This is a genomic window from Paucilactobacillus wasatchensis (assembly GCF_000876205.1).
In the GTDB taxonomy this organism is placed as follows: Bacteria; Bacillota; Bacilli; order Lactobacillales; family Lactobacillaceae; genus Paucilactobacillus; species Paucilactobacillus wasatchensis.
The window spans coordinates 1-50,372 of record NZ_AWTT01000007.1 but is presented as its reverse complement, the minus strand read 5'-3'; the positions used below and the strand labels follow the sequence as shown (position 1 = coordinate 50,372).

Sequence of the window (50,372 nt, the reverse complement as noted above, 5' to 3'; positions counted from 1 at the left end):
ACGCAAAGTTACCGGTGAACTGTTTTTTGAGCTAATACATTATCGGACCACAATAACAGAGCAAGGCGCGTTTTGTGCCATATAACTAGCCTGTGAGCCAATAAAAATACTATTTTTTTCTTTTGTCTCAGAACCGCAAACTAATAAATCCGGTTCAAAATCAGGAATTGTATTCTGCACAATTACCTTACCCGGTTTACCCTCAGCAATAAATCCTTTGACGCTATTAACACCAAAATTCTTGGCTTTTTCAACATATACATCAATTGATTTAGACATTGCCTCACGACGTTGTTCCAACACATTTGGTTGTAAACTATCGTAAATGCTTAAATCGCTTGTTTCCAAAACTGTCACCACACCCATTGGTACGTGATATGAATTGGCCAACGTAACCGCATAGTTAAAGGCCTTACGTGAAGAACTAGAATCATCTTCATCAACCGCAACCAATATTTTTTTAAATGTCATCGGTTGGACATCAAAATCAATTTCTCGTTTTCCCATTTTTAAACCTCCTGAATAATCCGTGGTAACTATTGTCCACTTGCTAACCACACAGTAACAATACCACAATTGCATTGCTTTTCGTAGTACTAAAAAGTCTATTTTGTTTTCAAAATTTCAGTAACAATGAGGTGGGCAAAATAAATGTTTCCCTTGTCACTTGGATGGACATTGTCTGCCGAAAACCAATCTGGATGACCGAGGCTATATTGATACCAATCAATGACATGCACATTTTGATGCTCGCGAGCCGTTTTATGGATCATTTTATTAACCGAATTTTGCCAATTTTTAGATGGCACATGTGCAGTAATCCAATAAATCTGATGACCTGGTCCAATCGCATCTAGCACATTTTTCACTGATTGTGTATTCAACGCCCCATTAGTACCTAAATTGAGCACAACATTGGATGCTAGCTGCCCTTTTGCAGCCAATCCGTGGATAATATCCGGTGTTTGCCACACCTGCCGGCCAACTTGCGCTGATACATAGGCGTTTGGTAATACTGTTTGTATTGCGGACGAGCCATCTGCCATCACAGAATCGCCAATTGCTGTTACTTTTAATTGACTTGCTTTTGCTACCTGAGCCTTAGTTAATGAGTACTTGGCTTCAATCGAATCTTTCGTCTCTGTGGCTGGTTTTGTGCTGTTGGACACTTTTCCTTTTTTAATTGCCTCATTATGTGCCTTTGTTTCCTTAGCTTGCTTGGCTAATTTAGCCTGCAGCTTATTGGGGGCCGCCTTGGTTGGCTGTTGGACCAGTCCCACAGCTGCAACCATCGTCACCGCAATCACCGGTATGATAACGATCCAGTGCTGCCAAGCTCGTTGTGGCTTAAACCAATTTTGAATAGTAGCACCAATTTTTTTCCAATCATAAAATCGTAACGGTGTTTCAATAAAGCGGTATGACAATTCACTAATTACTAGTATAATTGCTAGTTCGACCACTGCATGCCAAACAGGATGATTAGCCATGTTTTTCACTCTTAATTCATAAAATACCAAGACAGGGTACTGGTAAACATAAATGCCATATGACCGATCACCAATCCATTTAAAAATCGGATTACTATAAATTCGGTTCATGTGACTACCCGGATGAGCAATTGTGGCCACCAATAGCATCCCCATCAAAGTGAAGAAAAACATTCCACCTCGGTAGGTGAAATCACTTTGACCAGATAACGTGAAATAACCATAAATTAAAATAATTGAACTTACTGAACCAATTACATCCAAAAAAAACGTTGCAAAGCGAGTAATATTTTCGTTCAAATTATTCATGGGCCAAATAATTGCTAACCAAGCTCCAAGCAAAATCGCAAATCCACGCGTGTCGCTACCATAATATACTCGGTTAATGTTAGCAGGATTATATAACATTGCCATTAACACCGCCGACAAAATAGCCAATCCTAATGTGAACCAACCAATGAATGAATGCCGGCGTAATAGTAGGAACAAACCAATTAATATTAATGGCCACAGTAAATAAAATTGACCTTCAATTCCCAGGGTCCACAAATGCGTAAATGGAGATTCGCCGGCAAAGCGATCAAAATAAGATTGACCGTGATTAATTTCCCACCAGTTGTATACGTATAGTAAATTAGTCCAAATTGTGCCACGAATATCACGTAAAAGATTGCGTTCAAATAAAGTGATATAAGCAGTTGTGCTGATTAACATTGTGATTAGCACGGGATACAGTCTAGTAACCCGTTTCCAATAAAAACGACCCAAGTGGATTCGCCCGTTTTGATTCCACTCGTTAACTAATTGATTGGTAATCAAGTAGCCCGTAATTAATAGAAAAATCGGTACCCCTAAATAGCCACCTTGCAGAGTAGCTGGTAATAGATGGTAAACAATCACCCCAATCACCGCTAGAGTTCTCAGTCCATTAAACCCGGTAATATACCGTCGACGAGGGCGCTTAAGACGTATTTGATTTTGTTCAAATTCCGGCTGCATGCCAGTTCCTCCTAAATATTTTACCTGTCCAAATTCAACAAACCCAATTATACGACATCTGTCACTATCACAGTGTTAAAAAAGACATAAATATTTCACATTTCCGCCAATTTTAGCGCTAAAATGAAATTACAGCTCACTATAAGCTTAATAAAGGAAGTGTTTTAATGAAGCCCGATCGTCTCCAAGCATTTAGTGATGGTGTATTAGCCATCTTAATTACTATCCTTGTCTTGGAATTCCATATTCCTAACTTTTCCCGCGGTCATCTAATTAATGCGGTTATTTTACAGTGGCCCATTTTAGTGGCCTATATTGTTTCATTTCTCTACGTGGGAACCTTATGGCTTTTTCATCATGACTTTTTCTCGCAACTTGAAACCATTGACCGAAACTTGAATCTAATTAATCTAACCGTTCTATTTACGATCACACTCGTAGATTACCCAACTAACCTAGTTGCCACTTCAATTGCTTCAGGCAATACGACCGATATGAAAACTGCTTTTATCATTTATGATATTGTTGCTTTGCTGATTTCAGCTTCATTTGCACTACTTTACTGGTACGTAATGGCTCATCCCAACTTAAACAATAGTTCAACTACATTTAATAGTTCTGTCAAATCAGATCCACTTCGCAGTGTCGCAATTTATGCATTAGCAATTGTTGTCACACCATTTTCATTGATTGCTGGTGCCTTTTTGCTGTGCGCAGGAATTATTTTCCACACATTTGCTTACGTGCATTTGAGCAAACAAATTTGATTGCATAAAAAAAGCACTCCTCAGCTGCTAGGAGTGCTTAACTACTGCCCCGGTAGGATTCGAACCTACGACCCTTTGATTAACAGTCAACTATTCTACCACTGAACTACGGGGCAATTAGTAAAAATCAACAATAATATTTATACCATAAAAACGACCACAATGTAAACCCCTATTGTAATTTTTATTCAATCTTACTCAAAATATCAGTTAATTTGCTGCATCCGGCCATCTTCAATTTGGTAAACTCGATCACTTTTACCGATTAATCGTTCATCATGGGTCACCATCACCGCCGCTTTATTTTGTGCATGAGCTAAATCGACCAATAGATCAACCACTTGAAACGAACGCTTGGTGTCTAAACTTGCAGTGGGTTCATCCGCTAAAATTAAACGCGGATTATTATATAACGCTTTGGCAATTGCCACTCGTTGCCGTTGTCCACCAGATAATTGATTAGGGTACGCCGTGAACTGGGTGACACCTAAATCCTGTAATAATTTTGTAGCCTTGAATCGATTAAATTTACGGTGGGATAGTTGATCAATCAATTTAAAATGATCGATGACTGTTAAAAATGAAATTAAATTTGAATTCTGTAAGATAAAGCCTAATTCATCAAATCTAAATTTAGTTTTTTGTTGCTTGGTTAAATCATTTAATTGTTTTCCACTAAAATTGATTATGCCAGTGGTGGGCTGTTGCAAGCAACCTGCAAGGGTTAAAAATGTACTTTTACCAGAGCCTGATGGACCCAGAACGGAAATAAACTCACCAGCGTTAATTTCAAAATTGACATTGGTTAGTGCGTGAACTATTTGCCCACCAACTGCAAACTGTTTGCTAATCCCACTCATTGTTAACACTGCTACCATTTTAATTCCTCCATCTTTATTGAATTGCAACAACTGGATCTACGCCAATAATTGTTCTAAATGAAACCACGCCCCCCAATAGGGCAGCAACAATAATTGCAATGCTATATTCCATAAAACGAACATAGTCGATTGCAAACGGCATGGCAGTTGGTAAAAATAGCGTGGCCACCCAGAGTAACATCCAGCCCAATAACATTCCTAACACACCAATTATTAACGATTGCGCAATTAACGATTTGATAATGACATTACTAGCAACTCCTTGGGCTTTCAAAATACCAAACATAGCTTTCTTTTGAAGTGTTAAAACATACATAAAGATCCCAATCACGGCTGCCGCGATTACAATCAAAAAATCAATCATCAAACTTAATGTCGTGTTTTGTGCTGTATAACCTGGAATATTATTAATGAATGTCATTTTACTTAATGTTTCAAATGAGGCCCCATCAGTCTGCGTACCGCCCCTTGTCACAATTGCATTGATACTATTTTTACTAGTTTCTGGTGAAATTGTCGCATTTACCGTTTGAATGTCACCGTAAATCGTTGGTGCCATACCATAAGTGCTAGTTTGATAGATACCAACAATTTTTAATTTATGCTGGTTGTTACCGATCTTTACTAATTGATTTAACTTGGCCCCAGCTTGAACCAGGCCCTGTGAAACAATGATTTCATTTCTATGTTCAACTTGTCTGCCGGCGGTTAACTTAGGCAGAATAAATGCATCGCGTGGTGTCCCCAAAAAAGACACATTGATCTTACTTTGTTTCAATTTAAGGGCTCCAGAATACTGCACCACTGCAGTTTTATTGGTTGCCTCTTTTACTTCAGTTAAATCTGACAAACTGAGATGAGATGCGCTCAAATTTTTATTAGCGGCATTACTTAAAATAATTTTCTCAGGCCGCCATTGATCCACAACCTGCCGCATACCTGTATTTAATCCGTTTGCCAATCCTGCCAACAAAAAAATCATCCAAGCAATTAACCCCGTAATAACTATTAACATCACATAACGTAATTTTTCGTGTCTTAATTCTCTAATTGCTAAAAACATGGCAGCCTCCATTTATCGGTAGATAAGTTCGTGAGCAAAATAAAAACAAGCTCAAAAATAGCTTGCCTATCACATGGTAAATATATCACGTACTATTTCGCGTGTCAACTATTATTTTAACTGTTAACCAATATGATTTTCATTTAAAATATCTTTCACCATCTGGTCAGCTGCCGGTGTGCGTTTCCATTCATCCCAGTGGTTCATTGACTCATCTTGCATCACATAATGTTCATTGATATATTGCTCATATTTCGTCACATTTTGAGAATGTGGAATATTTAACTGCAAAATTCTAACTTCCTTCAAAAAGCCACGTTCAACTGCTAATTCTGCTCGGCCATTTTGAACCATGTTACCAATTTCGCGATACTTACTGCCGTCTTGCCGGGTGATCTCTTCAATTAAATCGAGCGTTTCATCTTGTGCCACTTTATTTTCTCCTTATAGTTGTCACTTAATTCTAGTCAAATTAACTGGCAAAGTCAAAACAGCACAAAAAAATCACCGTTTGGGAAAACGGTGATTGGCATAAGAGAGAAAGAGAATTGATTAGAAGGTAAATACTTAATACCTTACTTTTATTATAATAGTCGTTTATGTAAGCGCTGTCAACCTCTACTCGTAAATATTTTAGTACTTCTTGGTTAAATTTGCTGCTGCAGCTTGGTCAATTATCACAGTCACGTTAGCATGTTGTTGCAAGATGCTGGCGGGCACCTGTTTTGTAACTGGTCCTTCAATCATTTGTTGCACTGCTTCAGCTTTATTAGCACCATATGCCTCAATCAAAATTTGTTTAGATTTCATAATTGTGCCAATCCCCATTGAATAAGCAAAGTGTGGTACTTCATCTTTATCAGCAAAAAAACGCGCGTTAGCGTCGATCGTCGACTGGGTTAAAGCTACTCGGTGGGTTGCCGAATCAAACTCAGTCCCTGGTTCGTTAAAGCCGATATGACCATTACGCCCTAATCCTAAAATTTGAAAATCAATGGGGTGATTTGCAATTATCTCTTCATACCTAGTCGTTTCATCATTTTCGTCAGGATTTAAACCGTTCGGGACAAAGGAATTACTGAAAGGCTTTTGCTTAAAAAAGTGCGCTTGCATAAATGCGTGGTAACTTTGTGGATGTGTTGGAGCAAGTCCGACGTATTCATCTAAATTAATTGAAATGCAGTGACTGAAATCTAATTCACTTGCAGTGATTTGATCGTATGTTGACACTGGCGTACTACCAGTTGCCAATCCAAAAACTCGACTGCCATTTGCTAACGCCTTAGCAAATAATTCGTAACCAAGTCGTCCACCTGCTAATGAATCAGCCACAATTTTTACTTTCATTTTAAGAACCTCCGTCAAATATTGGTATAGTCCAATAATAGCGGATCTACTGTTACTTTGCAACCAAATTATCTTAAAAAAAGAAAAAAAGAGCTAAGAAAAAATTTTTCTCAGTTCTAATTAAATATTCAAATTAATGTAATACTGCCTTCAGCATCAAGACCATCAATAATCCCACCACAGAAATCACTGTTTCTAGGACTGTCCAAATTTGCAATGTTTGTTTAACACTGAGATCAAAATATTCTTGGAACATCCAAAAGCCAGCATCATTGACATGCGAAGCTGCTAACGAACCAGCACCAATTGCTAGTGCCATCATCACGGGATCAGCACCAAGTGAATGCATTAATGGAGTTACTAACCCGGCTGATGTCATTCCTGCGACCGTTGCCGACCCTAATGAAACACGTAACAAAACGGTGATTAACCAGCCTAGCAAGATTGGCGAAAGATTGGCGTGAACCATTAGATTTTGCACTGCTTGGCCAACCCCGCCGTCAATTAATACCTGTTTAAAGGCTGAACCGCCACCAATTACCATCAATAACATGGCAATTGATTTAACTGCATTTTCCAGTGTTTTACCAATTTCACCCATTGTTTTACCACGATGACTGCCCATTGACCACATGGCAAATAGCAACGCGATCACCATTGCCACCATTGGATTACCAATCATCGCCATGAATGCATCAAACCCATGTGGATTTTTAGGTGTTTTACCGCCTTCAAAGACCATTGAGTAGATAGTTGTGAGCGCCATAAAAATAACTGGAAACAATGACGTTAATGCTGACAAACCAAAGCTTGGTGTATCTTTGAGATCATATTCTTTCACTTCACCAAAAGCTGGTAAAGTTTTTTTAATCACAAACGCGTCTGGCGCTTACCACTGTGCCAACTTTGTAAATAGTGGACCTGCAACAATGACACACGGAATGGCAACAATTATTCCAACTAAAAGGACTTGCCCAATGTTGGCGTTTAACGCTGTCGCCACAGCTGTTGGGGCTGGTTGCGGTGGTAGGAACCCTTGCGTTGCGGATAATGCAGCCGCCATTGACAACCCTAGGTACAGTAACGGCACGTCCGCTTCGAGTGCCACTGCAAACACAATTGGAATTAGTAGGACTAAACCAACTTCAAAGAATAGTGACATTCCAATAATAAAAGATGCCACCACAATTGCGATTTGAAGCCGCTTTTTACCGAATTTATCAATCAATGTTTTAGCAATTCGGTAAGAACCGCCGGCGTTCGAAACTAACCGTCCGATCATTGCCCCAAAACCAAATACAATTGCTAATTCACCTAATGAGCTCCCAATCCCATTTTTAATTGAAGTTGCAATATCCGCTGGATTCATCCCTAGTAGTAGTGCAACAATAATTGAAGTGACGATTAACGAAACAAAGGTATTCATTTTTACCTTAATGATCAAAACCAGTAAGATAATAATACCCACTAATAAAACTAAAAATTGCATGCCTTCTCTTCTCTCTTATAAAAATAGTGACGTATCATTTTTTACAACGATAGTAACCATTATATGTAAATTCTTTTCATTATTCAATGCACAAAATGGAAATAAATTTCTTTTTTTCTCACTTTGGTGCTCTTGAAATTAACAGATCAAATAAAGTTTACAATCAATAACGATTGCAAACTTTATTTTGTGGTACTAAATTCAATTATTTGACCACAGAAATTTGATGATTAACTGATCCACAGTTTTGTTATTATGCAAATCACTGTGCCCAGCATTCGGCCCACTAATCTTCACGTTTTTAATGGACTTAGTTAGCCCGCGTAACAAATAATTGACCGATAATTCAGACTGTTCAGTCACCATTCCATCCGAATGTGTGCCATCTGCTAGATCACCATAAATGTTTAACACCCGCACGTTTTTAGGAAAATTATGCCGCCAAGATAACAACTGACTGTAACTCGGATACCAATCATTAGCTGGATAAATAATTTTTGGCTTATAATTTTTACCTAAACGATTAGTATTAGCAGCATCATTCATGCCGATAACGCCATTAAATGGACCAGCAATAATCACAAGTCGTTTTAATTGTGGAATACTCTTATTTGCAGTCATCTCAGTCTCAAGTAGTGTTACATTACCAGCCGAGTGCGCTACAGCATTGAAATTTTTGATCTTGTACTTTGTTCTCAACCAATGCAAGGTTGTCGTTAACCACTGTGTTTGAGTTTGTATGCTCGCTTCATTATTAACGAAGTTGACTTGAATAATTGGATTGGCAGCCTGTCGCTGATATTTACCAACTACTTGCAATTTACCATTGGCCTGGACATTAATGGTCAGCACTTTTTTAGCGTGCCCACTTTTTTCAGCTGCCCGGATCATTTTGTTGGTTGACTTACTGGATCCCATTAGCCCATGGATAAAAACGGTCGGTACTGGCTGAGTTACTTTTTTGGTTTCATGGTTGCTACTCTTTTGCCCACAACTGGTTAATAGTAACATTGAACAGCAAGCAATAAAAAATACCCAAACCTTTTTACTCATTTTTATCTGACCTTCGCCTAGTGTAGATTTATTGAACCGTTACTGATTTAGCTAAGTTACGTGGTTTGTCGACATCTAGTCCCTTACCCAAGCTTGTGTAATAAGCCAACAATTGTGCTGGTACAACGCTCAATAGTGGGCTCAATAGTGGATCAACATCTGGTAATACAATCGTATCATCTGGCTGTGACAAATGTTTTGACGCAATCGTTAGTACACTTGCGCCACGAGAAACTACCTCTTGTAAATTACTCCGCGTTAAATTAGCTGTTCGATCCTGCGTAATAATTCCAATTACTGGCGTTTTGTCTTCAATCAAGGCAATTGTGCCATGTTTAAGCTCACCAGATGCAAAACCTTCAGCTTGAACATATGAGATTTCCTTGAGTTTCAGTGCAGATTCCAGCGCAACTGACCAGTCAATGCCACGTCCTATATAAAATGCATTTCGCGGTTGTGACAAATAGCGAGAAGCGATCGACTCCAGTTCATCTTTGCTGTCCACAATTGCTTGCATCCCAATTGCTACCAATCCTAATTGTTGTTTGATATCGAAGTTAGCAGCATTTTCTTTGTTCATCGCCATACCTAACGCCTTGGCTAAAATTGCCTGAAATGCGACTTGGGCTGTATAAGCTTTTGTCGAAGCAACAGAAATTTCTGGCCCGGCATGTAATAACAAGGTAAATGATGCTTCACGTGACAGAGTTGACTTAGGAACGTTCGTAATGGTCAAACTAGGCCAGCCTTGCTTTTTAACATTAACTAGCACTTCACGACTATCAGCTGTTTCACCACTTTGTGTCAGGAATATAAAGAACGGTTTAGCTGCCATAATTGGCTGTTCATAAGCAAACTCAGAAGAAATAAATACTTGGGTTGAAATGCCGGTTAATCGCTCAAATAAACGGGCACCAATCAGTCCAGCGTGATAACTAGTACCTGCACCAACAATATATAATCGATCGGCAGCTTTCATTTGCGCTAAGAGTTTTGGATCAATTTTTGGGATGCCCTCATCATCAAGATATTCTTGCACTAATTTACGCATCACAACCGGCTGTTCATCAACCTCTTTGAGCATATAGAATGGATAAGTACCCTTATCTGCGGCACTAGCATCCATATCCACCCTAAAAGTATCCCGTTTCATTTCGTTGCCATCAAAATCACGGATCACCACACCCTCAGGTTGAACGGTCACGACTTCACGATCTTGAATTTCCATGAATGTGTGCGTTTCCTTGAGCATTGCAACTGCATCTGAGCCAACCATATTAAAATCTTCGCCGATTCCAATTAACAGTGGGCTCTTATTTTTAGCCACATATAATGTATCCGGTGTTTGTCGATCCATTAAAACAAATGCATACGACGAATCATCGCTAATTAAGTGTAGGACCTTCAAAAAGGCTGCCCTTGTATCCATCTCATAGTCAACTACAAAGCGATCCACCAGCTGGACGATTACTTCAGTATCAGTTTGACTTTGAAATTTAACATCAGCTAAATACTCAGACTTTAATTGTTCAAAATTATCAATAACACCATTATGAACTAAATAAAATCGTTCATCAGCTGAATATTGTGGGTGCGCATTAGTTTCACTTGGAACACCATGAGTTGCCCAACGCGTGTGCCCAATCCCTGTAATACCCTTTATCGCAGGTGTTAATGCTGACTTTAGGTTTGCAATTCGACCAACGCGGCGAACAAGATAGTCTTGACCTGATTGATCATTCACATAAATTCCAGCTGAGTCATAGCCCCGATATTCAAGCCGTTCTAAGCCGCTAACTAACACAGATACAGCATCTGGTACTCCCGTAATGCCAACAATTCCACACATATCAATTCCCGCCCTTTTATCATTAATTAATTTTGATTGGTATAGTAACTAGTTTGATTTCATTTATAATTATACAACTAAACATACTAATAACTTACTAAAAGAATGTCAATTAATAAGTAAATTGGTCTATCTTTAACTAAACCTTAAAAACTGGCTTCTCATTTTCATAAATAAGAAGTCAGTTTACATTATAATTCTTTTTTGGCCACTGCTGCGATCCGAGCTACATACTCATGAACCGCTTCTTTCGTCGGTGCTTCCGCCATTATACGTAATAAAGGTTCAGTTCCACTCGGACGTACCAGCACGCGACCATCACTAGCCATTTCTTTTTCTACCTGTGCGATAATTGCCAGCAATGCTTCATTTTTCAATGCTGCTTGTTTATCTTTAACTTGAATATTCACCAATTCTTGTGGATATTCGGTCACTTCTTGGGCCAGTTCTGATAGTGGCTTACCAGTTTGTTTAATCACAGACAATAGCTGTAATGCAGTTAACATACCGTCTCCGGTCGTATTAAAGTCTAAGAAAATAATGTGTCCAGATTGCTCGCCGCCTAAGTTATATCCATTTTTGAGCATTTCCTCCACCACATAGCGGTCACCAACCTTGGTCTTGACACTTGTTAATCCAGCCTTTTCAAGTGCCTTATACATGCCCAAATTACTCATTACAGTGGTGACAACTGTATCCTTTTTTAAGCGACCACGTTCATTCATGTATTTACCACAAATGTACATAATTTTATCGCCATTAACAATGGCCCCATTTTCATCAACTGCGATGCATCGATCCCCATCACCATCAAATGCCACTCCCAGTTGTGCTTGTTGTTCAACCACAAATTTCTGTAGTGCCTCTGGGTGAGTCGAACCAACGTTCAGATTAGTATTTAACCCGTCCGGTGACGTGCCAATGGTATTAAAATCAACTTCCATATCGGCAAAGATAGAAGAAACAAAACTGCTCGTTGCCCCATTTGCCGCATCGACAGCAATCTTTAAACCGGATAAATCCCCAGAAACAGTCTGTTCCAAAAACTGCGTATACTTCAAGGCACCTTCATGATAATCAGATACTTTTCCAAGCCCCTCAGCAGCTGGTCGCGGTAAATCATCAGTTGGTGCATCTAACAGCTTTTCAATCTCCGCTTCTAACTCATCGGACAATTTAAATCCGTCACTACCAAAAAATTTAATGCCATTATATTGAATTGGATTGTGTGATGCTGTAATCATAACACCGGCATCTGCTTCTTGTGCCCGCACTAAATAAGCAACTCCAGGAGTTGTTACAACCCCCAGCCGCAATACTTCAATTCCAACAGACAATAATCCAGCGACTAGAGCCTCTTCTAACATTTGGCCAGAAATCCGTGTATCACGTGACACCAAAACTTGTGGTTGTTTCCATTCAGAATGTTCGGTTAAAACATATCCACCTGTACGACCAAGTTTGAATGCTAATTCTGGACTCAACTCTTGATTTGCCACTCCACGGACACCGTCCGTACCAAAATATTTTAGTTCCATTATTCTTCCTCATTTCATTTGGTGCTATTTTATTAGTTTATTTTGTTAACTTCTATGACGAACTAGAACTGCTTGCTGAGCTACTTGAAGAACTGCTACTGTCATCACTTTCCGATGAGCTTGTTTGTTTTGATTTGGAACTAGTCGAATTGCTTGAAGAACTACTACTGCTATTATCATCACTACTTGTTACCGGCACCACCACATTTGTTGTCTGCGGTGTAATAACAACACTAACCGTATTCCCCTTCGAGTCAACAGCCTGCAATGTCACCCGCTTGTTAATTGATTTTTTAGTGGTTTTAGATACATTGACTGAGGCAATCAGACGGTCCACTCGTTCTACTTCGCTAACTGAACCAGTGATGGTAGCTGTTTCTGCAGAAGTAGTCGGTTTACCTAGGGTATACCCATCAGCCACTTCTTTTTGGCTTAACACAACGTTGATTGGTACTGTGACCGTTTTACGAGCCTGAATATCAACCGTAATTGTTTTGGGCTTAATTTGATAGCTAATGTCTTTGTTAAGTCCCGATTGTTTCACCGTGACTTTATGCTTGCCAGTTCCAAGACCAGTCAAATCGGCGTAAATTTTAAAGTTCTGTGTATTAGCAGTGGTCGTGATTAAAGCTGCTGGGCCCGAAATTTTAACCTTAACATTTTGCGGGTATCCCGTTGCAACATAGCGGTTACTGTTAACATTTAATTCAAGTGGCACAGAGATGGTTTTCTTCTTATTAGACGTTAAAATAGAATTTTTGCCATTATCGGAGCCCTGTCGAACATTATCTAGCTTACTTCCATTAACGTACACAAATAGTAAAATTGCCAAGCCTAACGTGAACAGCCGGAAAAACCAGCGGCTGTTAAACCAGTTAGCATGTTCATTATTTTTCATTATGGCGACCTCCTTTATTAAAGAGTCCTTCAATAAATTCAGCGATTGGATTTCGATTCTCAAGTTCATGTGAATACAGTTGATCTCGCATAAACTTCAGATAATCTTCCTGTGCCATACCACGCAACAACTCGTTATCCTTAGTAATTGACACTTCACCGGTTTCTTCAGAAATGACAATCGTTAAAGCATCAGTAACTTCACTAATTCCAACCGCAGCACGGTGCCTAGTTCCTAATTCTTTTGGAATTAAATTACTTTCTGACAATGGTAAGTAGGCGGCCGCAACCGCAATCCGATTATTTTTAATGATCACAGCACCATCATGGAGCGGTGTATTGGGAATAAAGGTATTAATTAATAGTGCCCCGGAAACATCAGCATCCATAACAATCCCGGTCTCAATATATTCCTCCAAACCAGTTTCCATTTGAATGGTGATTAAAGCGCCAATTCGGCGTTTCGACATATATTGAATCGCCTGGTCAAGTTGATTTATTAGGGCCTCTTCATTTTCATTTTCACGTCGATTACGGGTAAAAACAGTTCCTCGACCAATATGTTCGAGGCCTCTTCGAATTTCCGGTTGAAAGATCACCACAATAGCGATCACTCCCCAATTAATCACCTGGTCCATGATCCAAGAAACTGTACTTAGCCCAACGTACCAACTGATCAATTTAACAATTACGATCACTAAAATACCACGAAATAGCTGAACTGCCCGTGTACCGCGCAGTAGTATGGTCACCTCATAAATGAGAAACCATACTACACCAATATCGATTAAACGAATAACATTTTGCCATGTGAGAAGTGAATCCCAACTGAATGCCATAGCATTACCTCCATGTGAAATACATTTTCTATTATATCATGCAGACCCACCAAATAATGATTGAAACCACAAATCTACTTGAAAATATTAATAAATTACTAAAGAGTTTTCATTTATAAAACCATGATGTTCTTTTTTTGGTACTCTTATATAGACGGGAGGTGTAAATGATGATCAAACTTAATTTTAATTGGCGAATCAGATTATTTTTTCTTATTTACATAGTTATCTTAATGATTTTCATTAAAACACCCTATGGCTTCCTTGTTTTGAATACGTTTCTTGGTTACATTCCAATTGAATTATCTTTCCAGTTGCAACGCATTGATCGCGGCCATTCGTTATTTTTTTTACTAATACTCTTAGTCTGGTTGTTGTTTTATCCCAATGCGCCCTACGTCCTTACTGATTTATTTCACCTCTCATTAATGCATCCACATAATTTAACCACCAGTTTGCTAAAATCTGATCCCGCCATGTGGCTCAACTTTGCTTTCTTGGTGATCAGCGCACTTAGTTGTACACTAATCGGCATGATTCAACTAAAAAAAATATGTCATTTATTGGCCACAAAAATAACGCCCCGTTTACCTGGAGCGTCAATTATTTATCCACTAGTTTTTACTTTTCTATCCAGTATTGGCATCTACATCGGTCGCTTTTTACGAATTCATTCGTTATATATCCTACTGACACCAACCTGGTTTATCAAACAAATTATCAATATGTGGAGCGTCAACATGTGGTTGTTCACACTCATTTTAACCGTTGTCCAGTTAGTTTTATTCTGGTTAATCAGTGAAATAAAACGAACAGACATTGTCTAACTAGACTATTCTTCGGTAGTAATTGCAATCACCACATTCTCAGAATAATTAACATAAGCCTGTAGTTTTTGAGCAACTGATGCGCTGATGCGCTCGCCTTCGATTAACTGCAAGATACCATTACGTTGCACGCTCAACGCCTTGATCCGTAAAATTTCCAACTCCTGTTGATAATTATTGAGTGATTTTGATTTAGGATGTTTAATTCGCTCAATTCGATTGCGGTAGCTGACAATTAGGTGATAAATTGCCTGTCGATTAACTTCGATCCCCTCATCTTGTGCGTACTCAGCGTATTTTGCCAACGCTTTAATCGCAGCCTTTGCAGTTTCTCGATCAATCATTTTTCGTTGCTTGATATCTTCATCTTTGTTACTAATCCACCAATAGATGGCATGTCCCACGCTGCGCAACAATAATCCTAATCGCTTAACTGTCAACCAACTGCTTGGCGAATTAAAATCACGCGCCAGCCGTTGTTCAATATGATCAATCCGCCGTAACGCTGAATAGTAATCACCGTTAGTGATTACTTTTTTATTGAGCATTTTTATCAGTGCATTTCTCTCACCAGAAAAAGCAACTTGCCGGAGCTTAATTTCCTGGGCCAGCATTGTCTTTAATACCTCATCCGACTGGGAATTTAATTGTAGGCGGCGCATTAATAACTGATAATTCAAGATTAAATCATATGCTGGTCGTTGATTATTCTCGCGTCGATTTTCCTCAACAGTTTGAATTGCCAGTTGCATCAGAAAATACCGGGCATCGCTTTCGCTAAGATACGCTTTTTGGCCCTCATCAGTATCGTCAGTGCCGTCACCCTCCATCAACTCATCGACTTCATCAGGCTCACTACCCCGAGTTAGAAATGAAAAATCCGTTTTCGAAATTAATGGCAACATTACTGCAGCAACCAACATACTCAGAATAATCACCCCAGCCGCAATGAACAACATTAGTGAGCGTTCTGGAAATGGAGCACCACTTTTAATTGTGATTGGAACGGACAAAACACCCGCCATTGTGATGGCACCACGAACTCCTGATAAACCAGCCAAAAAAGCAGATTTTAGACTCACAGGCCGCTTTTTCCCCCGAATAAACCGTTGATAAAACTCATATGTGTAGATCCAACCAACGCGCAATAATAAGATGACCAACCAAACAATTACGACATATAAAATAGCGGTCCAATTGTTAATATCACCACTGCTTAATGAAGCTCGCATGGCAATTGGTAATTCAATTCCCAAGATCACAAACACAATTCCATTTAGTAAATATACCAGCAAATCCCAAGTTCGCTCGCTCACCAGCCGTAGTTCGGGTAACTCCTCAACTACATTTGCCTCCCGGGTATTAGAAAAGACCCCCGCAGCTACCACTGCAATTACACCTGAAGCGTGAAATAATTCTTCGGCACATAAATAAACCACAAAGGGAGTCATAATTTTGAATACCACGTTGAACACAACGTCGTTAATCCCTTGATTATGTAAAAAATCACGTAATAGTTGAATCAAAATCATTACTGCCAACCCAGAAATTAGCCCAACAATTGCGGTGTATGCAAAATCGCCAACAGCTTGAGTTACCGCAAAATATCCGGTTGTCACAGCTGCAATAGCATATTTAAAGCCAATTAGTCCAGACGCATCATTAATCAAACTCTCACCACTGACTAAATGCAAAATAGAATCGTCTAACTTGGCACGTTTAGCAATTGATTGCACAGCGACGGGGTCCGTGGGTGATAAAATGGCGGCTAATGCAAATGATACTAATAGTGGGATCCGCGGCACAAATAAGTAGATTAAATAACCACCGACAATTGTCGTCACGAAGACTAGCAAAATGGCGTTCGCAAAAATTGGACCCCGCAACTTCCAAAGTTCTCGTTTAGGAAAATTACGACCATCATTAAATAGCAGTGGGGCAATAAATAAGAGCAAAAACCAGTTTGTTTCCAATGGAATTTCAAGATCAAATAATAGTGCTGCAAGTAACCCCAAACTAATTTGGATTAAGCTAACTGGTATTTTTTTGATGTAATGTCCCAAAATATTAGAAAGTAATACTAGGACCACCAAAAAAATGATCGCTTCTAAGATCGGCAAATGACATTCCCCCTTTGGTTGACTCCGAATCGGATAGAATAAAAAGCAAGACATGGCTCAAATTTTAAATTTTAGTCAGTCTTGCTTCTTTTAATTAATTAGTTAATTCTGGTTCACGACCAATAATGCGCACTTCTGTTTCCAAGTGAACGCCAGCTTGGTTCCAAACAGTCTGTTGAACATGTGCAATCACATTTAAGTAGTCCGTCGCCGTACCTCCACCAACATTAATGATAAAACCAGCATGTTTAGTTGATACTTGTGCCCCGCCACTTGTATATCCTTGCAAACCAGCATCGTGGATGAGCTTACCAGCAAAATAGCCGGTCGGCCGTTTAAACACACTGCCACAAGATGGCCATTCAAGCGGCTGTTTGGCCGCGCGCCGAGCATTTAAATCATCCATTTGAGTTCTGATTTGATTGCCCTCAGCATGGTGTAACTTAAATGTTGCGGTTAACACAATTTCGCCTTGATGGTCTTGAATAGCACTATGGCGATAACTAAATGCTAACTCATCGTTGTTTAAGACTTTAACTTCACCACTGCTGGTCAAAACAGTAGCAGATTCAAGCACATCCTTGACCTCACCACCATAGGCACCCGCATTCATGAAGACTGCTCCTCCAACACTACCCGGGATTCCAGCTGCAAATTCAATTCCACTTAACCTGGCACTACAAGCGGCTTCAGTCACGCTAATCAAAGCAGCTCCTGCCTGTGCAGTCACCTGTGTATCAACCACATCAATATTTTTCATAGCGGTTAAAATGATTACCAATCCGGCAATACCGCCATCACGGACAATTAAATTACTTGCATTGCCAATAACTGTAATTGGTAAGCTATTTTGACGTGCATAATTCACCAACTGTTTAACTTGGTCAACCGTAGTTGGAAATGCCAGCCAATCAGCTGGTCCCCCCGTATCGGTATTAGTATAATCTGACAATGCAGCATCAGCTAAGATTTTAATATTTGGCAGTGCCGTCACCAATTCGCTTTGCATCTCAACCGTCCCTTTAAAATTATTAATAACACTTAATATTGTAACATGAATTTCAACTGCAAAAAATAAATTTGCCTTTACTAACAGCCGCGTTGACTCGTACAATGGACATAAATAGCTAGGAGGAATTAATTTTGAAATTGATTTCATGGAACGTCAATGGACTCCGTGCAGCTGTCAAACATGATTTTGTTGCTACATTTAACCAATTGAACGCCGATTTTTTTTGCTTGCAAGAAACTAAGCTCCAGGCCGGGCAAATTGACTTAGATTTACCCGGGTATCACCAATACTGGAATTATGCCGAAAAGAAGGGCTATTCCGGCACGGCCATTTTTACTAAAACTAAACCACTGAGTGTCACCTACGGGATGGGAATTGATGAATATGATACTGAAGGTCGTCTCATCACATTAGAGTATCCCGCGTTTTACTTAGTTACCAGCTACACTCCTAATTCTGGGCAGCAGTTAAAACGGCTAGATTTTCGTTCTGGCTGGGATAATGCATTTAAAAATTACCTCGGTCAACTGGCAGCAAAAAAGGGTGTCATGGTTTGTGGTGACTTAAATGTTGCACATGAGAAAATTGATTTAAAAAATCCACAAAGTAACCATCATGCAGCTGGCTTCACCGATCAAGAACGACATCAATTTACCAAATTGCTAGCTAGTGGGTTCACTGATACTTTCCGTCATTTCTATCCTGATGAAACCGAACAATACTCGTGGTGGTCTTACCGTTTTGGCGCCCGCGATCGCAATGCTGGGTGGCGCATTGATTATTTTCTAGCGTCGAACGGGCTGATCGATCAACTGCAGGATGCTAAAATTCATTCCGACATTTTTGGGTCTGATCATTGTCCGGTCGAATTGGACATCAGCCTTTAACATCAGACACAAATAAATTGCAATAAAACACGTGTTCGCTTAGAATGAAGACATTAATTTAAAATAACGGGTGATGAAAAAATGAACTTTGTAGCCATGGATTTTGAAACAGCCAGTGCACAGCGCTATAGTGCGTGTTCGCTTGCATTAACGATCGTTCGCAATGATCAAATTGTAGATGAGTTCTATTCACTTATTAATCCGCAAACAGATTTTAGCTGGCGTAACACTAAAATCCACGGTTTAACTGAAGACGATGTTGTCGAGGCTCCCCTTTTCCCGACAGTTTGGGATCATGTTGGCAGCTTTTTTGAACGCAATAAATTAGTGATTGCGCATAACGCTCCCTTTGACAATGGCGTATTAAAAAGCTGTTTAGCCCATTACGGCCTGCAACAACCGGTCTACCAAACGCTTGACACTGTGCGCACCAGCCGCAAGTTATTTTCTGATTTCCCTAATCATAAACTAAACACAGTTTGTGATGAACTTCAAATCACGCTTGACCACCATCATAATGCGCTAGATGATAGTCAGGCATGTGCCAATATTTTATTGTATCAAGAGGAGCATTTCGGCCCAGAAGTAATTAAACCATTTGTTAAATTTGTTAGCTAAAGTGAATAACTCAAAAAAGAAGCTAGAAAGTTCACTCTTTCCTAACTTCTTTTTTTAGATCATATTTCATTATTAATGCGGATACAAATTTCCCCTGGTTATTCTTAATTTTAGTTGACTGCACAACTTCAAAATTCATCTTCTGATAAAGTTTAATCGCATTAGTATTTTCAGTCACTACGGTCAAAATTAATTGGTGCAACGAACTAAACTCAACACCCCAGTTGAGTAATTCATCCATCATAAAGGTCCCTAATCCTTGGTGCCAAAATTTTTTTTGAATTGCAATCCCTACTTCACCAGCAGATTCAACTTCGTGTATTCGTGCCACTGTTGCAATCCCGATCGGTAAATCACCGTTCCAGGCCAGCAAAACCAAATTATCAGTGGTTTCATTGATACGAGCCAAATTATTTGCCTCATCAGCAACGGTCAAGTGATCAAAATCATCCGAAACAGAAAACATTTCTGACTCAACTCGTAGTAATCGCAATAATGCTAATATTTTCGCAGCATCCGCTGGGCTGGCAGTCTGCAGCCTAATTTGTTCAGTCATTATTTTGGTCCAATTTCGTCACAAGCTTTGTAAAATGTTCACCATGTGGTTCCAAAGTTAATACCCGTGTATCATCATTTTTTGTTCTTTCAAACTTGATTGCTAAATAATCGGTCGGAAGTTCATCCGCAACAAATTGAGCCCATTCAACTACACTAACACCATCGCTATCAAAATATTCTTCCAGCCCCAGTTCTTCGCCCCCGCCATTTTCAAGACGGTAAACATCCATATGATAAAGTGGGAGCCGCCCCTCTTGGTACTCGCGAATAATCGTAAAAGTCGGGCTCTTAATCACATCTGAAATTCCTAGACCGGTTGCAATTCCTTTAGTAAAGGCCGTTTTACCAGCTCCTAGATCGCCATTAAGGACAATCACATCGCCAGCTTGAAGAAATTTTGCTATAGTCGTTCCTAAATTAATCGTGTCTTTGCTACTTGTTAATGTAATTTTCATTTTTATCACCAAATTTATCAAATAAGGAGCTGAGGCAAAATATTTTGCCGTCGCTCCACTGTATTGCTAACTTTATTGTTAATTTACTGCCTGCGCAGCAGTAATTAATGCAACTTTATAAACATCCTCTTCGTCACAACCGCGTGATAAATCAGATACTGGGGCATTGAGGCCCTGCAAAATTGGCCCAACTGCCTCAAATCCGCCGAGACGTTGTGCAATTTTATAACCAATATTTCCGGACTGCAGATCGGGGAATATAAAAACATTGGCGTGGCCTGCCACTGTTGAGTTAGGTGCTTTTTGCTCACCCACACTTTGCACAAATGCAGCGTCAAACTGAAGCTCACCATCAAGCGGCAAATCAGGTGCCAGGCCATGAGCTAATTCAGTTGCCTCAGCCACTTTGGTCACCATATCACCCTTAGCTGAACCTTTAGTCGAGAAACTCAGCAAAGCCACCTTAGGCTCGATATCAAATAATTTAGCAGTAACGGCGCTTTGCAAGGCTACTTCAGCCATCGTCGGCGCATCTAGTTCAATGTTAATGGCACAATCTGCAAAAACAAATCGTTGGTCACCCTTTTGCATAATAAATGCCCCACTGATCCGTTTGCTGTCTGGCTTAGTTTTGATAATTTGCAATGCTGGCCGAACTGTATCACCAGTTGGATGAACGGCCCCGGATACCATGCCATCAACCTTATGCATGTAAACGAGCATCGTCCCAAAGTAACTGACATCTTTTAACATCTCTGCTGCTTGCTCCGGTGTATTTTTACCCTTGCGACGTTCCACCAACGAATCAAGCATTGTTTGATTATCAGCAGCTGGATAACTGAGTGGATCCATAATTTGAATACCAGTTAAATCGAGTCCCTGCTTTTCGGCAGTCGCTTCGATTTCTGCTTGTGTGCCCAGTAACACCGGTGTCAGCAAGCCATCATTTTTTAATCGAATGGCAGCACCTAAAATTCGTGCATCTTGCCCTTCTGGAAAAACGATTGTCTTATCTTGTCCTTTAATTTTTGTTGCTAAACTTGCAAATAAATCCATTTTCCTGCCTCCAATTAATTAATTTGCGATATTTGTATCATCAATTGCCACGTGTTGTGGTAATTGCCAATCAATTGGTGTCTCTCCCATTGCCTTAAGTGCTTCGTTCGTTTTGGAAAATGGCTTAGAACCAAAAAAACCTCGGTTAGCCGAAAACGGACTTGGATGAGGTGATTGTAACACAATATTAGTTTGTGTATTAATCAATTCAATCTTTGCTTGTGCCGCTTTGCCCCATAAAATAAATACAACCGGCTCGGGGCGCCTGGACAATGCTGCAATCGCAGCATCTGTCAACTTTTCCCACCCCTTACCGCGGTGTGAAAAAGCCTGGCCATCACGAACAGTTAGGACGGAGTTAAGCAACAATACTCCTTGCTTAGCCCATTTTTCCAGATAACCATGATTAACTGGCGCATACCCCAAATCAGCTTGCAATTCTTTATAAATATTTTGCAATGACGGCGGTACTTTCACACCTGGCAGCACAGAAAAACTCAATCCATGCGCTTGATGTGGCCCGTGATATGGATCCTGTCCTAAAATAACTACTTTTACTTCATGAAATGGGGTCCATTCAAACGCTTCAAAAATATGATGCATCTCTGGATAAACAGTCCGATGCTCATACTCAGTCAGCAAGAAATTATGTAATGAAGCATAATAGGCCTGATTAAATTCGGGTTCTAACACGTCCCACCAATCATTGTGGATAAATGGTTTCATACAAAACACCTCACGAGTATTTTAGCATATTCATTTACAAAATGATATTTACTGCTAACCAAGAGAAAAAATGGTAAGATAGTCGTAACTTAGAACTCAGTTGAGGAGGGAGTCCAGTGAGAAAACTGTACGTCCACCAACATTCAAATGACCTGCGCGGTGCCACTGTTATCAAGGATGAAAACGGTACGGCCACCTATTTACTCGTTGGTAAATGGGGGCTGCGTCAAGACGTTTTATCCTTATACGCTATTGATGGAGATTTGTTAGCCGAAATTCGGCAATTGACACTTGGCTTATTACCCAAATTTTCTATCTATCAAAATCATCAACAGGTTGGTACAGTTAGTAAATCATTAGGCTTTTTACGCGAAGTTATTTATATTCGTGGTCTAAACTGGATCATTGTTGGTAATACGCTACGTGACAGCTACCGTGTCTATCATGGCACGCAACTAGTATTTTCATTTCGCCCAGTTAAATTCACTAATGGCTATTTTCATGAATTAGTAGTCGTTGACCAAGAGTTAGAACCAATTTCTATTGTCGTTGCTAGTGTTTTAAGCCACTGGGCTCGCAAACATGAACGCCAAACTAAAAAGATTCGACAACGGGGCATGATTCCGAATTCCAATCAAACCTATTTTAGTCACCTATCACGAAAATAGTTTTACTAATTAAATAATTTGCAACAAAAAAACCGATTCCGATATATTTTATCGAAGTCGGTTTTTTTGACAAATTTAATATCGTTTCATTACTCGTTCAATTTGTCGATTCTGCTCTTTACGCTTAAGAGTTTCACGCTTATCATATTCATGTTTTCCTTTACCAACACCCAACAATACTTTCGCATAGCCGTTTTTAATGTACATTTTCAACGGCACTAAAGTTATCCCTTTTGTACCTAATTCGCCTGATAAACGTTTAATTTCCTTTTTATGCAATAATAATTTGCGATTACGTAGTGAATCATGATTGAACTGGTTTCCTTGATCATAGGGACTAATGTGCACATTCATTAACCATACTTCGCCATTACGAACCTGGGCGAAACCGTCACGCAAATTGACCCGTTTATCTCGAATTGATTTAATTTCGGTTCCGGTTAACACAATCCCAGCTTCATAAGTTGACTCAATCGAATAGTCATGCCGGGCTTTTTTATTTTGCGCCATTAAATTGTCATTATTGTGCTGTTTTTGGTTCACCAACTATCATCACCTCATCTGTGATTTGAACTTTTGGTTGGTCGATGGTTATCACGTCGTCGTGACTGACCACGGTTAATTTGGCGATGGTTCGTATGACCAGATTCATGGCTCGAATTACGTTGACCATGGCCATTGTGATTACGATTACCACCACGATGATCATCAGAGCGCGGTACTCTAAGTTTGGTTGTTGGTGCAGCTTTTGGATCTACTAATTCAAAATCAACCTCACGTTGATCCTTATCAACTCGAATCAATTTCACTTGAATCGGCTGACCAATTTGGAAAATACGATGGAACTTACGACCAACTAATGCCATATGTTTTTCAACATATTCATAATAATCATCCTGCATTGCACTAATATGAATTAGCCCCTCAACAGTGTTCGGTAGTGCAACAAATAAACCAAACTTCATGACAGAACTAACAACCGCTTCAAAAGTTTCGCCAACATGATCTTCCATGTATTCAGCCTTTTTCATACTATCGACATCGCGTTCTGTGTCAATGCCACGCCGTTCTGCTACTGATGTATGTTCTGCAATTTCAGGCAACGCATCTTCATATTTGGCTTTTGCCTCATTGCCGGTGCCATGTTTGGCATACCACTTAATCAAACGGTGAACCGTGGTATCCGGATACCGTCTGATGGGTGAAGTGAAGTGAGTGTAGAACTCAGCACCTAAGCCAAAGTGCCCCAATGATTGATCCGAATACTTCGCCTGTTTCATACTGCGAAGCATCATCGTTTGAACCATTTGTTCTTCTGGCTCACCTGCCACTTCTTTTAACACATTTTGTAACATTTTGGGTTTTAAGTTGTTTGCATCACCATGTACCGTGTGACCAAAGACACTCAAAAATTCAAAAAATGTCTTAATACGATCACCGTCTGGCGTCTCGTGAACCCGGTATAAAAATGGCACGTGTAGATGCTTAAAATGCTCAGCCACCGTTTCGTTAGCAGCCAGCATAAATGATTCAATCATGCGCTCTGATAAGCCTCGATCGCGCAACTCAATATCAGTTGGATGGCCTTGTTCATCAACAATGATCTTAGCTTCAGGAGCATCAAAATCAATGGCCCCCCGGTGTTTTCTATTTTTCAGCAAAGCACGATGTAATTGTGCCATATCTTCAAACATTGGCACTAACTCTTTATATTCAGCCCGTGTTTTTTCATCATGAGCTTCCAAAATTGCATTTACTGATTTATACGTCATTCGGGCATGTGATTTCATTACACTTGGAAAAATTCGGTGTTTGACTACCTTACCTTCTGGTGTAATTTCCATCTCACAACTCATTGATAATCGTTCTACACCAGGATTCAACGAGCAAATTCCGTTTGATAAACGGCGTGGTAACATAGGAATAACTCGATCAGTCAAATAAACTGAAGTTCCTCGTTTGTATGCCTCTTTATCCAAAGGTGTGTTTTCGGTCACGTAATGGCTCACATCAGCAATGTGAACTCCCAAATGATAGTTGCCATTGTCCAATTTCCATGCCACTACGGCATCATCTAAATCCTTAGACTCTATACTGTCAATGGTTACTAACGATTGATCCGTAATATCAATTCGGTCTTTTTTTTCGTCGTCATTGATTGATTCTTCAATTTTTTCAGCCTGTTCAATGACGTCTTGGGGAAATTCATGCGGAATGTTATGCGCATAAACGACTGATAAAATATCAATTCCCGGTTGATCCTTATCACCAATTACCTCCTTGGCAACACCGGACATTGTTTTTGGTTGGGCGTCAGTCGGGTAGGTTACAACATCTGCCGTTACAATTTCGCCCTCAGAAGGATGTAAGCCAGCATCCGTCACCATAAATTTATAGCTGGCAATTTTTTTGTCCTTCAGCACAACCTCGCCAATATAGCCGTCGGTGGCGTCCGCCTTAAATTCACCAACTACCTGATCATAACGATGAGTCACAATCTCTATTACTTGGCCTTCTGGTCCACGGCTATCACCTGGACGCGCCGGACGTAAAATATCTACCTGAACTTCATCACCATTAAGGGCGTGTTTTGTGTGATCAGGATTGATATAAATATCTGGTTCTTCGGAATCATAAGCGACAAAACCAAAGCCCTTATCATTACCATGAAAAATACCGGTTAGGATCGGTTTAGTCGGCACTGCCTGAAACTCCCCTCGATCAGTTACTTCAACTTCGTGTTCACGTTCCAATTGTGCCAATGTTTGGACTACCTGGGTAAACTGGTCTGCCGCTCCCATGTTAATCGCTGCAGCCAACTTTTCTGCTGAAAAGCTGACTTCAGCATTGTCCCGTAAATGTTCTTTAATTGTTTGTTTTAATTTTATAATTTCTGTCATTTTTTACCTCAAAATATTTTCTTTAAGTAGTTTTTTACGTCTTGTTCTAATTCATGATGTGCATTGTTGACTGTAATCACATGTCCTGCATTTGGATATAAATGAAAATCAGTTATTTTATTCAAGCTAGTTAACTGCTGTTGCAGCAATTGACCAGCTTGTGCATCGATCATTTCATCTTGACCTCCCTGGCCAATAAAAAAAGGTTGCGTGATTTGGCTGAGCTGCTGAGCAACTTTTTTGGTGTACCCGTTAACCGCTTGTAACTGCGCTGGTAAGTTTTTTTTAATCCACATGATGTTTTGTTGTTCAATAACACGATCAGTCCTTTGCTGTTGATACCTTGCTTGCGCCATTACCGGAAATGAATCCGCCACATTGCTTTTTCCCGTCCCAATGATTGGTGCACTAAACGTCCCCCCACCTAACAGCTGAGAATCAGATTCGAGTGCCTGAGTGGCAAAAATCCCACCTAATGACAGGCCAAAAATTGCAATCTGACTATAACCCTGAGAACGCACATAATCAATTGCAATTTGAGTATCTTGCCACCACCGTTCTGGGGAGCCATGGACCAAAATATCTTTTGGTTCATCGGTATCATGTCCAGAAAAAATCGGCGCATAGACAGAATAGTTATCTTTTTCTAGGAAACGAGCCAATAAGCGCATGTCATTACTATTACTTGCATAAGCATGCAGCAAGATTACTGCTTTTGGTCCGTGACGGAAGAAAAAAGAGGTTGGTTTTTGCAACATTGTCCCACTGCCCTTCCTGCAGTAAGTACAATCAAATCACGCAATCTATCCAGCAACCGAATTGATCGTCCCTACTCGTTGATGTAAAAAAGCCCCCTGTGACAAGTGCCCAGGAGGTCGGTTTACTCTAATGTGAAGATAGATACACTAGTGCTAAGGCTAATAAGAAGAAAATGATGCCAAAAACAGTAGTTGCTATTTGCATTACCGCTTCAAAGCCACGTGCTTTTCTTCGTGAAAATAAGTCACCTGCACCGCCAGTTAAAGCTGACATTGCATCTGAATTATTCTTAGCTGGTTGCATCATGACACAGGCAATCAGAATCACACATACAATTAAAAATATCGTTAATAGTAAACTATACAAGGAAAAATCCTCCTAATTCTCATCCATTACATATCCTGAACATTTTACCATATCTCGCCCTTGTATTCTAGTCTTAATTACTGCTAGGGCCTTGAGCTGCTGCAACCACCCGTGCAAAGGCGGCTTGGCGTGCACCAGCTGCAACGTCAATTACAATTGTATCCCCAGCCCGTAACATTGTGTCACCATGTGGCACAATAACGTTTTCTCCGCGACGAACAGATTCAACTAAACTACCCTTGGGCCAAACAAAATCGCGAATTTGTTGACCATCAAGCGGTGCTCCCATAAAAATCGTAGTTGAAATTGTGCTGACTTGCCGTTTGCTTATTATACTAGTACGTTTAATTAATTTGTTTAATAGCGATTCATAAATCGGTGAACCGCTCAACAAATCAACCACTATAAAGGCAACAAGCGACACAACCGCTAACGGCATTAAATGACTTAATGATCCCACCATTTCAGTAATCAACAAAATAGCTGTGAATGGCGCTTTTACAATTCCAGCAAAATAACCCGCCATCGCATAAATAATAAAATTGGAAACTAAATTAGCATTCAAGAATCCTAAACTAACCATTACTTGACCGTAAAGGCCACCAATAATTGCTCCAATTGTTAAAATCGGGAGAAAAATTCCGCCTGGAAGGTTGGACCCGTAACTAATCATTGAAAATATGAAACGAAGCAGCAGCAAGCCAACAAAAATGCCGATTGAAGGATTGTGTTGAGCAATTTGAATAATGAGACTATTGCCACCACCTAAAGTATCTGGCCAAAACCAACCGATAAGGATTACTAACACAAATGGAATCACTGGATACCACTCCGGCCGCATGAATTTCATTTTACCAAACCATTGTGGTAAGCGTAGCAGCGTCATCTGATACAGGCGACCAAACAATCCCAGAATAATACCGAGAATAATTAAATGGCCATATTGGCTAAGTGGCAATGATTGTGAATATGCAATATGTAAAACAGGGGTGAGACCAAAGAAATTCAATGACACAAAATTAGCAGTCAGTGCACTAACTAATGCAGATAACCATACGAGTGGTGAAAAGTTATGATAGACTTCCTCCAGAATAAACAGGGTACTTGCAACCGGGGCATTAAACGCTGCAGATAGGCCTGCTGCTGCACCACTAGCAATTGAAACACGCCGATTGATTTGCCCAACATGTCCTATTTCTGCTACCCCTTGACCCACAGTAGCGCCCAATTGAATTGATGGCCCTTCACGACCCAAAAACAAGCCGGTTCCAATTGACAAAATTCCACCAATAAATTTACGCCATAAAACAGGCCACCATTTTTCCTCATAACTGCCGGCAAGCTGTCCTTCGATTTGTGGAATGCCCGAGCCTTGAATCGATGGATTTTTGTGTGCCATTCGTCCTAAAAGTAGCGCCAATAAAATTGAAATAATGAGCCATGGTATTAATAGCCACGGCATTTTATGCATGGTCTGATAAACAAATATAGTTAGTCTTAGGCCATATTCGATTGCCAATCGAAATACGCTAACAACTAAGCCAACTATTAATCCAATTAATAAACCGTTCATAATTTGTAATAATTTAGTTGTATCAAACGTTTGTTTCAATTTATTTTCGCCTGCCGTTTTTGTTATTCTACTAGTGTAGCACAAGTATGTAGATCGCAAAATTAGTGTTTTTTCAAATTTGTATTCTACTTATCCTTAATGCTGAGACGTGCAAATAGTCAGAATTGCCCAACGTATAACACACAAAAACACTAACCAACTCATAGGTCGAATTGGTTAGTGTTTTTGTGTGTTACACCACGACAATTACCCGTGGCTGTTTACAAGCTATTTGTTTAATGCATCTTTACGTGCTTGTTCGCTCAAGTTGTAGAATGAGTTAATACCTTTATATTCAGCAACTGAGTCAGTTAATTGGTCTTCAATTCTCATCAATTGGTTATACTTAGCAATACGGTCTGTACGACTCATTGAACCGGTCTTAATTTGTCCTGCATTAGTAGCGACAACTAAGTCAGCAATGGTTGTATCTTCCGTTTCACCTGAACGGTGAGAAACAATTGCAGTGTAGCCTGCCTCTTTGGCCATTTCGATAGCTTCAACAGTTTCAGTCAAAGTACCAATTTGGTTAACCTTGATTAAGATTGAGTTAGCTGCACCCATCTTGATTCCTTTTGCAAGGTAGTCAGTATTAGTAACAAAGAAGTCATCACCAACAAGTTGAACTTTTTTACCAAGTTCGTTAGTAATGTCAGCCCAGTCTTCCCAGTTGTTTTCGTCAATTGGATCTTCAACAGAAATAATTGGGTACTTGTTAACTAATCCCTCAAGATATTTAACGAATTCTGGAGTAGCCATTTCTTCGCCAGTTGACCAACGTAACTTGTATTGCTTAGTTTCATTGTCCCAAAGTTCTGAGGCAGCCACATCAATAGCAATTGCAACATCTTTACCTGGTTTGTAGCCAGCTGTTTCGATGGCCTTAACTAGATATTGTAATGGTTCTTCATTGTTAGCAAAATCAGGGGCAAATCCACCTTCATCACCAACAGAGGTTGCTTTGCCATCAGCGGCAAGTAATTTCTTTAATGTATGGAAAGTTTCTGAACCCATCCGAATAGCTTCCTTGATTGAATCAGCACCAACAGGCATGATCATGAATTCTTGGAAGTCAACTTTGTTATCAGAATGTGCACCACCATTGATAACATTCATCATTGGTGTTGGTAATACATGAGCATTAAAACCGCCAAGGTAGTTGTACAATGGTTGTTCTAATTCATCAGCAGCAGCACGTGCAGCAGCAATTGAAACACCTAAAATAGCATTGGCGCCTAATTTGCCTTTGTTTGGTGTACCGTCAAGTTTAATCATCGCTTTGTCAATTGCAACTTGGTCAGTTACTTCATAACCAACAATTTCTTTAGCGATTACATCGTTAACGTTAGCAACTGCTTTTTGAACACCCTTGCCCATGTAACGATTCTTGTCGCCATCACGCAATTCAACAGCTTCATGTTCACCAGTTGAGGCACCTGAAGGAACGATCCCACGACCTGCGGCTCCTGCTTCAGTATATAGTTCAACTTCAACGGTTGGGTTACCACGTGAGTCTAAGACTTCGCGTGCATAAATATCTGTAATTAATGACATTTGATGATTCTCTCCTCTGTTTTTAAAGTTTAGTTCAGTTCCTGTTTTATTGTATTATTTTGTGCATTCAAATACAAGTCATTTACAACTAGATTTTCTTACACATTTTGATAATTTGCTAGCTTCAAAAATGAATCTGCCTCTAAACTAGCATTACCAACTAACACACCATCAATATTTGGTTTAGCCATAATTTCGGCAATGTTTCCTGGTTTAACACTGCCACCATACAATACCCGAATATGATTGGCTAACTCATCGTTATAAATATCGGCAATCGTTTGGCGAATCAGATAACAGCCTTCTTCAGCTTGAGCAGAACTGGCACTTTGACCGGTGCCAATGGCCCAGCTTGGCTCATATGCTACGGTCACTGTTTTCATTTGCTCTTCAGTTAGGCCACGTAAATCAGCCATAATTTGACTGACAACCCAATGAATTTTATCACCAGCCGCTTGCCGTCCCATCGTTTCATCACAACAAACAATTGGCAACAAATTGTTATCAATCGCAGCTAGCACTTTTTTGTTAATTACTTCATCTGATTCATGGAAGTAGAGGCGCCGCTCTGAATGACCCAAAATAACGTAATTAACCCCAATTTCTTTCAGCACTGCTGGACTAATCTCACCAGTATATGCACCTTCATTTTCGTAAAAACAGTTTTCACCAACAATTCGCAATGGTGTTCCTGCTGCTGCAGCTACCATCGATTGTAGTACCAATGCTGGTGCAGCAACTGCAGTTTCAACTTCAGCAGGAGCTGGCAGTTTGTCAGCCACCTCTTGCACAAAGTCAATCGATTCGCGCGCTGTTTTATTCATTTTCCAATTACCTGCAATAAATGGAACTCTCATTATTGAACCTCCTCGATAAAAGCATTTCACCTCCACATTCTAACGAAAATAAGGATAAAACGCCAACGATCTTCTTTAACTTCGATCAAACTTAAGGGATAAAAAAACAAGACCAACTCGAAAAATCGAATCAGTCTTGCAATTCATTTTTTTACTTTTCAGAAATTGCTGCAATCCCTGGTAAAGTCTTTCCTTCAAGATATTCAAGGGAAGCACCACCACCAGTTGAGATGTGAGTCAAACTATCAGCCACACCTAATTGTTGCACAGCAGCAGTTGAGTCACCACCACCAACAATTGTAGTTGCATCAGACAACGTTCCTAAGAACTTGCCAATTTCAAGTGTTCCTTCAGCGTAATTGCTCATTTCAAAGACACCCATTGGTCCATTCCAAACAACAGTTTTGGCATCTTGTAAGACATTTTTGAACAATTCAACTGACTTAGGTCCAATATCAAGCGCCATGTAGCCATCAGGAATATCATTTTCAACGACTTTGCTTTCAACATCGTTACTAAACTTTTCGGCAACCACTGAATCAACTGGCAACACTAACTTATCGCCAGCTTTTTCAATAATTTCTTTAGCCAAATCAATTTTGTCTTCTTCGACTAATGAGTTACCAATTTTGATTCCTTTGGCAGCATAAAATGTATAAGTCATTCCGCCACCAATGATAACCTTGTCGGCTTTACCTAATAAGTTATCAATCACACCAATTTTATCGGAAACCTTAGCTCCACCCAAAATAGCAACAAATGGATGCGCAGGATTATCAACGGCGCCACCAATGAACTTAATTTCTTTTTCCATCAGGAAGCCAGCCGCTGCTTGCTCCATATTAGCAGAAATTCCGACGTTAGAAGCATGGGCACGATGGGCTGTACCAAATGCATCGTTAACAAATACATCACCAAGTGAGGCCCAGTATTTTCCTAGTTCAGGGTCATTACCTGATTCACGTTTAACATATTCGCCATCCTCAACATCTTCATAACGAGTATTTTCCATGACCAGCACTTGGCCGTTTTGTAGCTTAGCGATCGCATCTTCAAGTTGTTTGCCTTCTGTTGTTGGTACAAAGGTAACAGGCTTGTTTAATAAGTTAGATAGACGTTCTGCGACGGGACGCATAGAAAGTCCTGGCTTGTCTTCTTCCTTTTTAACACGGCCTAAATGTGATAACAAGATGGCACGGCCACCATGTTCAATTACGTATTTGATGGTTGGTAATGCCGCAACGATACGGTTGTCGTTACCAATCACACCGTCTTTAATGGGAACATTAAAGTCAACCCGCATTAAAACTTTTTTGCCTTCAAGCTGTAAATCTTCAACAGTTAATTTAGCCATTTGATTTTCCTCCTATTGATTCAAACAAAAAGTGAGAGGAGTTATCCTCCCCCCACCTTAAAATGAAGCTTGTTATAAAATTACAGAATTAAAGTGTAGCAAACTTCAATAGTGTCCGGATCATGTTGCTTGTGAAACCATATTCGTTATCATACCAAGCAACCGTCTTAACTAATTGAGTATCGCCAGCAGTTGTGATTTCTGTTTGTGAAGGATCAAATACTGAGCCATGTGTGTTACCAATGATATCGCTTGATACGATTTCATCTTCAGTGTAACCATAAGCGTCATTGCCTTCAGCATGCTTCTTCATTGAAGCATTGATTTCATCTGCAGTAACTTTCTTGTCAAGAACACTAACTAGTTCAGTTAATGAACCATCAACAACAGCAACCCGTTGTGCGTGTCCTTGTAACTTACCCTTCAATTCAGGGATAACTAAGCCAATAGCCTTAGCAGCACCAGTTGAATGAGGAATTGTGTTAACACTAGCAGTACGGTTATTACGCATCTTGCTACCACGAGGTCCATCAAGGATCATTTGTGTTGATGTGAAAGCGTGAATTGTAGTCATTGTACCGGCCTTGATACCAAAGTCTTCATTTAAGAAGTAAGCCATTGGTGCCAAGCAGTTTGTTGTACATGAACCTGCAGAAACGATCGTGTCACCACCGTCAAGGATGTCCAAGTTAACACCAGGAACAACCGTCTTAATATCACCAGCTGGAGCTGAGATCAAGACACGTTTTGCACCAGCATCAAGATGTGCTTGTGACTTTTCTTTTGAAGTATAGAAACCTGTACATTCAAGGACAAAGTCAACGCCGTCATTCTTAACCCAAGGAATATTTTGTGCTTCACGTTCTGCGTAAACTGGGTATTCCTTACCATCAACAACGATTCCATTATCAGTGGCACTAACTTCACCAGGGAATGGACCATGAGTTGAATCATACTTTAATAAGTAAGCCAACATCGAAGGTGTTGTCAAGTCGTTGATTGCGACCACCTGAATATCATTCGACTTAGCGCCAAGTTCGTGAATTCGACGGAAAGCTAAACGACCGATACGGCCGAAACCATTAATACCAATTTTTACAGTCATACTGCAATTTCCTCCTTTAGGAAAATAAGTTTAGTTTTTAAAACGTACTTGTTAAGTATATCACGCCAACGAAAAATATGACAGATTCCACCCCAAAAGTTCAAAAACAAAAGTGACATTTTTTGGGTCAACATGCAGAAAACAGGTACACTTCATTACGCTATATATGATAACCAAAAATGGTGCAATAGTCTAATGAATTGCCCAAATTTATTAGGAAAAAGTTATCTTATTTTTGTGAAACCGTTATCAATACCGCTGGATTAATTTTTATTTTTTACATATTTTTAACAGTTAACCTAATTGGAACCAATTAATTAGATAACATTAGGTTCTCTTTTCTTCTTTTTCTTGTAATTCATACCAAAATCCGCTATCATAGAATATTGTATTGCGCCCTTAGTGTAATGGATCGCACGTGAGATTCCGGTTCTTGAGATCCGGGTTCGACTCCCGGGGGGGCGCATTGTAAACTAACTCTTATAAAAAAGCACCAGCATTAATAAAATAGCTGGTGCTTTTTTGATACTAATGTAGCCATATTTTAATCTTCACGACTCTCAGTATATTTTGTCTTAATATAATCTGCTGAAATTTGAAGTTTTTTTAATTCCTCTTCAGTTAATTCTAGTTCCAACTGTTCTACTATCCCGTCACGACCAACTATTGCTGGGTATGATAGATACGTACCATATTCCTCACGATAATTTGACACTGGCAATTCCGTCAATGCATTATTCACAATTGTGTTGGCCAGCAAAACCGCAGCTGTGGCAACACCATAGTTAGTATACTTTTTACCATGAAAGACGCGGTGACCACCAACTTTTGCTTCATTGTCGAGGGCATCTAAATCGAGATTCTTTTCTTTCGCAATTTCAGTAATTGGTTTGCCTAACACACGCACCGTAGACCATGCAGTGAATTGTGAATTACCATGTTCGCCCAAGTTATAGCCAACTACTGAACGGGGATCGATGTTCAATCGTTGTGCCACAGCTCGTTTCATTCGCGCAGAATCAAGTAACGTTCCCGTCCCGAGCACATGATTCTTAGGCAGTCCAGTAACTTCTTGATAAATTGAAGTAATCACATCCACCGGATTAGTGATCGCAACAATCTTACCAGTAAAGCCGGATTCCTTAATTTGTTTGGCGACTTTCCGTACTTCAACCCGTGTAAATGGTAATTCTGCAAACCGATCATCGGTCGGATTATCTTGCAATTTAATGTTGCCAAGTGCCGAAATAATGACATCGGCATCTTTTAATAAAGAGTAATCATTCACAAAAATATTTGTGTGATATGGTAAGTTTGGCATTGCATCTTGAAAATCAGTTGCATCTGCAATCACTTTTGCTTCCCGTGTGTCAATTAATACCAGGTCATCAGCAAAACCATTTGCAACAATATAATGTGCAACAGTTGAGCCAACATTTCCCATTCCAATTACTGCCATTTTTCGTGCCATTATTCCATCCCCTATTATTTACTAAAAAATTTGAACTTATCTAATATTCTAACCTTTTTTTAATAATTAATAAAGCTTAATTAAATGGCAGCAAATAAAAAATCCACCAAATTAATGATGGATTTCAGGTAATTATTTGGCCGGTTTTTCTTTAGCCCACTTGCGCAAATCTTCAATTTTCTTTTCTTTTAAAGCTCGCTTGTACTTTGGTGCAACTGGACGACGGCCTTGAACGCCATGTGGATGTGCCTTACGCATAAGAAATGCCTCCTCATATTTGATTTCTTCGTTAAATAACCAACGTTCCAATTATATCTTTTACACCCCAAGAAAGCAACCGTTTAATTTAATTGAAATTTTAGCATAAAATAATTAGACTATACCAATTAATAAATCCATCATTTATTAACTATTTTTAAAGGAGTTTGACAAATAGACCAATTAATCGTATGATGATTGCATCATCTAGTACTTGATGGTTCAAACTTACAATAATAAATTAATACATACTATAGGAGGTGTAACTATGCTTAACAATAAAGCTAGTTCAGCCAAACTTTTCGAGCAATTAAATGAACTGAAACATGTTGCCAGTGCTGATGACTGTTCTCAATTAGATGAAGAATGTGCCAAAAAAGAGTTGGCATGGCTCAGTGAATCGCTCGACAAATAACTATTTTGCTTCCCACTTAAAAAGGATTGAAACGAACCTATCGTTACAATCCTTTTTGTTTGTCCATAATAGATGCACATAAGTTTGAAAAACCGTATAATGTGAATGGTTAAATTAATTGGTTAAAATATTTGACCTTTATTGACCAACGCGGTAAACTACATTTACACGTTTAGCAAACACTAACGTTGAGTGCTAATTAATAAGGAGGCAACTAACTATGAATTTAGTTCCAACAGTCATTGAACAATCATCACGTGGCGAACGTGCCTATGATATTTACTCACGACTATTAAAAGACCGGATTATTATGCTTTCTGGCCCCATTGAAGACGATATGGCAAATTCAATCGTCGCTCAATTGCTATTTTTGGATGCTCAGGATTCCACTAAGGATATTTATCTTTACATCAACTCTCCTGGTGGTGTGGTTACATCTGGAATGTCCATCTATGATACGATGAATTTCATCAAGTCAGATGTCCAAACAATTGTAACCGGAATGGCCGCTTCAATGGCCAGCGTCTTAGTTTCATCTGGAACTAAGGGAAAGCGATTTGGTTTACCTCATTCTCAAGTCCTGATTCACCAACCATCTGGTGGTGCACAAGGTCAACAGACTGAAATTCAAATCGCTGCTACTGAAATTTTGAAGACGCGTAAGATGATCAACGGAATTTTAGCTGACAACTCTGGTCAACCAATTGAGCGAATCAAAACTGATACAGAACGTGACCATTATCTTTCAGCTCAAGAAGCCGTTGATTATGGTTTGCTCGATGGCATCATGACAAACAGCAAAGATTTAAAGAAGTAAATTAACTAATTAAATAATGCAAAAACCGACCAAGATCAGATGATCTTGGCGGTTTTTTGCACTAAATTGCCGATTCACGTAATTGCTCCGCATACGCATTAATTTTACGTAGTCGATGATTAACACCCGATTTAGAAATTGGCCCCCCGGGAACTAGTTCGCCTAACTCCTTAAGGCTAATTTCTTGATTTGCTAACCGAGTTTCTGCAATTTCACGTAACTTGGTTGGTAAATTACTCAAGCCAATATTCTCATCCACAAATTTAATGTTTTCAATCTGCTTGGTCGATGCATTAGCCATCTTGTCCATATTTGCATTTTCACAGTTAACCAACCGATTAACCGAATTACGCATATCTCGCACAATCCGAATATCTTCGAACTTAAGCATCGCGTTTGTTGCTCCGATTAATGATAAAAAGTCGGCAATTTTTTCCGCCTCTTTCAGATATACAATAAATCCGCTGCGACGGTTAGTCACTCGCGCGTTTAAATTATATTTATTCATCATTTCAGCTATCATTGCATTATGTTCTTCGTACAGTGAATAAATCTCCAGATGATATCGGGAAGTTTCTGGATTATTAACTGAACCACCCGCTAAAAACGCACCCCGTAAATAAGATCGAATCATTGCATCGTTACTCAGTAGGTCAACCGGCACCTTCTCTTTAATTTGCAAATCTTGCAAAATACCTAAATCAGATAAAATGGCTTCGGCTTCGCCACGCAAACGCACAATATACAAATTATTCTTTTTTAGTTTCATCTTGCGGCGAACAACCAATTCACTCTCAGCTTGATAAAAATCTTTTAGTAATTGATAGATCCGCCGCGCAATTGCGGGATTTTCCGTTTGAATATTCAATACCAATTGATGGTTGGCAATATTCAATGTACCATTCATTCTGATTAACGCCATCAATTCAGCTTTAGCATTGTCTAAATGCACTTGCAGCCCCGTCAATTCTTTTTTGACTTCACTAGCATATGACATTGATATCACCCCTTTTTAATCTCGTGGTTGGTGTAATCGATTCATCAGTTCTGCCACAACTTTTGTACTATCGTGAAACGCACCGTTGTCTCTGAGTTGCAAAAAATTAGTTGAAATCACCCGCGTTCCTTGCTTGCGTAACCCCATAAAATCATGTGTGACTGGGCGTGAAAGTTCATTCCAGCGCTGAAAATCCATATAATCCTCGGGTACCGGCTGAGAGTTTACCAATATGGTATCCACAAAATGGCTGTCCAAGTGTTCATTTAAAATTCGGACATGGTCTGCGTCGCTAAATTGATCTGTTTCCCCTTTTTGAGTCATAATATTACATATATAAATAACTTCAGCATTAGTATCACAAACTGCACGCCCCACATTTTGGATCATTAAATTTGGTAAAATACTCGTAAATAAACTGCCTGGGCCGAGCACAATTTGATCAGCTGCCATAATTGCATTAACAACCTCGGGCACTGCTTTAGTGGCATGACCGTCCTGATAATTAGTTGGAGTGACCCAAACGCGCTTAATCGCTTTATGGGCAGCTGTGATTTCAGATTCACCCTTTAATTTGGTACCATCAGCGAACTCAGCATTCAAGACTAACGGCTCATTAGCTGCCGGATATACATGCCCATGCACCTTCATCATTGAGGACAGCTCCTGTACTGCCTCAAACACTCCTGATTCCATTTCGGATAATGCTGCAATAATTAAATTACCAATCGCATGTCCTGCAAAAAATTGATCAGAACTGTCAAATCGATACTGAAAAATATCAAGCGCCAAGTCAGGCAAATCGGACAGGGCCACTAGAACATTACGGATATCTCCAGGAGGCACAACGTTAATGTAATTGCGGAGAATTCCGGATGACCCACCATCATCAGCCACGGTCACAATTGCCGTAATATCGACATCCTTGTGGCGTAATCCTTTTAAAATAACAGGAAGGCCGGTACCACCACCAATCACGACAATTTTCGGACGACTACTTTTTTGCTGTACGCTCATGATCGATTCGTCGTCTCCTTTCGCTTTTCAATATCGCGATGACTAATATTAACAACGTAATTTTTACCAATATCTGCAGCGAGTCGGTTGGCGATTGCTACTGAACGATGTTGTCCACCAGTACAACCAATCGCAATCGTCAAACTTGTCTTACCTTCTTTCACATAACCAGGTAAAATCGTAGTTAATAATGAATAAAAATGTTGATAAAACTGTGTGGTTAGTGGCTGTTTCATCACATAGTCACTCACTTGTGGATCATTACCCGTGAGTGGCTTCAAGTCGGGAATGTAATATGGATTTGGTAAAAAACGCACATCCATCACAACATCAGCATCCAATGGTAGACCATATTTAAAACCGAATGACATCACTTCTACATAAAATGTTGTTTGCTGATCATTATTAAAGTAATCTGCTAACCGGTGTCGTAATTGACGTGGTGACAGGTCTGAGGTATCAACGGTTAGGTTAGCAATGCTTTTAATTTCGCCCAATAAATGCCGCTCACGATCGATCCCGGCCATTACCCGTCCTTGGGGGGACAGCGGATGCGCTCGTCTTGTTTCCTTGTAACGCGATACCAGTTCCTCGTCGGTGGCATCTAAAAATAGCAATTGCGTGTTAACATCTTGGCGCTCTCGTAATTCCTTAATCGCAGGCATTACTAAATCATAAAAACCGCGTGATCTTAAATCAACCACGAGTGCAACTTTGTCAGTTCCTTCCGATTCTTCAATGATATCCAAAAACCGAGAGAGTAAATTGGGCAGCATATTGTCAACGACAAAATACCCTAAATCTTCAAAGCTTTGAATTGCGACCGTTTTACCAGCACCACTCATACCTGTAATAATCACTACCTGTAATTGCTTTTTCAAGGCTTAACCTCCTATTTCGTCCGATAAAAAATAATCCTCACCATTGTAACATACCGGGCGTGTCATTGAAATGAAAGCCACTTTTATTAACCAAAAAGAATGTTGTTACATAGTCTAAGTTAGACTACGTAACAACATTCTCGAGTAATAAATCTGCTACTTGATTAATTTTTTGGCGCGCGTAATATTTTCTTTGATTTGTGAAAAACCTGTGCCGCCAAGCGACTGACGACGTTCAACTGCTACTTTACTATCCAAATCATGATAAATATCTTCATCAATTAATGGAGAAATCTTTTTGTATTCATCCAGCGGAATATTTTGTAGAGTTGTTCCTGTCTGCAACCCTTGCAGTACCAATTTACCCACAATTTCATGTGCCTGGCGGAATGGAATCTCTTTGCTAGCCAAGTAATCTGCTAATTCCGTCGCATTTGAAAAATCATTGGTCGTTGCATCCGCCATTTTTTCCTTATGGACATGAGCGGTGCGCAGCATTTCGGCAAAAATTTTGATACTTGGCAAAATTGTCTTGACAGTATCAAATACACCCTCTTTATCCTCTTGCATATCTTTATTGTAAGCAAGCGGCAACGACTTCATGACCGTCAACAAACCCATCAAATTGCCGACCACACGCCCACTCTTACCACGGATCAATTCGGCCATATCTGGATTTTTCTTCTGTGGCATAATAGAACTACCCGTTGAAAATTGATCTGATAGTTCTAAATAATTAAATTCATACGTGCACCACAAAATAACTTCTTCGCAAAACCGCGATAGGTGCATCATCAAAATGGATGCATTACTCAAAAATTCCAAAGCAAAATCACGGTCTGATACTGCATCCAAACTATTATGATACACATCGTCAAATCCTAGTTCCTTAGCAGAAAATTCTCGATCAATCGGAAATGTCGTGCCAGCTAATGCAGCAGCACCTAATGGCGAAATATTAGTATGTTTCATGTTAAATTCAAATCGCTCGACATCCCGTTGGAACATGTCAAAGTAAGCTAATAAATAGTGTGCATACGAGATCGGCTGAGCGTGTTGCATATGGGTATAACCTGGCATTATCGTTTCAATATTTTCCTGTGCCATTGTGACAATCACGGACTGCAGGTGCTTTAATTCAGCTATTACTTCAGGAATTCTATTTTTAACGTATAAGTGAAAATCGGTCGCAACTTGGTCATTTCGACTTCTTGCAGTGTGTAATTTACCGGCAACCGGGCCAATTTCATCCGTCAATATTTTTTCCAAGTTAAGATGAATATCTTCATTTTCAACCGTAAATTTCAGTTTACCTTGGTCTAGCTGCTCCACTAACTTTTCCAGTCCAGCAATTATTTGATCAGCATCTGCTGCTGGTAAAATAGCTGTTTTCTTCAACATTTTGACATGGGCTAGTGAACCCTGCAAATCTTCGTGGGCCAATTCTTGATCAAACGAAATGGATGCACCAAATTCATCAACCCAGTGGGCCCCAGTTTGTGTGAAACGACCACCCCATAGCTTTTCCGTACTCATTTATTGAATGCCATCCTTTGCTTTTTTAACTTTATCTTGAACCTGTGCATAAACCTGTGTTGGTAAGCCCCATAACTTAATGAATCCAACTGCAGCTTGTTGATCAAACTCATCCGCAGAAGTATACGTCGCTAGATTCTTATTATAAAGCGAATTTTCTGACTTTCTTCCTTGAGTGATGACGTTGCCCTTAAACAGCTTCAATCTAATTGTACCATTAACCACTTTTTGAGTGTCCTTCAAAAAGGAAATCATAGCGCTCATCAATGGTGAGAACCAAAGTGCATTATAAATAGTATCTGCTAATTTTTGCTCAATCAATGGTTTAAAATGAGCCAACTCACGTTCAAAAGTTAAATCTTCCAAATCTTTGTGCGCCTTCATTAGCACAGCCGCGGCAGGAGCTTCATAGACTTCACGCGATTTGATACCAACTAATCGATTTTCAATGTGATCAATCCGTCCAATGCCATGTTTACCCGCAATTGTTTCCACTTTATTAATCAATTCAGCAAGTGAATACTGGGTGCCATTTAAAGCAACAGGAACTCCCTGAACAAAATCAATTGTAATTTCTTCAGGCTCATCGGGTGTTTTCTCAATTGGATTAGTGAGATCAAACGCATCTTCCGGTGCTGCCACCCAAGGATCTTCCAAAACGCCAGCTTCATTAGCCCGCCCCCAAAGATTTTGGTCAATCGAATATGGACTGTCTAAATCAATTGGAATTGGAACATTATGTTCTTTGGCATAATCAATTTCTTCTTCACGAGACATATGAAAGTCCCGAATTGGTGCTTCAATTTTAATTTGTGGTGCCAATGCGTGAATAGCAACTTCAAACCGAACTTGGTCATTGCCTTTACCAGTACAGCCATGCGCAATTGCATCGGCATTTTCTTTTTTGGCAACTTCAACCAGCTTCTTTGAAATTAGCGGACGTGATAGCGCAGACAATAACGGGTATGTTCCTTCATAAAAAGTATGCCCCTGTAATGCAATTAACGCATAGTCATTGGCAAATTCTTCTTTTGCATCAATTACATATGCTTTAACGGCACCGACTTTTAACGCCTTGTCATGGATAAAATTGAGATCTTTGCCCTGCTCACCAACATCAATACAAACTGCGATAACATCATAACCTTTATCTTTTAACCACGGAATTGCAACTGACGTGTCGAGTCCACCCGAATATGCTAATACAACTTTTTTATTTGCCATTTTTTAAATTCCCCCACATTTATTTTTCAATATGCTACTTACATTAGCATTATAATCCATCATTTTCAAGTATTTATACATAAAAATGGCGAATAAATGATTTTTATTCATTTAATCACCACTATTCACGTATAAATGAATAAAAAAATACCTCGCGATTAACTCGGAGGTATTTGTTAATAAATTAAACTTCTACTCGTTTAAATGGATCAGATGAAATTTTTTCTGATAGAATCTTCTTAGCCCATTCTTGCGCTGAAAATAATGAATGATCACGATAGTTACCACAACTATCAATCGTCGTTCCTGGAACATCAGACCACTTAGCTGTACTAATGAATTCAAGTGATGATTTCAATGTCTTGGCCACTTCTGTGGTATCATGTTCGCCCCACATAATAAGATGGAATCCTGTCCGACAACCGAATGGTGAACAATCAATGACGCCGTCCATTCTGTCTCGTAACAATCCTGCCAGCATATGCTCAATTGTGTGCAGTCCAGCAGTTGGAATTGCATTTACGTTTGGTTGAACTAAACGTAAGTCAAAGTTTGAAATCTTATCACCATTGGGTCCTTCTTCAACCGTAATTAAGCGAACATATGGTGCTAGCACCTTTGTATGGTCTAACTGAAAACTTTCAATCTTTGCCAAAAAAATCACTCCTTTTATTGATTACCTTTACTATACAATTTTGAAAGTGTGAGTCAAGACGCCTAGCTGTCGTACGCTAAGTTAACGATGACGATTAATAAATCGCCTTTTGATTTATTGATTGTCATTGGTGGCTTAGCCCTAGACAGCTGCCTTGACGAACACGTCTACAAAAAAAGTGTGAGTCAAGGCGCTTAGCTGTCGTACTCTAAGTTAACGATGGCGACTAATAAATCGCCTTTTGATTTATTGATTGTCATTGGTGGCTTAGTCCTAGACAGCTGCCTCAGAAGTAGTAGTGCTAAACACGTTCAGCATCCCGCTCCAACGCTTTCTTCAAATACTGGCCAGTGTAGCTTTCTTTGACCTGTGCAATCTGTTCAGGCGTTCCAGTAGCAACAATTTCGCCACCACCAGCGCCACCTTCTGGTCCTAAATCAATCAACCAGTCTGCAGTTTTAATTACATCTAAATTATGCTCGATCACCAAAACAGTATTGCCGGCATCAACAAGCCGTTGTAATACCTCCAACAATCGTTTGATGTCATCTGTATGCAACCCAGTGGTTGGCTCATCCAAAATATAAAAGCTACGACCCGTTGATTGCTTATGCAGCTCCGAGGCAAGCTTCATTCGTTGTGCCTCACCACCAGATAAAGTGGTTGCCGGTTGGCCCATCTTAACGTAACCCAGACCAACATCAACGATAGTTTGCAGCTTGCGTGCAATTTTAGGAATTGGGGCAAAGAACTCCAGTGCCTCGCCAACTGTCATATCCAATACGTCAGCAATATTCTTGCCTTTATACTGAACTTCAAGCGTTTCAGAATTGTAGCGTTTACCATGACAAACTTCACAAGGCACATAAACATCTGGCAAAAAATTCATTTCAATTTTAAGAATCCCATCTCCGTGACAGGCTTCACAACGACCTCCCTTAATATTAAAACTAAATCGACCCTTCTGATAACCTCTTAATTTGGCTTCGTTTGTTTGAGCAAACAGGCCGCGAATATCATCAAACACTCCCGTATAGGTGGCTGGATTACTTCGTGGTGTGCGTCCAATTGGAGCTTGGTCAATATCAATTATTTTTTCAATGTTTTTGACGCCACGAATAGTTTTATACTTACCCGGCTTTTCAGAATTACGATTCAATTTTTGTGCTAAAACACGCTTTAAAATTGAATTAACCAGCGTAGATTTCCCAGAACCAGAAACACCGGTCACTCCAATAAACTTACCAAGCGGAAAATTAACAGTTAAATCCTTCAAATTATTTTCACTAGCACCAGTAATCGTAATCTTTTTTCCATTACCTTTACGTCGCTTATCAGGGACTGGTACAAATTTTTTTCCAGCTAAATACTGTCCGGTTAAGGATTTTACGGATCGCTCAACTTGTTTAGGTGTGCCAGCGGCCATTACTTCACCGCCATATTCACCGGCACCAGGTCCAATATCAACAATATAATCGGCTGCTCGCATCGTGTCTTCATCGTGTTCCACAATGATGAGTGTATTGCCTAGATCGCGCATCTTTTTCAACGAAGCGATCAGCCGATCATTATCACGCTGATGCAGTCCAATTGATGGTTCATCTAAAATGTAGAGCACACCAGATAAATTGGAACCAATTTGTGTCGCCAATCTGATGCGTTGTGCCTCACCACCTGACAGCGTTCGTGCCGAGCGACTAAGCGTCAAATAGCTCAATCCAACATTTTGCAGAAACGTTAGTCGGTCTATAATTTCCTTAATGATAGGTCGGGCGATCGTTTCATTTTGTTCAGATAAATGAAGTTGTTGAAAGAACGGGAGCTCATCACTAACCGGCTTTTCAGACACTTCACCAATGTGGAGCTGATCTATTTTCACACTTAACGCTTGCCGATTTAACCGGTAGCCATGACAAGTTTGACAAGTTAGTTCTGTCATGTACTTACGCATTTGGTCACGCGTGAAATCAGAATTAGTTTCACGATATCGTCGCTCAACGTTGTTCAAAACACCTTCGAATTCCACATCGACATCTCGAACGCCACCAAAATCATTTTCATAGTGAAAATGAAATTTATGCGTACCATTACCGTGTAAAATGATTTCTTGCTGTTTTTTAGATAATTTATCAAATGGGGTGTCCATGTCAATCCCATTTTGGGTGGCAAATTGTTCCAATAATGCTGGATAATATTGAGATGAAATCGGATTCCAGGGTACAATTACTCCCTGTCGCAAAGTCAAACTACGATCGGGAATCACGAGGTCTTCATCAACTTCAAGTTTAATTCCCAATCCTTCACATTCAGGACATGCTCCCAGTGGGGCGTTAAAAGAAAATAGCCGCGGTTCCATTTCACCAACCGTAAAACCACAAACTGGGCAGGCATATTGTTCTGAAAAGGCGATTGGGTCGCCACCAATAATGTCAGCAGTAGCATAGCCGTCACTGAGCCGGAGTGCGGCTTCAAACGAGTCAAATAGCCGTGAACGAATTCCTTCTTTCACGACAATCCGATCAACTACAATGTTGACTGAATGATTCTTATTTTTGTTCAATTCTGGTACGTCATCAATATCGTAGGTTTCATTATCTACTTGGACCCGTACAAAGCCCTCACGTTTAATTTTTTCAAACGTTTTTTTCTGACCGCCTTTTTTATTACGAACGATTGGCGATAATATTTGTAATTTAGTACGTTCTTTCAAGCCCAGCACTCGATTAACCATCTGTTCGGGAGACTGACTTGAAATTAAAGTGCCATCATTTGGACAAATTGGGGTGCCAACTCGCGCCCATAATAAGCGGAGATAATCGTTAATTTCAGTGACCGTTCCAACAGTGGAGCGTGGATTTTTAGACGTCGTTTTTTGGTCAATTGAAATTGCTGGCGATAAACCATCAATTGAATCAACATCTGGTTTATCCATTTGGCCTAAAAATTGACGGGCATAAGCTGATAAACTTTCAACATAGCGCCGTTGTCCCTCGGCGTACAGTGTGTCAAACGCCAATGAACTCTTTCCTGAACCAGATAACCCCGTGATGACCACCAATTTGTTCTTAGGAATGGTCACATCAATATTCTTAAGATTATGAGCGCGTGCACCATGAATCACAATTTTATCGTTTGCCAATTAAACTTTCCTCCTACTTCAAAAACACAAAAATTTTAGAGAGTCACATACTATCCAATTTGTGCTTTTAATTCTAGCACAGTATCACGTAATGTGGCGGCCTGCTCGAAGTCTAACCGCTTAGCAGCAGCTCGCATTTGATCTTCCAATTGCTTCAGCATAGCTTTTTGATCATCTTTTGCCATATCGGCAAAGTCTTGTTGCGTAAAGTCATCCTTTTGACCGCTATCATCCGATTCTTTGGTAACACTGATTAAATCACGGATATCCTTCTTAATCGTGTGTGGCGTAATATGATGGTCCTCATTATATTTAGCTTGTATAGCCCGCCGTCGTTTAGTTTCATCCATTGCCGCCTTCATCGAATCAGTTACTGTGTCGGCATACATAATAACGGCACCATTTTCATTACGAGCTGCTCGGCCAATAGTTTGAATTAGTGAACGTTCATTGCGTAAAAAGCCTTCTTTATCGGCATCTAAAATTGCCACCAATGAAACCTCTGGCACGTCAATTCCTTCACGCAAGAGATTAATGCCAACCAAAACATCAAACTTACCCAACCTTAAATCACGGATAATTTCAGTTCGTTCCAGCGTCTTGATATCACTATGCAAATACTTAACTTTAAGCCCTAAATCTTTGAGATAATCACTTAAATCTTCCGACATTTTTTTAGTTAACGTCGTAATAAAGACCCGTTCATTACGTTCAACTCGTTTATTGATTTCTCCCACTAGATCATCAATTTGGCCCATAATTGGGCGCACTTCAACCGTTGGATCTAATAAACCAGTTGGTCGAATAATCTGTTGAACAACATGATCTGTTTGGTCATATTCGTATGGCCCTGGTGTCGCTGACATGTAAACAACTTGATTAACATGTTTTTCAAACTCTGCTAGTTTTAAAGGACGGTTATCCAATGCACTAGGCAATCGAAACCCATAGTCAACTAACATTTGTTTCCGTGACCGATCACCCTTATACATTCCACGAACCTGTGGCATCGTTTGATGTGATTCATCTACAACTAACAAGAAATCCTTAGGAAAAAAGTCCAACAGTGTGTACGGTGGTTCCCCTGGTTTACGACCATCCATGTGGCGGGAATAGTTTTCAATCCCAGATGTATAACCCATTTCATTCAACATTTCAATATCATATGTGGTTCGCTGTTTTAGTCGTTGTGCCTCGAGTAATTTCCCCGCATCATCTAGCACTTTCAACCTGTCTTCCAACTCCGCAGAAATCCCCTTTATCGCGGTCGCCATGATGTCTTCATTAGTCATAAAGTGAGTGGCCGGGAAAATAGAAACATGGTCGCGGTCCCCTAGAACTTCACCAGTTAAGGAATCAATTTCTCTAATGCGATCAATTTCGTCGCCAAAAAACTCAATTCGTAGCGCACGTTCGTCACGCGACGCAGGGAATACCTCCACCACATCTCCGTGGACACGAAAACGCCCTCGTTGGAAATCAATATCGTTACGTTCAAATTGAATATCAACTAAATCACGCAATAATTGGTTACGTTCAATTTCCATTCCCACGCGTAGTGATAAAACATGATCTTGATATTCTTTTGGATCCCCTAATCCAAAAATACTAGAAACGGACGCCACGACAATCACATCATTACGTTCCAGCAATGAGCTGGTCGTTGAATGTCGTAGTTTATCAATTTCATCATTAATTGCGGAATCTTTTTCAATGTATGTATCGCTAGATGGTACATAAGCTTCTGGTTGATAGTAATCATAATAACTAACAAAATATTCTACCGCATTATTTGGAAAAAATTCTTTAAATTCACCATATAATTGCCCGGCTAACGTTTTGTTATGCGATAAAATCAAAGTTGGTTTGTTAACATTTTTAATAACATTTGAAATCGTAAATGTTTTACCAGTCCCGGTCGCTCCAAGCAAAATCTGGCTCTTATCGCCCTGCTCAATACCATCGGTCAATTGCTTAATTGCAGCAGGCTGATCACCGGTCGGCTGATACTTTGAAACTAAATCAAATTTTTTGTTTGGTTGTCGATAAATCATAATTCAACCTCCTATTGTAAAAAAGTGTGAGTCGTTGCGTTTAGATGTCGTAGACTAAGATACCAATCTCAATTAAGCAACTGCTTTTGGTTGATTGATTGTAATTAGTATCTTAGCCCCGGCTGGCCACTCCACCAATCGTGCCAACAAACAACAACATTCAACCAACTACTCCCAGTACAATTAAAAAAAATAAAAAATAGCACACTTTTCGTCCATGCGTCCACCAATCTTACCACACGAACATGCATTCGTCTAGCAAGTTGCAAACGTCCTACCTCCTGCATTTCTTAGTAGTAAACTGACATTAATTAGTGATAATCAAAAAATGCCCAATCCAAATCGGATAAGACATTTAGTCGAATAATTATTCAGCAATAAATTGATTTAATGCTGTTTCAAATTCAGTTAATTTTTCATTGGCTGTGCTCAAATCACCAGCATTCGTGCCAATGTAGAACTTAAGCTTTGGTTCCGTCCCTGATGGTCGAATCGCAATCCAAGTCTCATCATCCAAAATATATTTCAATACATTGGCAACAGGTAATTCAATTGGAGTTGATTGTCCTGACTTATCAGTTTTAATTTGCGTACTAAAATCTTCAGTAGCCACAATTGCATGCCCAGCAAAGTGAGTTGGTGCTTCTTCACGGAATTTCTTCATTAGGGCTTTGATTTCATCTGCACCATTAATGCCGGCATAAGTTTGAGAAATTGTCTTCTCGCGGAAATAGCCATATTCTTGGAATAATTCCTGTAAACCGTCATACAGGGTTTTGCCCTGACTACGATAATAAGCTGCAACCTCAGCAAGTAACACAAGCGATTGAATGGCATCTTTGTCATGAACAAATGGTTTAACCAAATAACCATAGCTTTCTTCAAAGCCAAACATGTAAGTATGTTCTCCAGTAGCCTCAAAGTGCTCAATTTGTTGAGCAATGTACTTAAAGCCAGTTAATACATTGATCATTGACACGTCGTAACTAGCCGCAATTTTAGTCGCGAACTCGGTTGAAACGATTGATTTAACAACCGCTGCATTGGCAGGTAAATCGCCAGCTTGTTTGTGGGCCTCCAAAATGTAGTGTAGTAAAACAGAAGCAATTTGATTTCCTGTCAATAATTGATATTCGCCATTTGGTTGGCGAACAGCTGTCCCTAATCGGTCAGCATCTGGATCCACAGCAACTAAGACATCAGCATTAATTTTTTTACCTAGTTCAATCGCCAATTTAAAAGCTTCTGGATCTTCAGGGTTGGGTTTTTTAACAGTTGAAAATTCTGGATCTGGCTGAGCTTGTTCCGGAACAATTTCATAGTTAGTAAAACCCGCATTTTTTAGTGCCTTTTCGCCCAACATTTGACCAGTACCGTGCAATGGTGTGAACACAAGTTTCATATCTCTACCCATTTGCTGCGCTAACTTAGGATTGATGGTGACTGTCTTTACTTTTGCCAAATAATCTTGGTCAACATCATCACCAATAATTTTCATTGTTTGTTCTTTAAGCAGTTGCTCTTCATCAGCCACTTTGATCTTAAATAAATCAGTTACCTGGCGCACATAGCTAGTGATTAAATCAGATTCCTTTGGTGGCATTTGACCACCGTCTTCACCATAAATCTTGTAACCGTTGTATTCTTTCGGGTTGTGACTAGCAGTAATCATAATTCCGGCATAGGCATGTAAATGTCGGACAGTAAAGGAAAGTTCTGGTGTTGGTCGCAAGCTTTCAAACACAAACGAATTGATGCCATGGGCGCCTAGTACCCGCGCAGCTTCGTGAGCAAAATCCTGTGAATGATGTCGCGAATCAAAACTGATGGCAACGCCTCGCTTTTTAACATCGTCGTCCAACGTATCCATAAAACTGGCTAACCCTTCTGTTGCTTGGCGAACAGTATAAATGTTCATCCGGTTAATTCCAGGGCCCAGCAATCCACGCATACCCGCAGTTCCAAACGATAATGGACCATAAAAAGCATCCTCTATTTGGGTGTCATCTGTTGCCATTTGTTGTAATTCACTTTTTAGACTCGTTTCTAATGATGCTTCATTTAACCAGGTTTGATAAGTATCTTTCCAGCTCATCAATGGCATCTCCTTTTCTCAACTCAATAGTTAGTAAGAATTTGATCACGAAATAATTACACCTAACGTCATCGTTAAGCCGCATACAATCTCATTTATCCGCTTTCAAACTTCAATATTTAGTATACCGCACTTCAATTAGAGTGTGAACAGCCGCGTTAAGAAGG

44 protein-coding genes, 2 tRNA genes and 1 pseudogene are annotated in these 50,372 nt (G+C 39.8%); 8 read left to right on the top strand and 39 right to left on the bottom strand.

Annotated features, from left to right (window positions below; genetic code table 11):
• Positions 1-39 precede the first annotated feature (39 nt).
• Together WDC_RS02360 and WDC_RS02355 are read right to left on the bottom strand one after the other, a co-directional pair.
• The gene (locus tag WDC_RS02360) at positions 40-507 is read right to left on the bottom strand and encodes a universal stress protein (RefSeq protein WP_044010212.1); all 468 of its coding nucleotides are present in this window, start codon (positions 505-507) and stop codon (positions 40-42) included.
• Between the two features lie 98 nt (positions 508-605).
• Positions 606-2,489 carry an acyltransferase family protein gene (locus WDC_RS02355; RefSeq protein WP_044010211.1) on the bottom strand — a complete coding sequence of 628 codons (1,884 nt, stop codon included), beginning with the start codon at positions 2,487-2,489 and terminating at the stop codon, positions 606-608.
• Positions 2,490-2,656: 167 nt separating this feature from the next.
• On the opposite strand from WDC_RS02355, the gene WDC_RS02350 reads away from it, so the two are divergent.
• A complete protein-coding gene (locus WDC_RS02350) occupies positions 2,657-3,256 on the top strand; it encodes a TMEM175 family protein (protein WP_044010210.1) in 600 nt (199 codons plus the stop codon).
• Positions 3,257-3,300: 44 nt separating this feature from the next.
• Here WDC_RS02350 and WDC_RS02345 read toward each other — a convergent pair.
• The 11 genes and pseudogenes from WDC_RS02345 to cdaA all read right to left on the bottom strand — a co-directional run bounded on the left by WDC_RS02345 (position 3,301) and on the right by cdaA (position 14,212).
• Positions 3,301-3,372, bottom strand: a tRNA-Asn gene (locus WDC_RS02345).
• A 90-nt stretch (positions 3,373-3,462) separates the two neighbouring features.
• Entirely contained in the window at positions 3,463-4,134 is a 672-nt protein-coding gene (locus tag WDC_RS02340; RefSeq protein ID WP_044010209.1) for an ABC transporter ATP-binding protein, read from the bottom strand.
• 16 nt (positions 4,135-4,150) lie between these two features.
• Positions 4,151-5,200 (bottom strand): FtsX-like permease family protein, encoded by a 1,050-nt coding sequence (locus WDC_RS02335; RefSeq protein WP_044010208.1) that lies wholly within the window; start codon positions 5,198-5,200, stop codon positions 4,151-4,153.
• A gap of 123 nt (positions 5,201-5,323) precedes the next feature.
• On the bottom strand, positions 5,324-5,632 hold the full coding sequence (locus tag WDC_RS02330) for a hypothetical protein (protein WP_044010207.1): 309 nt from the start codon (positions 5,630-5,632) through the stop codon (positions 5,324-5,326).
• A 201-nt stretch (positions 5,633-5,833) separates the two neighbouring features.
• Complete coding sequence (gene nagB, locus WDC_RS02325; RefSeq protein ID WP_044010206.1) at positions 5,834-6,547, bottom strand: glucosamine-6-phosphate deaminase; 714 nt, start codon at positions 6,545-6,547, stop codon at positions 5,834-5,836.
• A gap of 133 nt (positions 6,548-6,680) precedes the next feature.
• A pseudogene (locus WDC_RS02320) lies at positions 6,681-8,036 on the bottom strand (gluconate:H+ symporter).
• 201 nt (positions 8,037-8,237) lie between these two features.
• Positions 8,238-9,089 (bottom strand): alpha/beta hydrolase, encoded by an 852-nt coding sequence (locus tag WDC_RS02315; RefSeq protein WP_052497765.1) that lies wholly within the window; start codon positions 9,087-9,089, stop codon positions 8,238-8,240.
• A 28-nt stretch (positions 9,090-9,117) separates the two neighbouring features.
• A complete protein-coding gene (gene glmS, locus WDC_RS02310; protein ID WP_044010205.1) occupies positions 9,118-10,938 on the bottom strand; it encodes a glutamine--fructose-6-phosphate transaminase (isomerizing) in 1,821 nt (606 codons plus the stop codon).
• A 191-nt stretch (positions 10,939-11,129) separates the two neighbouring features.
• Positions 11,130-12,476 carry a phosphoglucosamine mutase gene (glmM, locus tag WDC_RS02305; RefSeq protein WP_044010204.1) on the bottom strand — a complete coding sequence of 449 codons (1,347 nt, stop codon included), beginning with the start codon at positions 12,474-12,476 and terminating at the stop codon, positions 11,130-11,132.
• Between the two features lie 52 nt (positions 12,477-12,528).
• A complete protein-coding gene (locus WDC_RS02300; RefSeq protein WP_044010203.1) occupies positions 12,529-13,374 on the bottom strand; it encodes a CdaR family protein in 846 nt (281 codons plus the stop codon).
• Positions 13,364-14,212 carry a diadenylate cyclase CdaA gene (gene cdaA / locus WDC_RS02295; protein ID WP_044010202.1) on the bottom strand — a complete coding sequence of 283 codons (849 nt, stop codon included), beginning with the start codon at positions 14,210-14,212 and terminating at the stop codon, positions 13,364-13,366. The genes WDC_RS02300 and cdaA overlap by 11 nt, the downstream gene beginning before the upstream one ends.
• A gap of 167 nt (positions 14,213-14,379) precedes the next feature.
• On the opposite strand from cdaA, the gene WDC_RS02290 reads away from it, so the two are divergent.
• A complete protein-coding gene (locus tag WDC_RS02290; protein WP_225349608.1) occupies positions 14,380-15,039 on the top strand; it encodes a DUF1361 domain-containing protein in 660 nt (219 codons plus the stop codon).
• A 5-nt stretch (positions 15,040-15,044) separates the two neighbouring features.
• Here the strand turns inward: WDC_RS02290 and WDC_RS02285 are convergent, their stop codons facing one another.
• Together WDC_RS02285 and murB are read right to left on the bottom strand one after the other, a co-directional pair.
• Positions 15,045-17,159: a Na+/H+ antiporter gene (locus WDC_RS02285; protein WP_044010200.1), complete on the bottom strand. Its 2,115-nt coding sequence runs from the start codon at positions 17,157-17,159 to the stop codon at positions 15,045-15,047.
• Between the two features lie 94 nt (positions 17,160-17,253).
• A complete protein-coding gene (gene murB, locus WDC_RS02280) occupies positions 17,254-18,168 on the bottom strand; it encodes a UDP-N-acetylmuramate dehydrogenase (protein WP_044010215.1) in 915 nt (304 codons plus the stop codon).
• A gap of 134 nt (positions 18,169-18,302) precedes the next feature.
• Between murB and WDC_RS02275 the strand changes: the two genes are divergently transcribed.
• Positions 18,303-19,058, top strand: a complete 756-nt coding sequence (locus WDC_RS02275) for an exodeoxyribonuclease III (protein WP_044010199.1) — start codon at positions 18,303-18,305, stop codon at positions 19,056-19,058.
• A gap of 81 nt (positions 19,059-19,139) precedes the next feature.
• A complete protein-coding gene (locus WDC_RS02270) occupies positions 19,140-19,676 on the top strand; it encodes a 3'-5' exonuclease (RefSeq protein ID WP_044010198.1) in 537 nt (178 codons plus the stop codon).
• A 31-nt stretch (positions 19,677-19,707) separates the two neighbouring features.
• Here the strand turns inward: WDC_RS02270 and WDC_RS02265 are convergent, their stop codons facing one another.
• From WDC_RS02265 to WDC_RS02250, 4 genes are all read right to left on the bottom strand, one after another.
• Positions 19,708-20,232, bottom strand: a complete 525-nt coding sequence (locus tag WDC_RS02265) for a GNAT family N-acetyltransferase (protein ID WP_044010197.1) — start codon at positions 20,230-20,232, stop codon at positions 19,708-19,710.
• Positions 20,225-20,689: a tRNA (adenosine(37)-N6)-threonylcarbamoyltransferase complex ATPase subunit type 1 TsaE gene (tsaE, locus tag WDC_RS02260; protein ID WP_044010196.1), complete on the bottom strand. Its 465-nt coding sequence runs from the start codon at positions 20,687-20,689 to the stop codon at positions 20,225-20,227. Before tsaE ends, WDC_RS02265 begins: the two co-directional genes overlap by 8 nt.
• 78 nt (positions 20,690-20,767) lie before the next feature.
• Positions 20,768-21,745, bottom strand: coding sequence for a phosphate acetyltransferase (pta, locus tag WDC_RS02255; RefSeq protein ID WP_044010195.1), 978 nt, complete (start codon positions 21,743-21,745; stop codon positions 20,768-20,770).
• 18 nt (positions 21,746-21,763) lie between these two features.
• The gene (locus WDC_RS02250; RefSeq protein WP_044010194.1) at positions 21,764-22,471 is read right to left on the bottom strand and encodes a uracil-DNA glycosylase; all 708 of its coding nucleotides are present in this window, start codon (positions 22,469-22,471) and stop codon (positions 21,764-21,766) included.
• 116 nt (positions 22,472-22,587) lie between these two features.
• Here WDC_RS02250 and WDC_RS02245 point away from each other — a divergent pair, with 116 nt between their 5' ends.
• Positions 22,588-23,139 carry an LURP-one-related/scramblase family protein gene (locus WDC_RS02245; RefSeq protein WP_044010193.1) on the top strand — a complete coding sequence of 184 codons (552 nt, stop codon included), beginning with the start codon at positions 22,588-22,590 and terminating at the stop codon, positions 23,137-23,139.
• A 75-nt stretch (positions 23,140-23,214) separates the two neighbouring features.
• Here WDC_RS02245 and smpB read toward each other — a convergent pair whose 3' ends face one another.
• From smpB to gap, 9 genes are all read right to left on the bottom strand, one after another.
• The gene (gene smpB, locus WDC_RS02240; protein WP_044010214.1) at positions 23,215-23,682 is read right to left on the bottom strand and encodes an SsrA-binding protein SmpB; all 468 of its coding nucleotides are present in this window, start codon (positions 23,680-23,682) and stop codon (positions 23,215-23,217) included.
• Between the two features lie 14 nt (positions 23,683-23,696).
• Positions 23,697-26,039 carry a ribonuclease R gene (gene rnr, locus WDC_RS02235; protein ID WP_044010192.1) on the bottom strand — a complete coding sequence of 781 codons (2,343 nt, stop codon included), beginning with the start codon at positions 26,037-26,039 and terminating at the stop codon, positions 23,697-23,699.
• Between the two features lie 8 nt (positions 26,040-26,047).
• A complete protein-coding gene (locus WDC_RS02230; protein ID WP_044010191.1) occupies positions 26,048-26,797 on the bottom strand; it encodes an alpha/beta hydrolase in 750 nt (249 codons plus the stop codon).
• Between the two features lie 127 nt (positions 26,798-26,924).
• The gene (gene secG / locus WDC_RS02225; protein WP_044010190.1) at positions 26,925-27,164 is read right to left on the bottom strand and encodes a preprotein translocase subunit SecG; all 240 of its coding nucleotides are present in this window, start codon (positions 27,162-27,164) and stop codon (positions 26,925-26,927) included.
• A 73-nt stretch (positions 27,165-27,237) separates the two neighbouring features.
• Entirely contained in the window at positions 27,238-28,737 is a 1,500-nt protein-coding gene (locus WDC_RS02220; protein ID WP_044010213.1) for a ClC family H(+)/Cl(-) exchange transporter, read from the bottom strand.
• Positions 28,738-29,004: 267 nt separating this feature from the next.
• Positions 29,005-30,330 (bottom strand): phosphopyruvate hydratase, encoded by a 1,326-nt coding sequence (eno, locus tag WDC_RS02215; protein WP_044010189.1) that lies wholly within the window; start codon positions 30,328-30,330, stop codon positions 29,005-29,007.
• Positions 30,331-30,428: 98 nt separating this feature from the next.
• Positions 30,429-31,187, bottom strand: a complete 759-nt coding sequence (tpiA, locus tag WDC_RS02210; protein ID WP_044010188.1) for a triose-phosphate isomerase — start codon at positions 31,185-31,187, stop codon at positions 30,429-30,431.
• A 151-nt stretch (positions 31,188-31,338) separates the two neighbouring features.
• Positions 31,339-32,541, bottom strand: coding sequence for a phosphoglycerate kinase (locus WDC_RS02205; RefSeq protein WP_044010187.1), 1,203 nt, complete (start codon positions 32,539-32,541; stop codon positions 31,339-31,341).
• 88 nt (positions 32,542-32,629) lie between these two features.
• Positions 32,630-33,646: a type I glyceraldehyde-3-phosphate dehydrogenase gene (gene gap, locus WDC_RS02200; protein ID WP_044010186.1), complete on the bottom strand. Its 1,017-nt coding sequence runs from the start codon at positions 33,644-33,646 to the stop codon at positions 32,630-32,632.
• Between the two features lie 393 nt (positions 33,647-34,039).
• Between gap and WDC_RS09630 the strand changes: the two genes are divergently transcribed.
• Positions 34,040-34,112: transfer RNA gene (locus WDC_RS09630), tRNA-Arg, on the top strand.
• Between the two features lie 78 nt (positions 34,113-34,190).
• Here WDC_RS09630 and WDC_RS02195 read toward each other — a convergent pair.
• Both WDC_RS02195 and WDC_RS09975 read right to left on the bottom strand, forming a co-directional pair.
• On the bottom strand, positions 34,191-35,117 hold the full coding sequence (locus WDC_RS02195; protein WP_044010185.1) for an L-lactate dehydrogenase: 927 nt from the start codon (positions 35,115-35,117) through the stop codon (positions 34,191-34,193).
• A gap of 132 nt (positions 35,118-35,249) precedes the next feature.
• The gene (locus tag WDC_RS09975; RefSeq protein ID WP_263386062.1) at positions 35,250-35,375 is read right to left on the bottom strand and encodes a hypothetical protein; all 126 of its coding nucleotides are present in this window, start codon (positions 35,373-35,375) and stop codon (positions 35,250-35,252) included.
• A 268-nt stretch (positions 35,376-35,643) separates the two neighbouring features.
• Between WDC_RS09975 and WDC_RS09625 the strand changes: the two genes are divergently transcribed.
• Together WDC_RS09625 and WDC_RS02190 are read left to right on the top strand one after the other, a co-directional pair.
• Positions 35,644-35,790: a hypothetical protein gene (locus WDC_RS09625; RefSeq protein ID WP_156126983.1), complete on the top strand. Its 147-nt coding sequence runs from the start codon at positions 35,644-35,646 to the stop codon at positions 35,788-35,790.
• Between the two features lie 220 nt (positions 35,791-36,010).
• Positions 36,011-36,607 (top strand): ATP-dependent Clp protease proteolytic subunit, encoded by a 597-nt coding sequence (locus WDC_RS02190; protein ID WP_044010184.1) that lies wholly within the window; start codon positions 36,011-36,013, stop codon positions 36,605-36,607.
• Positions 36,608-36,668: 61 nt separating this feature from the next.
• On the opposite strand, the gene whiA is transcribed toward WDC_RS02190, so the two are convergent.
• The 9 genes from whiA to WDC_RS02145 all read right to left on the bottom strand — a co-directional run bounded on the left by whiA (position 36,669) and on the right by WDC_RS02145 (position 50,205).
• Positions 36,669-37,604 carry a DNA-binding protein WhiA gene (gene whiA, locus WDC_RS02185; protein WP_044010183.1) on the bottom strand — a complete coding sequence of 312 codons (936 nt, stop codon included), beginning with the start codon at positions 37,602-37,604 and terminating at the stop codon, positions 36,669-36,671.
• 15 nt (positions 37,605-37,619) lie between these two features.
• Positions 37,620-38,621 carry a gluconeogenesis factor YvcK family protein gene (locus tag WDC_RS02180; RefSeq protein ID WP_044010182.1) on the bottom strand — a complete coding sequence of 334 codons (1,002 nt, stop codon included), beginning with the start codon at positions 38,619-38,621 and terminating at the stop codon, positions 37,620-37,622.
• A complete protein-coding gene (gene rapZ, locus WDC_RS02175) occupies positions 38,618-39,502 on the bottom strand; it encodes an RNase adapter RapZ (RefSeq protein ID WP_044010181.1) in 885 nt (294 codons plus the stop codon). Before rapZ ends, WDC_RS02180 begins: the two co-directional genes overlap by 4 nt.
• Before the next feature lie 156 nt (positions 39,503-39,658).
• Positions 39,659-41,038 (bottom strand): argininosuccinate lyase, encoded by a 1,380-nt coding sequence (gene argH / locus WDC_RS02170; RefSeq protein WP_044010180.1) that lies wholly within the window; start codon positions 41,036-41,038, stop codon positions 39,659-39,661.
• Positions 41,039-42,262 (bottom strand): argininosuccinate synthase, encoded by a 1,224-nt coding sequence (locus WDC_RS02165; protein ID WP_044010179.1) that lies wholly within the window; start codon positions 42,260-42,262, stop codon positions 41,039-41,041.
• A gap of 184 nt (positions 42,263-42,446) precedes the next feature.
• A complete protein-coding gene (locus WDC_RS02160) occupies positions 42,447-42,917 on the bottom strand; it encodes an S-ribosylhomocysteine lyase (RefSeq protein ID WP_044010178.1) in 471 nt (156 codons plus the stop codon).
• Positions 42,918-43,218: 301 nt separating this feature from the next.
• Positions 43,219-46,056 carry an excinuclease ABC subunit UvrA gene (gene uvrA / locus WDC_RS02155; protein ID WP_044010177.1) on the bottom strand — a complete coding sequence of 946 codons (2,838 nt, stop codon included), beginning with the start codon at positions 46,054-46,056 and terminating at the stop codon, positions 43,219-43,221.
• A 50-nt stretch (positions 46,057-46,106) separates the two neighbouring features.
• A complete protein-coding gene (gene uvrB / locus WDC_RS02150) occupies positions 46,107-48,110 on the bottom strand; it encodes an excinuclease ABC subunit UvrB (RefSeq protein WP_044010176.1) in 2,004 nt (667 codons plus the stop codon).
• Positions 48,111-48,477: 367 nt separating this feature from the next.
• A complete protein-coding gene (locus WDC_RS02145; RefSeq protein ID WP_044010175.1) occupies positions 48,478-50,205 on the bottom strand; it encodes a phospho-sugar mutase in 1,728 nt (575 codons plus the stop codon).
• Positions 50,206-50,372 lie beyond the last annotated feature (167 nt).

What these genes read in the sequence shown, in the direction of transcription:
- murB (WP_044010215.1), bottom strand. Translation starts at nt 18,168, where the DNA reads ATGCAAAGCGAATTGGTGACGGCACTGCCAAATATTAAAATCTTAGCT.
- tpiA (WP_044010188.1), bottom strand. Translation starts at nt 31,187, where the DNA reads ATGAGAGTTCCATTTATTGCAGGTAATTGGAAAATGAATAAAACAGCG.
- WDC_RS02360 (WP_044010212.1), bottom strand. Translation starts at nt 507, where the DNA reads ATGGGAAAACGAGAAATTGATTTTGATGTCCAACCGATGACATTTAAA.
- gap (WP_044010186.1), bottom strand. Translation starts at nt 33,646, where the DNA reads ATGACTGTAAAAATTGGTATTAATGGTTTCGGCCGTATCGGTCGTTTA.
- WDC_RS02180 (WP_044010182.1), bottom strand. Translation starts at nt 38,621, where the DNA reads ATGAGCGTACAGCAAAAAAGTAGTCGTCCGAAAATTGTCGTGATTGGT.
- whiA (WP_044010183.1), bottom strand. Translation starts at nt 37,604, where the DNA reads ATGTCATATGCTAGTGAAGTCAAAAAAGAATTGACGGGGCTGCAAGTG.
- WDC_RS02190 (WP_044010184.1), top strand. Translation starts at nt 36,011, where the DNA reads ATGAATTTAGTTCCAACAGTCATTGAACAATCATCACGTGGCGAACGT.
- WDC_RS09975 (WP_263386062.1), bottom strand. Translation starts at nt 35,375, where the DNA reads ATGCGTAAGGCACATCCACATGGCGTTCAAGGCCGTCGTCCAGTTGCA.
- WDC_RS02265 (WP_044010197.1), bottom strand. Translation starts at nt 20,232, where the DNA reads ATGACTGAACAAATTAGGCTGCAGACTGCCAGCCCAGCGGATGCTGCG.
- rnr (WP_044010192.1), bottom strand. Translation starts at nt 26,039, where the DNA reads ATGACAGAAATTATAAAATTAAAACAAACAATTAAAGAACATTTACGG.
- WDC_RS02205 (WP_044010187.1), bottom strand. Translation starts at nt 32,541, where the DNA reads ATGGCTAAATTAACTGTTGAAGATTTACAGCTTGAAGGCAAAAAAGTT.
- uvrB (WP_044010176.1), bottom strand. Translation starts at nt 48,110, where the DNA reads ATGATTTATCGACAACCAAACAAAAAATTTGATTTAGTTTCAAAGTAT.
- pta (WP_044010195.1), bottom strand. Translation starts at nt 21,745, where the DNA reads ATGGATTTATTTGCAAGTTTAGCAACAAAAATTAAAGGACAAGATAAG.
- WDC_RS02355 (WP_044010211.1), bottom strand. Translation starts at nt 2,489, where the DNA reads ATGCAGCCGGAATTTGAACAAAATCAAATACGTCTTAAGCGCCCTCGT.
- argH (WP_044010180.1), bottom strand. Translation starts at nt 41,038, where the DNA reads ATGAGTACGGAAAAGCTATGGGGTGGTCGTTTCACACAAACTGGGGCC.
- WDC_RS02340 (WP_044010209.1), bottom strand. Translation starts at nt 4,134, where the DNA reads ATGGTAGCAGTGTTAACAATGAGTGGGATTAGCAAACAGTTTGCAGTT.
- nagB (WP_044010206.1), bottom strand. Translation starts at nt 6,547, where the DNA reads ATGAAAGTAAAAATTGTGGCTGATTCATTAGCAGGTGGACGACTTGGT.
- WDC_RS02290 (WP_225349608.1), top strand. Translation starts at nt 14,380, where the DNA reads ATGATGATCAAACTTAATTTTAATTGGCGAATCAGATTATTTTTTCTT.
- WDC_RS02350 (WP_044010210.1), top strand. Translation starts at nt 2,657, where the DNA reads ATGAAGCCCGATCGTCTCCAAGCATTTAGTGATGGTGTATTAGCCATC.
- WDC_RS02270 (WP_044010198.1), top strand. Translation starts at nt 19,140, where the DNA reads ATGAACTTTGTAGCCATGGATTTTGAAACAGCCAGTGCACAGCGCTAT.
- WDC_RS02335 (WP_044010208.1), bottom strand. Translation starts at nt 5,200, where the DNA reads ATGTTTTTAGCAATTAGAGAATTAAGACACGAAAAATTACGTTATGTG.
- WDC_RS02300 (WP_044010203.1), bottom strand. Translation starts at nt 13,374, where the DNA reads ATGAAAAATAATGAACATGCTAACTGGTTTAACAGCCGCTGGTTTTTC.
- glmS (WP_044010205.1), bottom strand. Translation starts at nt 10,938, where the DNA reads ATGTGTGGAATTGTTGGCATTACGGGAGTACCAGATGCTGTATCTGTG.
- WDC_RS02220 (WP_044010213.1), bottom strand. Translation starts at nt 28,737, where the DNA reads ATGAACGGTTTATTAATTGGATTAATAGTTGGCTTAGTTGTTAGCGTA.
- eno (WP_044010189.1), bottom strand. Translation starts at nt 30,330, where the DNA reads ATGTCATTAATTACAGATATTTATGCACGCGAAGTCTTAGACTCACGT.
- WDC_RS02195 (WP_044010185.1), bottom strand. Translation starts at nt 35,117, where the DNA reads ATGGCACGAAAAATGGCAGTAATTGGAATGGGAAATGTTGGCTCAACT.
- cdaA (WP_044010202.1), bottom strand. Translation starts at nt 14,212, where the DNA reads ATGGCATTCAGTTGGGATTCACTTCTCACATGGCAAAATGTTATTCGT.
- glmM (WP_044010204.1), bottom strand. Translation starts at nt 12,476, where the DNA reads ATGGAACTAAAATATTTTGGTACGGACGGTGTCCGTGGAGTGGCAAAT.
- tsaE (WP_044010196.1), bottom strand. Translation starts at nt 20,689, where the DNA reads ATGAAAATTACATTAACAAGTAGCAAAGACACGATTAATTTAGGAACG.
- WDC_RS02145 (WP_044010175.1), bottom strand. Translation starts at nt 50,205, where the DNA reads ATGAGCTGGAAAGATACTTATCAAACCTGGTTAAATGAAGCATCATTA.
- WDC_RS02165 (WP_044010179.1), bottom strand. Translation starts at nt 42,262, where the DNA reads ATGGCAAATAAAAAAGTTGTATTAGCATATTCGGGTGGACTCGACACG.
- WDC_RS02315 (WP_052497765.1), bottom strand. Translation starts at nt 9,089, where the DNA reads ATGAGTAAAAAGGTTTGGGTATTTTTTATTGCTTGCTGTTCAATGTTA.
- WDC_RS02250 (WP_044010194.1), bottom strand. Translation starts at nt 22,471, where the DNA reads ATGAAACCATTTATCCACAATGATTGGTGGGACGTGTTAGAACCCGAA.
- WDC_RS09625 (WP_156126983.1), top strand. Translation starts at nt 35,644, where the DNA reads ATGCTTAACAATAAAGCTAGTTCAGCCAAACTTTTCGAGCAATTAAAT.
- WDC_RS02230 (WP_044010191.1), bottom strand. Translation starts at nt 26,797, where the DNA reads ATGTTGCAAAAACCAACCTCTTTTTTCTTCCGTCACGGACCAAAAGCA.